We start from the raw sequence: 52,906 nt of genomic DNA, 5'->3' as shown, positions 1-52,906 counted from the left end.
AACCACAGGCCCCTGTCGAGGGGGTATCAACTTCTGGCGTTGATTTTTGGCACGCTGTTGAGTTCTCAAGGAACGGAAGCTTTCCGCTCTTTATTCTTCTTGCCTCCGGCCTCTCGGCCCTTGGCGTGTCCACTACGTTAGCGGATTCTTTCGCGTTTCGCGAATTCCCGCTCTTCGCCGGCGAGAACCACACCGAAACTCACCGGAGCGCAGCAAGCCGCGTCCGATACGAGTCGGATGACATCCGCCATGTAGTGGGTTTGCCGCTCACGAGGACCCCGTCGAATCGGTGGCCCTGTCTCTTACGGCTCGGGCTACGTTACGCACCGATGAAGCCGGAGTCAAGTTGGATCAAAGTCGTGGCGTCGTGCCTGGTCAGGGGCGGGTCAGCTCGACCGCGGCGAGGTTGCGCTTGCCCCGGCGCAGCACCAGCCAGCGGCCGTGCAGCAGGTCGGACTCCGCGGGGACGGCGTCCTCGGCGGTGACCTTGGCGTTGTTCAGGTAGGCACCGCCCTCCCGGACCGTGCGGCGGGCCGCGGACCTGCTGGCCACCAGCTCGGTCGCGGCGAGCAGGTCGACCACCGGCGCCAGCTCGTCCACCTTGGCGTACGGCAGCTCGGCGAGGGCCGCGGCCAGGGTGCGCTCGTCCAGGTCGGCGAGGTCTCCCTGGCCGAACAGGGCGCGGGAGGCCGCGGTCACCCGGGCGCACTGATCGGCGCCGTGGACCAGCGTCGTCATCTCCTCGGCCAGGGCGCGCTGGGCCGCGCGGGCGGCGGGGCGCTCCCTGGTAAGGGTCTCCAGCTCCTCGATCTCCTCGCGGGACCTGAAGCTGAAGATCCGCAGCAGGTTGGGGACGTCCCGGTCGTCGGCGTTCAGCCAGAACTGGTAGAAGGCGTACGGCGTGGTGCGCTCGGGGTCCAGCCAGACCGTGCCGCTCTCCGTCTTGCCGAACTTGGTGCCGTCCGCCTTGGTGATCAGGGGGGTGGCCAGCGCGTGCACCGAGACGCCCTCGACCCGGTGGATGAGGTCGATGCCCGCGGTGAGGTTGCCCCACTGGTCGCTGCCGCCGGTCTGGAGGACGCAGTTGTGGCGGCGGTACAGCTCCAGGAAGTCCATGCCCTGGAGGATCTGGTAGCTGAACTCGGTGTAGCTGATGCCCGCGTCGGAGTTCAGGCGGCGGGCGACCGCCTCCTTGGCGATCATCTTGTTGACCCGGAAGTGCTTGCCCACGTCCCGCAGGAACTCGATGGCGGACAGGCCGGAGGTCCAGTCCAGGTTGTTGACCGTCACCGCGGCGTTCGGGCCCTCGAAGGACAGGAACGGCTCGATCTGGGAGCGCACCCGCTCCACCCACTCGGCGACGGTCGCCGGGTCGTTGAGGGTGCGCTCCGCGGTGGGCTTCGGGTCGCCGATCAGGCCCGTCGCGCCGCCGACCAGGGCGAGCGGACGGTGCCCCGCCTGCTGGAAGCGGCGGATGGTGAGGATCTGCACCAGGTTGCCGATGTGCAGGCTGGGGGCGGTGGGGTCGAAGCCGCAATACACCGTGACGGGGCCGTCCGCGAGCGCCTTGCGAAGTGCGTCCTCGTCGGTGGACAGGGCGATCAGGCCCCGCCACCGCAGCTCGTCGACGATGTCCGTCACGGGTCTGCTCTCTCCTCGGTCGTGTGCTGTCGGGTGGCGGGCGGACCGGCTCGGGCCGGCTGCTCGCTCGTCCGAGACTACGCGGTCCTGCGGCGCGGTACGTGCGCGCGGTACGGGCTGACGGTCGGGTCGCCGGCGATCCAGAAGCGCCACGGGGTGGCCGCGCCCTCCCCGCTCAGGCCGGTGCGGGGGCCGGTGAGGACGTGGTCGGAGCGGGGCGGGATGCCGGCGAGGACGCGGAACGGGGTGTGCGCGGTGACCACGTCCGGGTCGCCGTCGGGGCAGGCGTCGGCGCCGTACAGGTCCCGGTCCACGGCGAGTGCGGTGGCCAGCCGGGCGGGGCCCTTGGCCAGCTCGCGGTCGGTGCGGGCGCGAGGGCGGTTGGCGCGGGCCAGGTCGGCGCCGCGGACCACCTCGCCGGCGCGCAGCAGCACGGCGGAGGCCCGGCCCTCGGGGCCGCACACCAGGTTCATGCAGTACCACATGCCGTAGGTGAAGTAGACGTACACATGGCCGGGAGGACCGAACATGGCCGCGTTGCGGGCGGTGCGCCCGCGGAAGGCGTGCGATCCCGGGTCGCGCTCGCCGTCGTACGCCTCCACCTCGGTGAGGCGCAGCTCGATGGGTCCCCGCGGGGTGTGCCGGACCAGGACGCGGCCGAGGAGGTCGGGGGCGACCTCGGTGACGGGCCGGTCGAAGAAGGAGCGGTCGAGCGGGGTGCGGTCCGGCTGGACGGCCTGGGGGTGGGGGGACATGTCGGCGAGGTTAGTGCACAGGGGTGGGCGCGTCTGGTAGTGGTCGTGTGCCCCTGCCGCGCCCGGGGGTCGCGCGGGGAACCGCGTCCCGGCGCGGTGGCGTTCCCACAGGGGACGGGGGGCTCGTCACACAATCGAGAGGACACAAGGTGGGGTTCAAGAAGCTGCTCGCGAGCCTGGGGGCCGGCGGGGCATCGGTGGAGACGGTCCTGACGGAGCCCAACGTGGTGCCGGGCGGGGTCGTCCAGGGCGAGGTGCGCATCCAGGGCGGTTCCGTGGCGCAGCGGATCGAGGGCCTCTCGGTCGGGCTCCAGGCCCGAGTGGAGGTGGAGTCGGGCGACGGCGAGTACCAGCAGGACGTGGAGTTCCACCGGCAGCGGCTCGCCGGGGACTTCGAGGTGCAGCCGAACGCGGTGCACACCGTGCCGTTCGGTCTGGAGATCCCGTGGGAGACGCCGATCACGTCGTTCGAGGGCCGGCACCTGACCGGGATGGGCGTCGGGGTGAAGACGGAGCTGGAGATCGCCCGCGCGGTGGACTCCGGTGACCTGGACCCGATCAACGTGCACCCGCTGCCGGCGCAGAGCGCGATCCTGGAGGCGTTCGCGGGGCTGGGCTTCCGGTTCAAGAACGCCGACCTGGAGCGCGGGCAGATCCGGGGGACGCGGCAGCGGCTGCCGTTCTACCAGGAGATCGAGTTCCACGCGCCGTCGCAGTACCGGGGGCTGAACCAGGTGGAGCTGAGCTTCGTCGCCGACGCCCAGGAGATGGACGTGGTGCTGGAGATGGACAAGAAGCCGGGCCTGTTCACCGAGGGCAGCGACTCCTACCGGGCGTTCCGGGTGCCGCTGAACGGCTTCGAGAGCACCGACTGGGCGGCGTACCTGAACCAGTGGCTGGCCGAGGTCGGCGGGCGCCGCAACTGGCTCTGACCCCGTCGCGGGCCGCGGTCCGACCGGTGGGCGAAGGGGCGTGGCCGTGACACGGCCGCGCCCCTTCGCGGGTCTAGGGTGGCGGGTGGACGATCCATCCGCGCCGGCTCGATCCGCGCCGGCCGGGCGCGACTTCGGGAGGACTGACCGTGACCCAGCAGAACCGGCCTCCGCTCCCCCACGACTACCTGCCCAAGGTGCCGTCGTTCACGGTGGTGAGCGACGATCTGGCGCCGGGCGGCAGGCTCGCGGACGCGCAGGTGTACGCGGCGGGCAACACCTCGCCGCACCTGCGCTGGGAGGGCTTCCCCGCGGACACGCGGAGCTTCGCCGTGACGTGCTTCGACCCGGACGCCCCGACGGGCAGCGGGTTCTGGCACTGGGTGCTCTTCGACATCCCCGCCGGTGTGACGGAGCTGCCCGCGGGCGCCGGCGGCTCCGGGTTCAAGGGGCTGCCCGAGGGGGCGGTGCACGTACGCAACGACTACGGGGCGCGGGAGTTCGGCGGGGCGGCGCCGCCCGAGGACGACCCAGCGCACCGGTACGTGTTCACGGTGTACGCGGTGGACCAGGAGAAGCTGGGGCCCGACGCGGACGCGTCGCCCGCGGTGGTGGGCTTCAACCTGCGGTTCCACACGCTGGCGCGGGCGCACCTGATCGGCGAGTACGCGGCGGGCTGATATTCCGTTGCGGGCGGCCGCCGCCCGCATGCACAGTGGGAGGGTCCGGCGATTCGCTGTCGTCGGGCAGCCGGCACCGCAGTGGCGGGGCGGCCGGGCCGCGGGAGCGGCCCCGCGGCCGCTGCCGGAGCTCCGGTTGTGTCAGAACCGGTGCGGCCGCGCCGGCTGCCGCGGCTCCGGGCGCCCCGATCACGGGGGCGGGCGCTCGGAGCTCGAGTCCCACGGGGCGGGGCGCGGGGCCAACCCGCGCCCCGTCCCTTTGTCTTGCCCTTCTGACCTGCGGATTTCCCTGCCGTGGGACGGCCGGAAATTCCGTTGTTCAGGCCATCGCCGCTGGGCACAGTGGAGCCACCCCGCGCCGGGCGGGGCGGGACCTGCGGAGGTGGGGCGGATGCGGGACACGCTCGTGCTCAACGCGAGCTTCGAGCCGTTGGCGACGGTTTCGGCGCGGCGCGCGGTGGTGCTGGTGCTCCAGGACAAGGCCGTGGTGGAGCAGGCGCACCCGGGGATGCGGGTGCGCGCGGCCCGGGTGGAGGTGCCGGCGCCGCGGGTGATCAGGCTCTGCCGTTTCGTCCGGGTGCCGTTCCGACAACGGGCGCCGTGGTCGCGGCGGGGAGTGCTGGTGCGGGACGGACACCGGTGCGCGTACTGCGGGCGCAGGGCGACCACGGTGGACCACCTGGTGCCGCGGTCGCGGGGCGGCGGTGACACCTGGCTGAACACGGTGGCGGCGTGCGCGGTGGACAACCAGCGGAAGGCGGACCGCACTCCGGAGCAGGCGGGGATGGTGCTGCTGCGGCAGCCGTTCGAGCCGACCCCGGCGGACGCGATGGTGCTGTCGCTGGGGCTCGCCGAGCGGGAGGCGCTGCCGGACTGGCTCACCGGGCGCGCGGCGTAGCGCGTTCTCGTCGGGGCCCGCAACGGCCGAGGCCCGCCCCCGGGGACCGTGGTGGTCCCGGGGGCGGGCCTTCGCGCCGTGGGCCGCCGGGTCACTCCGGCATGAGGCCGATGATGCGGGGCTGGTAGGTGGAGGCGAACCGCTGGGAGAGGACCAGCAGGTTCTCGTGGTGGACCAGCTCGTTGTACTCCAGGGTGCCGACGGTGTTCTTGGGCAGGTCGCCGCCCTCGGTGACGGTGCCGTCGGACAGGGCGATGCCGAGGAGCTTGCCCTCGCCGGAGTAGCCGCCGCCCCTGGCCGCGACGAGGGAGTCGCCCTCGAAGCCGAGGACCTGCGCGGCGTTCTCGGCGTCGCCGACCTGCTTGTGCCACTTCTCCTGGCCCGTGGTCAGGTCGAAGGCGGCGACGGTGGTGTTGCGGCCGGTGCTGCCCTTGCCCACGGTGGCGATCATGGTGGTGCCGCTGAACCGGTAGCGGGGCGCGGTGTCGAACAGCCCGTCGGCCTCCGGCAGGTTGCCGAAGGACTGGGCCATCTTGATCTTCGGGTTCGGGGTGCCGTTGTCGCTGTAGCCGTTGACGTAGCCGCGGGCCGCGGCGCTGCCCTCGTTGATGAGGGTGACCGCGGGGGACGCGGACAGCACGGCCACGTCGGTGGAGTAGTCGCCGGGGGCGTCGGCGGTCCACAGGCTCTTGCGGCCGTCGTCGAGGTTGAGGGAGTGGATGACCGTCTTGTCCTCGTCGAAGCAGGTCTGCTCGACGACGATCGCGGTGGGCGCGGTCCTGCCGGACAGGTCGCAGTCCTCGTCGCCGCCGGCGTCCCAGTTCTTCTTGCCGGTGTCCAGCGAGTAGGAGAACACCATCTCGGCGGTGATGGCGAAGACCCGGTTGTTCTTCGCGTCGACGGAGACGCTGTCGCCCCGGCCGCTCTCGGCGCCGGGCCGGAGGTTGTGGGACCAGACCTTCTTGCCGGTGGCGGTGTCCAGGACGGCCAGCAGGGTGCACGGGGCGTAGGACTCGGCCTTGGCGGGGCGGTACAGCACGGCGGCCTTGCCGTCGTCGCCGACCTCCTCGGACATCGCGCAGGGCTTGGCGCCGTTCTCCGGGGCCTGGGCGGTCCACTTCTCCTGGCCGGTCTTCAGGTCGTAGGCGGTGATGCCCGTCTCGTCGCCGAAGACGAAGTTGCCGCCCGCGAACCAGTGGCCGATGGCGGTGGCGAGGCTGTCGTCGCCGTTGGCCTTCTTGGCGTCGACCTTCCACAGCACGGTGCGGTCCGAGCCGAGGTCGAAGGAGCCCGCGGTGAGCGTCGGCTTCTCGCCGCCCCCGCCGTTGGTGCCGCCGGTCTGGCTCTGCCCGCCGGTGGTGCCGCCCTTCTTGCCGGCCTGCTTGTCGTCCCCGCCGGAGGTGGCCCAGACGATGCCGGCCGCGGCGACGGCGATGGCCACGGCACCGCCGATGATGCCGATGATCAGCCCGTTCTTGCGGCCGCCGCCTCCGCCGGGGGTGGGCGGCATGGGGTAGCCGGGCTGCTGCGGGTAGCCGGTGCCCCAGCCCTGCGGGCCGGGCTGCGGGCCCGGCTGCCCGTAGGCGGGCGGGGGCGCGGGCTGCGGGTAGCCGTAGCCGGACGGCGGCTGGGGCTGCTGGGGGTAGCCGTAGCCGCCGGGGGCCTGGGGCGCGGCGGGCGGCGGGGGCGGCGGTGCCGCGGGGCCGGGCTGCGGCGGAGTCGCCGGGCCCTGCCAGGCCTGGGTGGGGGCGTAGTGGACACCGGGCTGCTGGGGCGGCGCGGCGGGGGGCGGGCCCGGCTGCCCGGCGGGCGGCGGGGGCGGCGGGGGCTGCTGGCCCGACGCGGATGGCGGCGGGGGCGGAGGCGGCGGGGTCGAGGGACCCTGCCAGGCCTGTGTCGGCGCGTAGTGCACGTCGGGCTGCCGGCCCTGCCCGTTGGAGCCGTGTGGTTCGTCGGCCATGTCCCCGTTTCCGTTTCTTCCCCGTTGGTCGGGCGCGTCCCCGTGTTCGCGCCTGTCGGCAGGTCCTCGACAGGCGGCGGTAGGTCCTCGATGGTAGCGACCGGCCCGGCGGGTGGATCACGGGGCGGGGGGCGGAGTGTGAAACGGTGACGGGACCGAGACAGTCGGGAGGGGAACGTTCCGGTTCGGGTGGCTCGGGGGCGGGCGCGAACGCCGGCGGGAGGGGGCGGGTCGGGCGTGCGGGTCAGGCGTGGGCGTCGGCGATCCGGTCGATGGTCTCGGCGAGGCGGACGTCGAGCTGGGTGAGGGCGCCGGCGGAGTGGGTGCTGAGCGCGAAGCGCAGGGTGCGCCAGCGGATGTCGATGTCGGGGTGGTGGTTGATCCGCTCGGCCTCGGCAGCGACCTCGCCGACGACGGCGATGGCCGTGGGGAAGTCGCGGGCCTCCACGGTGCGGCGCAGCTCGTCGCCCTCGCGCCGCCACCGCGGCAGTCGGCCGGGCAGCTCGGCGAGCTGGGCCTCGGTCAGGGGCCGCGGGTCCCGGAAGGTCGGTTCTTCGCTCATGGCCCCAGCCTCTCAGTCGAGCAGGAGTTTCGCGATGGCGGCCAGGCCGACGACGACGATGACGCCGCGCAGGGCCACGGGCGGCAGGCGGCGGCCGACGGTGGCGCCGATCTGGCCTCCTATGACGGCACCGGCGGCGATCAGGCCGACCGCGCCCCAGTGGAAGTCGGCGACGAACAGGAAGAACACCGCGGCGACGCCGTTGACGATCAGGGCCAGCACGTTCTTGACGGCGTTGATCCGCTGGAGGTCCTCGGTCAGCAGCATGCCCATCAGGCCCAGCAGGATGACGCCCTGGGCGGCGCCGAAGTAGCCGCCGTACACGCCGGCCAGCGCCACCCCGACGAGCAGCAGCACTCCCCCGTCGCGCGGGGCCCGGGTGCCGTTGCGCTCGCGGCGGGCGGCGACGGCGCGGGCGAGCCTGGGCTGGAGGACCACCAGGACCAGGGCGGTGGCGATCAGGGCGGGGACGATCGCGTCGAACGCCTCGGAGGGGAGGTGCATCAGCAGCCAGGCGCCGACGAGGCCGCCGGTGAGGGAGGCGGCGCCGAGTCTGGCCAGCCTGCGGCCCTGCCCGCGCAGCTCGCGGCGGTAGCCGACGGCGCCGCTGAGGGAGCCGGGGACCAGGCCCAGGTTGTTGGAGACGTTGGCGGTGATGGGCGGCAGTCCCACGGCGAGCAGCACCGGGAAGGTGATCAGGGTGCCCGAGCCGACGATGGTGTTGATGGTGCCGGCGCTCAGGCCCGCGGCGAACACCGCGAGCGCCTCCCAGATGGTCACGCTGCCCCTTCCGGCCGGTGCGCGATCGACGCGCCGTCGTTCCGCGAACGGCTCCGATCATGCCGGAAGGGGCGGGGCGGGTGCGGAGGGGCCCCCGCGCAGCGTCAGCCCTCGCCGAACAGGGGGTTCTCGCGGCGGGGCGGCAGCGGCTTGGCCTCGCTCGCCGGGGCGGGGCCCGAGGAGGCCCGGGTGGCGGGGGCGCTGCCGCCGGTGCGGGCGCCGGGGACGGTGGGGCCCTCGCCGCCGGGGCCGCCGGGGGCGGGGGTGTGCCCGTTGCCGCCGTTCGGGGGCTGCGGGACCATGCCGCCGATGACGCCGCCGAGGCCCTTGAGCGCCTCGCCCAGCTCGCTGGGGATGATCCACAGCTTGTTCGCGTCGCCCTCGGCGATCTTCGGCAGCATCTGGAGGTACTGGTAGGCCAGCAGCTTCTGGTCGGGGTCGCCGTCGTGGATGGACCGGAAGACGGTGGCGATGGCCTGCGCCTCGCCCTCCGCCCGCAGCGCCGCCGCCTTGGCCTCGCCCTCGGCGCGCAGCACGGCGGACTGCCGCTCGCCCTCGGCGGTGAGGATCGCGGACTGCTTGATGCCCTCGGCGGTGAGGATCGCGGCGCGCTTGTCCCGGTCGGCGCGCATCTGCTTCTCCATCGAGTCCTGGATGGAGGTCGGGGGCTCGATGGCCTTCAGCTCGACGCGGTTGACGCGGATGCCCCACTTGCCGGTGGCCTCGTCCAGCACGCCGCGCAGCGCCGCGTTGATCTCCTCACGGGAGGTCAGGGTGCGCTCCAGGTCCATGCCGCCGATGATGTTGCGCAGGGTGGTGACGGTGAGCTGTTCGATCGCCTGGATGTAGCTGGCGACCTCGTACGTCGCGGCGCGGGCGTCGGTGACCTGGTAGTAGATCACCGTGTCGATGTTCACCACCAGGTTGTCCTGGGTGATCACGGGCTGGGGCGGGAAGGGGACGACCTGCTCGCGCAGGTCGATCCGGTTCCTGATGGTGTCGATGAACGGCACCACGATGTTCAGGCCCGCGTTGAGGGTGCGGGTGTAGCGGCCGAAGCGCTCGACGATGGCGGCGCTGGCCTGCGGGATCACCTGGACCGTCTTGATCAGCGCGATGAAGACGAGCACGACCAGGATGATCAGGACGATGATGATGGGCGTCACGCCGCTCATTCTCCCTTTACACGACGACGGCTGTCGCGCCGTCGATCTCCACCACGTCCACCTGTGCTCCGGCCTCGAAGACCTGCGCCCCGTCCAGCGCGCGGGCCGACCATACCTCTCCGGCCAGCTTGATCCGCCCGTTTCCGGCCGCGTCGATGCGCTGGAGCACGACGGCGCTGCGGCCGCGGAGCGCGTCGACGCCGGTTCTGACCGCGGCGGGCTGCTGCCGGTGCCGGCGGGCGATGGGGTTGACGACGACCAGCAGGGCGGTCGAGACGACGGCGAAGGTGACGACCTGTAGGACGAGGCCGCCGCCGAGGGCGGCCACGACCGTGCCGCCGAACGCGCCGCCCGAGAACATGGCGAACTCGGGCATCGAGGTAATGACCAGCGGAATGCCGAGGCCGACTGCGGCGATCAACCACCAGATCCATGCGTCCACCTACTCATCGTAGGGGCGCAACACCCTTCTGTACGAGGGGTTCTCGCAGGGTGACGGCGGGTTCTCGGGGGTCGCCCGCGGCGGGGCGGGACCGGGGGGCGGGCGCGGCGGGGCGGGCCGGGGTGCGCCGGGCCCGGTGGCCCGGCGCACCGTCGTCCTCGTCCCGGCGGGGGGTCAGGAGTTCAGGGGCAGGCCGTAGGCGGTCCAGCGGTCGTCGCGGCGCTCGACGACCAGGGGCAGGCCGAAGCACAGCGACAGGTTGCGGGAGGTCAGCTCCAGCTCGATGGGGCCCGCGGTCACCACCCTGCCCTGGCGGATCATCAGGACGTGGGTGAAGCCGGGGGCGATCTCCTCGACGTGGTGGGTGACCATGATCATCGAGGGGGCGATGGGGTCGCGGGCCAGACGGCCGAGGCGGCGCACCAGGTCCTCGCGGCCGCCGAGGTCGAGCCCGGCGGCGGGCTCGTCGAGCAGCAGCAGCTCGGGGTCGACCATGATGGCGCGGGCGATCAGGGTGCGCTTGCGCTCGCCCTCGGAGAGGGTGCCGAAGGGGCGGTCGACGAAGTCGGCCATGCCGAGCCGGTCGAGGATGATCCGGGCGCGGGCCTCGTCGCTCTCCTCGTACTGCTCGCGCCAGTGGGCGGTCATGCCGTAGGCGGCGGTGAGCACGGTCTCCAGCACGGTCTGACGGCGCGGGAGCTTGTCGGCCATCGCCACCCCGGCCACGCCGATGCGCGGGCGCAGCTCGAACACGTCCACGCGGCCGAGGCGCTCACCGAGGACGGTGGCGCTGCCGGAGGTGGGGAACAGATAGCTGGAAGCGATGTTGAGCAGGGTGGTCTTGCCCGCGCCGTTGGGCCCGAGGATGACCCAGCGCTCCCCCTCGGAGACCTTCCAGGAGACCTGCTCCACCAGCGGGCGGCCATCCCGGACCACGGATACGTCCACCAGCTCCAGCACGTCACTCATGTGCCCGTTGTCTCCCCATGCGGTGTGATCGTCTGCGGTGTGATCGTCATGAAACTTGTACGAGGTGGACGCCGTGCATCGCATCCCACCTGACAACCTACGCCACCGGCTCCCGGGGCAGGTCCCTAGGCTGGGGGCATGCTCGAGGAACCTCGTTCCGGGCGCTTCGTCGCGTGGGGAAACGCGGCGATCGCCGGACTTGTCGCACCGGATGACGCCGCCCAGAAGGTGGTCGGCGCGGACACCGTGCACCGGATCGCCGGCCTGCCCTCCGCCGGAGGGGGCACCGACGACGAGCCGGTCACCCTGGCCTGGGGGATGGGCCGGCTGCGCGCGCTGGGCGTGCGCGGCTTCCGGCTCGCGCTGCCCGCGGCCGGGCACCCGCTGGGGCTGAGCGGGCCGCCCGAGTTCAACGGGCGGGCGCTCCAGGCCGGCGAGGCGGTGGTGGCCGTGGGCGGCGGGCCGCTGGGGCTCGTGCCCGAGGTGGCCGCGGCCGGGCCGAGCGGGGACCGCCATGTGGCCGTGGTGTGGCGATGCCTGCCGGTGCGGGACGCGCCGCCCGCCGACGTGCCCTCGCTCGCCGAGGCGGAGCGGGAGCTGAACGAGGCGCTGCGCGAGGCCACCGCCGCCCTCACCGCGCTGGACGTCGCCGGCTCGGGACCGGGGGCGCAGGCGGCGCTGGACGCCTACCGGGCGCACCGGTTCCGCTCGGTGCTCGCGCCCGGGTACGCGGGGCGCGCGGTGCGGGTGCTCGAACTCGCGCAGCGGGTGTCGGCGCTGGTGGACATCGCCGCGGGCCGGTACAGCGGGGGCGGCGCCGAGCACGGGGCGGCGGTGAGCGCCTCCCAGATGGCGGCGCGCGCCGAGGCGCTGCGCCCGGTGGAGCGCACCGCGCGGCGGGCTCAGGTGGCGGCGTACAACGCGTTCGTGGACGAGTTCGACAAGGGGCGGGCGTAGGGGCGCGTCCCCGCGCGGCGCCGCGCCCCGGCCCGCCGGGGGTCAGTCCGCCATGCCGTGGCGGACCGCCCACAGGGCGGCCTGGGTGCGGTCGGCGAGGTCCAGCTTCATCAGGATGTTCGACACGTGCGTCTTGACGGTCTTCTCCGACAGCACCAGGGCGCGGGCTATCTCCCGGTTGGAGCGGCCGTCCGCGATCAGCGCCAGCACCTCGCGCTCCCGTTCGGTGAGGGTGCCGCCGCGGCCCTGGGCGCCGTTCCCCGCGTCCCCGGCCAGCAGGGCGCCGGCGACCTCGGGCTGGAGCAGGACGTGCCCGGCGTGCACCGAGCGGATGGCGCGGGCCAGTGCCTCGGGGTCCACGTCCTTGTAGACGTAGCCCGTGGCGCCCGCGCGCAGGGCGGGGACGACGGCGCGCTGCTCGGTGAAGCTGGTGATGACCAGCACCCGGGCGGCGCTGCCGCGCTCGCGCAGGGCCCGCAGGGCCTCGATGCCGTCCATGCCGGGCATCCGCACGTCCATGAGGATGACGTCGGGTTTCAGCTCCTCGGCCCTGGCCACGCCCTCGGCGCCGTCGGCCGCCTCGCCGACGACCTCGATGTCGTCCTGGACCTCGAGGAACGTGCGCAGGCCCCGGCGGACCACCTGGTGGTCGTCCACCAGCAGGACCCGGATCCCGCGCCGCGCCGCACGGCCGGGCACCGGCGCTTCAGCCACCGGGCACCTCCATCTCTATCACCGTGCCCTCCCCGGGCGCGGACATCACCTTCAGCGTGCCCCCGGCTCTCCTCGCCCGGTCCCGCATGGACACCAGACCCAGGTGGCGGCCCGCCCGGCGCACCCCGGACGGGTCGAAGCCCCGCCCGTCGTCGGCCACCCGCAGCACCGCTCCCCTGCCGCGGCCCGCCAGGGTGACCCGCACCGCGCCGGCGCCGGAGTGGCGCAGGGCGTTGTGCAGGGCCTCCTGGGCGACGCGCAGCAGCGCCTCCTCCTGGGCGGGGGGCAGGGCGCGCAGCCGGCCGGCGTCGAAGGCGACCTCGGCGGAGTGCGCCCGGTTGAGCACCTCGGCCTGGGAGCGCAGGGTGGCCACCAGGCCGTCCTCCTCCAGGGCCGCGGGCCGCAGCTCGCCCACGACGGCGCGCAGCTCGTCGGCGGCCTCGGCGGCGAGCGCGGCGACCTGGGCCAGCTCGGCCTTGGCGCGCCCGGGGTCGCGGTCGACGAGGGCGGCGGCGGCCTGGGCGGTCAGGCGCAGGGAGAACAGCTTCTGGGAGACGGCGTCGTGCAGCTCGTGGGCGATGCGGGCGCGCTCCCCGGCGATGGTGAGCTCGCGGCTGCGCTCGTACAGGCGGGCGTTGGTCAGGGCGATGGCGGCGTGGGCGGCGAGGATGCGCAGCAGGGCCTCGTCCTCGTCGGTGAAGTGGCAGACCCCGGCGTCCGCGGGCGCGGCGGCGGTGCGGCCGCGCTTGTTGGCCAGGAAGAGCGCGCCGAGGATCTCCTCGCCGTCCAGGACGGGCACGCCGATGAAGTCGGACAGCTCGGGGTGGGCGCTGGGCCAGCCCTCGAACCGGGGGTCGTCGCGGACGTCGGCGAACCGCTGCGGGGTGGCCTGGTGCAGCAGGAGGGCGAGGATGCCGTGCTGGCGCGGCAGCGGGCCGATGGCCTTCCACTGCTCCTCGCTGACGCCGTCCACGACGAACTGGGCGAAGCCGCCGTGGTGGTCGGGGACGCCGAGGGCGGCGTACTCGGCGCCGACGAGCTCGCGGGCGGAGGCGACGATGGTCTGGAGCACCTCGCGCACGTCCAGGTGGCGGCTCATCGCGAGGACGGCGGCGCTGACGGCCGCGATGCCGCCGCGGGCGCCGGTGCCGTCGTCGGTGGTGGGCATGCGGTCACCGTACCGGGGCGGCGGGCGGGGGCGGGGAGGGCGCCCGTCGCTTGCCGGGCGGGGGGTGCGCCGTGTTTTTCCGGGGCCTTTTCCGCCGTTTTTCCACCGATTTCTCGCCGTGCTCCGTCCGGGGATCGCCGATTTTTGTGCCGTGAGTCACAGTCCTCGCTTCGGCGGCATGCCCTTTTCCGGGGGCGGGCAGCGTGTTCTGTGGCCGCGGTCACGCCCTTTTCTCCACGGATTGTCGCGGGGCCATCCCTTTTCCGTAGCGGCGCCTGTGAGGCGGCCCATAGGACCTTGGTCCCCTACGACCGCGCCTAGTGGACGGATGCCCAGGTGGGCACCCGTCCCTTTTTGCCCCTTCCTCCGCGCTCGATAGTAATTGGCGGGTCTTGTCCCGCCTGCGGCCGGTCGCCATATTGGTTGACGTCGCAAGCAAGCCGTGGCCGATCCACGGCGGCCGACGAACTCCTGTTGACGCGTGACCACGGCCGTGCCGTGCCCGCGGCCGTGTGTTCGTTTTCGACCGCGACGTCCCCGAGCTAAGAGGTTCTCCTTGTTCTCCTCCCTGACGATCAAGCGCATGTCCGCCCGCAGGACCGCCGCCGCCGGTGCGGTACTGGCGGCCGCCGCGACCGGCGCCATGGTGCTCGCCCCGTCCGCGAACGCGGCCTCGAGCAGCCCTCGCGAGATCGCCCGGCAGATGATCTCCAGCCCGGCCCAGTTCCAGTGCTTCAGCAACATCGTCCAGCACGAGAGCAGTTGGAACCCGCGCGCGGTGAACGCCTCCAGCGGCGCCTACGGCCTGGTGCAGGCGCTGCCCGCCAGCAAGATGGCCACGGCCGGCGCCGACTGGCGGACCAACCCCGCCACCCAGATCGAGTGGGGCGTGAAGTACATGAACGAGCGCTACGGCAGCCCGTGCGGCGCCTGGTCCTTCTGGCAGACGCACCACTGGTACTGATCGGCACCGACACCGATCCGCACCGCGGTGGGCCGTCGCGGTGACGGCGCGGCCGGGCCCGGCAGCCGGCCGGCGCGGTGAACGGCGAGGGCGGCGGTCTCCCCCCTGGGGAGGCCGCCGCCCTCGCCTTCGCCGTGTCCGTGCCGCGGGTCAGCGCTGGCGCATGACCTCGGGCTCGTGGCGGCGCAGCAGCCGGACGACGATGAAGCCGCACAGCACGCCCATGCCGAACAGCACGCCCATGTCGAAGACCCACTGGCCGACCGAGGACTCCCACAGCGGGTCGGTGTTGGCCGGGTTCTTCTTGTCCCACGGCGCCATCAGCACCGCGAGCTGGGTGGTGGTGCCCTCGGCGGCGACGGCCCAGCGGGACGGCATCAGCCAGGCGACCTGCTCGAGACCGGGCTTGTCGTAGACCTGGAAGAGCACACCGGTGAACACGACCTGGACGATGGCGAACAGCACCAGCAGCGGCATGGTCTTCTCCGCGGTCTTCACCAGAGCGGAGATGATCAGGCCGAACATCATCGAGGTGAAGCCGAGCACCATGATGACCAGGGTCATCTCGATGGCCGGGGTGCTCTTGACGATCAGGCCCTCGGCGGGCATGTCGCGCGGCGCGAAGCCGATCGCGCAGATGATCGCGCCCTGGAGGGCGGTGATCAGACCGAGCACGATGATCTTCGACATCAGATAGGCCGAGCGGGACAGGCCGGTCGCCCGTTCCCGTTCGTAGATGACCCGCTCCTTGATCAGCTCACGCACGGAGTTGGCCGCGCCGGAGAAGCAGGCGCCGATCACCAGGATGAGCAGAATGGTTCCCGCGTCCTGGTTGAACTGCCGCTTGCCGTCCTTCGGCGGCGGCATGGACAGGCCGAAGTCGGACGGGATGACCGTGCTGACCACGCCGAGGATGGCGGGCAGGATCAGCATCAGCGCGATGAAGCCCCGGTCCGAGGCGATCACCGACAGATAGCGGCGGATCAGCGTCCACAACTGGGAGCCCCAGCTCTGCGGCTTGGGCGGCCTGACCTGCATGGGCTGCACCGCGGGCAGCGCCTGCGGGGCGGCGGCGTCGATGTCGGCGGCGTACTTCTGGTAGTGCGCCGAGCTGTGCCAGCGCCCGCCCCAGTCGTGGTCGCGGTAGGTCTCGAACGCCTGGAAGACGTCCGCCCAGGTGTCGTACCCGAAGAACTCCAGCGCCTCGTTCGGCGGGCCGAAGTAGGCGACGGAGCCGCCCGGCGCCATGACCAGCAGCCGGTCGCACAGCGCCAGCTCGGCCACCGAGTGGGTGACCACCAGCACGGTGCGGCCGTCGTCGGCCAGCGCGCGCAGCAACTGCATCACGTCGCGGTCCATGCCCGGGTCGAGGCCCGAGGTGGGCTCGTCCAGGAAGATCAGCGACGGCTTGGTCAGCAGTTCGAGCGCCACGGAGACGCGCTTGCGCTGGCCGCCGGAGAGCGAGGTGATGCGCTTGCCCGCGTGGATGTCGAGCTTGAGCTCGCCGAGCACCTCCTCCACGCGGCGGTTGCGCTCGGCGGCCTCGGTGTCGCCGGGGAAGCGGAGCTTGGCCGCGTAGCGCAGGGCGGTGCGCACGGTCAACTGCGGGTGCAGGATGTCGTCCTGCGGCACCAGGCCGATGCGCTGCCGCAGCTCGGCGAACTGCTTGTAGAGGTTGCGGTTGTCGTACAGCACCTCGCCCTCGTCGGCCGGGCGGTAGCCGGTGAGCGCGCGCAGCAGCGTGGACTTGCCGGACCCGGAGGGGCCGATGACGCCGATGAGCGACTTCTCCGGCACGCCGAAGCTGACGTTGTTGAGGATCTTCTGGCCGCCGCCGACCTTCACCGTCAGCCTGCGCGCGGAGAAGGTGACCGCGCCGGTGTCGACGAACTCCTCGAGCCGGTCGCCGACCAGGCGGAAGGCGGAGTGGCCGACACCGACGATGTCCTCGGGGCGCAGCACGTGCCGCTGGACCGGCTGGCCGTTGACATAGGTGCCGTTGTGGCTGCCCAGGTCGACGATCTCGTAGCGGCCGTCGGCGGTGGCGCGGAACTCCGCGTGGTGCCGGGAGACCTGGAGGTCGGAGACGACCAGGTCGTTGTCGAGCGCGCGGCCGATGCGGGTGGTCCGCGTGGTGAGGTTGCGGATCATCGTCGGGCCGCGGCTGCCGGCCATGCCGCCGCCGTGCTGCGGCTGGGCGGGCGGCTGCGCGCCGGGCGGCGGGCCGCCGGGCAGGTGGCCGGCCTGCGGCTGCCCCGGGAAGGGCTGCGGCTGAACGTGCGGCGGTTGCGCGTGCGGCGGCTGGGCCTGCTGCGGTATGAACGGCGCCTGCGGGGCCGGGCCCTGCGGGGCGCCGGGCCAGCCCGCGGGAGCCCCCGGCTGCGGCTGGGGCGGGCCCGGCTGCGGATAGGGCTGCGGCTGGTGCGGCGCGGCGTGCGGCGGCTGGTACGCCGGGGCCTGCGGGGCCCCGTGCGCCATCGGCACGGGGCCGCTGTGGACCCCGGCGTGCGCGGCGCCGAAGGACAGCCGCGGCCCGTCGGTGGCATTGCCGAGATGGATGACCGAACCGGGGCCGATTTCCATCTGGTGGATTCTCTGGCCCTGTGCATAGGTGCCGTTCGTGCTGCCCTGGTCCTCCACCACCCAGGAGCGGCCGTTCCATCCGACGCTCGCGTGGCGCCAGGACACCCTGGAGTCGTCGAACACCACGTCGGACTGCGGATCACGGCCGAGCACATAGGACCTGGACGGGTCGAACGTCCAGGTCCGTCCATTCAATTCAAGTACGAGTTCCGGCACTCCATGCCCCACAACGTTGTCCCCCGAGTCCCCCTCGAAAGGAGCAGTCTAGGGGTGCTGAACATCGGGCGGAACTATTCCAGGCCCCTGTGGCCGCACCGCAGCCGGGTCGGGACGGACCCGTTTCGGACGGCCCGGAACCGGGCCCCTCACACCCCGCGGGGGGGTGCGCGCGGCGGGTCGGCGGGCCCGGCGGCGGATGCGTCCGGGTGGCGGACCCCGGCGGGCTCGTTCACCTGTGCCCGCTAACGTGGTTCGTACCATGAACACAGCCAGCGCCCGAGCGGACGTCCCCACCCTTCTCGTCAAGATCTTCGGCAAGGACCGCCCAGGTATCACGGCCGCGCTGTTCGACACGCTCGCCGGTTTCGGCGTCGACGTGGTGGACATCGAGCAGGTGGTGACCCGAGGGCGCCTGGTGCTGTGCGCGCTGGTCACCCAGCCCGCCCCCGGCTCCGCCACCGAGGGCGAGCTGCGCGCCACCGTGCACCGCTGGGCCGAGTCGATGAAGCTGGACGCGGAGATCCTCTCCGGGGTGGGCGACAACCGGCCCCGCGCCGAGGGCCGCTCCCACGTCACCGTCCTCGGCCACCCGCTGACCGCGCGGTCCACCGCCGCCATCGCCGCCACCATCGCCGAGGCGGGCGGCAACATCGACCGCGTGTTCCGGCTGGCGAAGTACCCGGTGACGGCCGTGGAGTTCGCCGTCTCCGGCGTGCCCACCGAGCCGCTGCGCACCGCGCTGGCCGCCGAGGCGTTCCGGCGCGGCGTGGACGTGGCCGTGGTCCGGGCCGGGCTGCACCGCAGGGCGCAGCGCCTGGTGGTGATGGACGTGGACTCCACGCTCATCCAGGACGAGGTGATCGAGCTGTTCGCCTCGCACGCCGGGTGCGAGGAGCGGGTCGCGGAGATCACCGCGGCGGCGATGCGGGGCGAGCTGGACTTCGAGCAGTCCCTGCACGCCCGGGTGGCGCTGCTGGAGGGCCTGGACGCGGACGTGGTGGACAAGGTGCGCGAGCAGGTACGGCTGACGCCGGGCGCGCGCACGCTGATCCGCACCCTCAAGCGGCTCGGCTACCAGGTGGGGGTGGTCTCGGGCGGGTTCACCCAGGTCACCGACGACCTCAAGGACCGGCTCGGCCTGGACTTCGCCGCCGCGAACACCCTGGAGGTGGTGGACGGCAGGCTGACCGGCCGGGTGGTCGGCGAGGTGGTGGACCGGGCGGGCAAGGCCCGGATCCTGCGCAGGTTCGCGGCCGAGGCGGGGGTGCCGCTGTCGCAGACGGTGGCGATAGGCGACGGGGCCAACGACCTGGACATGCTGAACACGGCCGGGCTCGGGGTGGCGTTCAACGCCAAGCCGGTGGTGCGGGAGGCGGCGCACACGGCGGTGAACTTCCCGTTCCTCGACACGGTGCTGTACCTGCTGGGCATCACCAGGGAAGAGGTCGAGGCGGCGGACCTGGTGGACGCGGAGGCCGAGCGGCAGGACGCGCGGGCGGCGGCGGACGGGGCGCGCTGAGCGCTCCCCCGCGGCGGGCCCGGCGCGGGCTCCCCGGAGTGTCCCGGGGAGCCCGGCCGCGCGGGGGCGGCCCGGTCCGGGGCTACTCCTGGGGAGCCCAGTACGCGATCAGCCGGCCCACCCCGTGCTCGACGGACTTCCAGGAGCCGGTGAAGGCGACCACGGCCGTGGCGGACGTGGGGAAGCCGCGGCGGGCCAGCTTGGCGGCGGGATCGGGGTCGGCCTGCCCGGACAGCGCGTCGGCCAGCGCGTGCATCCCGGGGTTGTGGCCGATCAGCAGCAGGTCGTGGATGTCGTCGGGGGTCTCGGTGAGCAGGGCGAGGAGGTCTCCGAGGCCGGCCTCGTACAGCCGCTCCTCGTAGACGGTCCTGGGGCGCCTGGGCAGTTCGTGGGCGGCCAGCTTCCAGGTCTCGCGGGTGCGCACGGCGGAGGAGCACAGGACGAGGTCGAAGTCGATCCCCGTCCCCGCGAGCCAGCGGCCGGCGGCCGGGGCGTCCCTTCGGCCACGTTCGGCGAGCGGGCGCTCGTGGTCGGGCACGGAGGGCCAGTCGGCCTTGGCGTGCCGGAGTAGGACGATCCTGCGGGGCGTTTCGGCGTCGCTCATGCTCTTCAGCTTCGCAGAAAACCCCCGGTCGCGGAGTGGTCCGGCGGACCGCGGCCACCGTGTGATCGACCACGCCGCGCGGCGCCCGAAGGCGCGCCGCGGGGTCAGCGGAACAGCCCCGTCACGACGCCCGGCAGCACCCGCACCCGCTCCAGGTAGGTGCCCGCGGGACCGTCCTGGGGGGTGTCCGCCCGCGCGGACGAGGCCGTCAGGGCGAACAGGCCGAGGAACAGGAGGGTGGCGATGGGCAGGGCGACGGCCCACAGGGGGGTGCCGCCGCCCGAAGGCCGGGGGCGCACCCGGGCGGACGTCGCGGGGCGCGGGACGGTGGCGTCACTGCGGTGGTACATGGCCACTCCCTCGGGGCTCGTGCGGCGGGGACGCCGGCCGCCCCGGCGTCACCTGTGACGCTACGGGCGCGGGGGCGGCGGACCCATCGGGCAGGCCACCCAGTCGACCCTGATCCGACCCCCAGGTCCGGGGTGGGGTTGTCCCCACCCCCGGGCGCCGCGGCCCGCGCGGGGGGGGCGGGTCAGGCGCCGATCTCGTCCTCCACGTGACGGGGCCGCCCGGCGACGAGCCCGGCGGCGATCTGGGGGACGAGCAGGCCGGCGATGAGCACGATCGGCAGGTCCCAGCCGCCGGTGTGCTGGTACAGGGCGCCGACCGCGATCGGCCCGGGGATGGAGATCAGGTAGCCGGTGCTCTGGGAGAACGCCGACAGCCTGCCGACGCCCGCCGCGGTGCGCGCCCGCATCCCGACCATGGTCAGGGCGAGCGGGAAGGCGCAGTTGGACACCCCGAGGAGCGCCGCCCACACCCAGGGCGCGGCGGCCGGGGCGAACGCCAGGCCCAGGTAGCCGGCGATGCCGAACAGGCCGAGGAGGGCCGCGAAGGGGCCCTGGTTGCGGTAGCGGGCGGCCAGCGGCGGCAGGACGAACGCCAGGGGCACGCCCATGCCCATGGTGACCGCCAGCAGCACCCCGGCCTGCCCGGCGGAGATCCCGGCGTCGCGGAAGATCTGCGGCAGCCAGCCCATGGTGATGTAGGCGCCGGTGGACTGGAGGCCGAAGAAGATCGCCAGTGCCCACGCGGTGCGGCTGCGGGTGATGCGGGCCCCGGGCGCCGCGGCAGGCGCGGCGGCGCCGTCCGCGCGGGAGCGGTCCCGCAGCACCACCGCGAGCCACGGCGGCACGGCGAGGGCGGCGACGGCGGCCCACACGCCGAGGCCGAGCCGCCAACTGCCGCCGAAGGCGTCGGTCAGGGGGACGGTGACCGCGGCGGCCGCGGCGGTGCCGAGCGCCATGGCCATGGAGTACAGGCCGGTCATGGGGCCGACCCGGTCGGGGAACCAGCGCTTGACCAGCACGGGCAGCAGCACGTTGGAGACGGCTATCCCGGCCAGCGCCAGCGCGGTGAAGACCAGGAACGCGGCGGTGCCGCCGGCGATGGCCCGCACCGCCAGGCCGGTGGTGATCGCGGCCATCCCCGCGCCCACGACGGCGACGGGGCCGAAGCGGCGCACCAGATTGGGCGCGGCGAACCCGAAGGCGGCGAAGCACAGCGCGGGCACGGAGGTCAGCAGCCCGGCGACGGTGGCGGACATGCCCAGGCCACCGCGGACCTCCTCCAGCACGGCGCCGAGGCTGGTGATGGCGGGGCGCAGGTTGAGCGCGGCAAGCACCAGCCCGGAGATCACCAGCCACCGCAGCCACCCGGGCGGCGCGGCGGGCCCGGGGGGCGTCGCGGGCCGGGGGGCGGCGGGCCCGCCGGTCCGCTGCTGCGGCAGCCGCCCGGTGCCGGTGGCCGGCTCGGCGGGGGCGCTGATGGTCCTGACTCCTACGAGGCGCATCCACCCATCATAGAATCATAGGATGTTTACTCGCACAGGTGGGCCCGGGCCGCGGGGCGGACGGCCGGACGGCGGGCGACACGGCGGCGCCCACCGGGCAGTCAGCGGCCGCCGGGTGCCCCGTGCCCGCCGGTGGGTGGCGGCGGCCCCCGGGCGCGGGAGGATGGCGGGCGGCGCCGCGCTCCGGCACGGCGTCCCCTTCCCCGGCGGCCCCGCCGCTACCCCGGGCTCCCGGCCCGGCGCGGCGCGAGGCAACTGCGGTAGGACTTCGGGAGGGCCGCGCGCCAGGACCGCGGCAGGAAAGGGACGGGAAGCGGCATGGCACTGACCTCACCCCGGCGTTCGGCGCTCGCCGACCAGGTGATCGCCCAGCTCAGGAACGAGATCGCCTCGGGAGAGTGGCCGGTGGGCACGCGCATCCCCACCGAGACCGAGCTGGTGGAGCGGCTCGGCGTGGCGCGCAACACCGTCCGGGAGGCCGTCCGGGCGCTCGCCCACAACGGGCTGCTGGACATCCGCCAGGGCTCGGGCACCTATGTGGTGGCCACCAGCGAGCTCGCGGGCGTGATGCAGCGCCGGTTCGCCGAGGCCGACCCGGACCACGTGGCCGAGCTGCGCGGCGCGCTGGAGGCGTTCGCGGCCCGGCTGGCGGCGCGGCGGCGCACCGAGCGTGACCTGGAGGTCATGGACGGCGCGCTGGCGCGGCGGGAGGCGGCGTGGACGTCGGGGGACGCGGACGCGTTCGTGCTGGCGGACGCCGCGCTGCACCAGGCGGTGGTGGCGGCCTCGCACAACGAGGTGCTGGCCGGCCTGTACGCGGACCTGGGCGAGGTGGTGCGGGACTTCCTGCGCCGGGACCTGGGCGCCACGCTGGAGCCGGAGCAGTACATGGACCACGCGCGGCTGATCGCGGCGATCCGGGCGGGGGACGGGGAGCGGGCGGCGGTCGAGGCGGCGTCGTACACCGCGAAGTGCGGCCCCTGACCGCGCACCGTGCCCCGCGCACGCCGGGACGGCGCCGGGCCCGGCCCGCCCGCCGGGGCGGGGGGCCGGGCCCGGTGCCGTGCCGGTCAGGCGCCGATCGCGTGGACGCCGCCGTCCACGTGCACGATCTCGCCGGTGGTCTTGGGGAACCAGTCCGACAGCAGGGCGACGACGCCGCGGGCGGCCGGCTCCGGGTCGGACAGGTCCCACGACAGCGGGGCCCGGTCCTGCCAGACCCGCGTCAGCTCCTCGAAGCCGGGGATGGACTTGGCGGCCATCGACTTGATCGGCCCGGCCGAGACCAGGTTCACCCGGATGTTCCGGCCGCCCAGGTCGCGGGCGAGGTAGCGGGAGGTGGACGCGAGCGCGGCCTTGGCCACGCCCATCCAGTCGTACTGCGGCCAGGCCACGGAGGCGTCGAAGTCCATGCCGACGACCGAGCCGCCGTTCTCCATGAGCGGCAGGGCGGCCATGGTCAGCGACTTCAGCGAGTACGCGGAGACCTGGAGGGCGGTGGCGACCGACTCCCACGGGGTGTTCAGGAAGTTGCCGCCCAGGGCGTCCTGCGGGGCGAAGCCGATGGAGTGGACGACGCCGTCGAGCCCGTCCACGTGCTGGCGCACCCGCTCGGCGAGGCTGTCGAGCTGCTCCTGGTTCGCCACGTCCAGCTCCAGCACCGGGGCCGGCTTCGGCAGCCGGTTGGCGATGCGCTCCACCAGGCTCAGCCGCCCGAACCCGGTGAGCACCACCTCGGCGCCCTGCTCCTGCGCCAGCCTGGCGGTGTGGAAGGCGATCGACGACTCCAGCAGGACGCCGGTGACCAGGATCCGCTTGCCGTTGAGAAGTCCGCTCATGTCTGTCAGTGACCCATGCCCAATCCACCGTCGACGGGAACGACGGCTCCGGTGATGTATGCGGCGTCGTCGGAGGCGAGGAAGCGCACGGTGCCGGCGACCTCCTCGGGCTGCGCGTAGCGGCCCAGCGGCACCTGCTTGACGATCTCGGCCTTGCGCTCCTCGCCGAGCACCTGCGTCATGGCGGTGTCGACGAAGCCGGGCGCGACGACGTTGACGGTGATGTTCCGCGACCCCAGCTCGCGGGCCAGGGAGCGCGCGAAGCCGACGAGGCCCGCCTTGGAGGCGGCGTAGTTGGCCTGGCCCGCGGAGCCGAGGAGGCCGACCACGGAGGAGATCAGGACGACGCGGCCCCTGCGGGCGCGCAGCATGCCGCGGCTGGCCCGCTTGACCGTGCGGAAGGTGCCGGTCAGGTTGGTGTCGAGGACGGAGGTGAACTCCTCCTCGCTCATGCGCAGCAGGAGCTGGTCCTGGGTGACGCCGGCGTTGGCCACCAGGACCTCGACCGCGCCGTGCTCCTCCTCCACCCGCTTGAAGGCCGCGTCGACCTGCTCGGGCTCGGTGATGTCGCACCGCACCGCGAGGACGCCGAGCTTGGTGAGCTCCTCCGGCGGCTCGCCCGAGCGATACGTGATCGCTACCTTGTCGCCGTTGTCGGCGAAGGCGCGGGCGATGGCCAGGCCGATGCCCTTGCTGCCTCCGGTGACGAGTACCGAGCGGCTCAACGATCCACCCCTAAGTCGGTGTGCGAGGAGATGTCCCCGTGCGGTCGGGCACGGAACGTACCCCTGCAAACTATCGGTCCGCCGGGGCGGAGGCGGACGCAGCCCCCGACAGTGGCGCGTTCCGGGCACTGTGGGATCCCTACAGTGGCGGGCCGCCGCGCCGCCCGGGGCCGGTTGGCGGCCCGGCGCTCCCGCGCCCGCGGGGAAACCGGTGGCGGCGGCGCGTCGGGCGGGCGGGCGGTGCGGCGGTGCGGGCCGTAATCGGGTGTGCCCCCGGCTGTCGGCGCGACATGATTCACTGCGAAGGGTCCGACACCGAACGGAGGCATCTGTGCCCCATCAGATCGATCCGGCGTTCCTGGCACATCCCCTGCGCGCGCTGGCCGACGCCGCGCTGACGCGCGCCCGGGAGCTGGGCGCGGACCACGCGGACTTCCGCTTCGAGCGGGTGCGCAGCGCGGCGTGGCGGCTGCGGGACGCCGGGCTCGCCGGCTCGTCCGACACCACGGACGTGGGCTACGCGGTGCGGGTGGTGCACGGGGGCGCCTGGGGCTTCGCCTCGGGGGTGGACCCGACCACGGACGCGGCGGCGCGGGTGGCCGAGCAGGCGGTGGCCATGGCCCGGCTGGCGGCGGAGGTGACCGCGGCGGCCGGGTCGCGGGAGCACGTGGAGCTGGCGGACGAGCCGGTGCACGCGGACGCCACCTGGGTCTCCGCCTACGAGGTCAACCCGTTCGACGTCCCGGACGCGGAGAAGACGGGGCTGCTGACCGAGTGGAGCCGGCGGCTGCTCGCGGCGGACGCGGTCAGCCATGTCGACGCGTCCCTGCTGACCGTCCAGGAGAACAAGTTCTACGCGGACACCGCCGGGACCGTCACCACGCAGCAGCGGGTGCGGGTGCACCCGGAGCTGACCGCCGTCGCGGTGGACCCGGCGTCGGGCGAGTTCGACTCGATGCGCACCCTCGCCCCGCCGGCGGGGCGGGGCTGGGAGTACCTGACCGGCACCGGCTGGGACTGGGACGGGGAGCTGGAGCGGATCCCCGGGCTGCTCGCCGAGAAGATGGCGGCGCCGGGCATCGAGCCGGGCCGGTACGACGTGGTGATCGACCCGTCGAACCTGTGGCTGACCATCCACGAGTCCATCGGGCACGCCACCGAGCTGGACCGGGCGCTCGGCTACGAGGCGGCGTACGCGGGCACCTCGTTCGCCACGTTCGACAAGCTGGGCACGCTGAAGTACGGCTCGCCGCTGATGAACGTCACCGGTGACCGCACCGCCGAGCACGGCCTGGCGACGGTCGGCTACGACGACGAGGGCGTGGCCGCCCAGTCGTGGGACCTGGTGCGCGACGGCGTGCTGGTCGGCTACCAGCTCGACCGGCGGATCGCCCGCCTGAAGGGCTTCGAGCGGTCCAACGGCTGCGCGTTCGCGGACTCGCCGGCGCACGTGCCGGTGCAGCGGATGGCGAACGTGTCGCTGCGGCCCGCGGAGGGCGGGCCGTCCACCGATGAGCTGATCGCGGGCGTGGAGCGGGGCCTGTACATCGTCGGCGACCGCTCGTGGTCCATCGACATGCAGCGGTACAACTTCCAGTTCACCGGCCAGCGCTTCTTCCGGATCGAGAACGGGCGGCTCGCCGGACAGGTCAAGGACGTCGCCTACCAGGCCACCACCACCGACTTCTGGGGGTCGATGGAGGCCGTCGGCGGGCCGCAGACCTATGTGCTCGGCGGCGCGTTCAACTGCGGCAAGGCCCAGCCCGGGCAGGTCGCCGCCGTCTCCCACGGCTGCCCCTCGGCGCTGTTCCGCGGCGTCAACATCCTCAACACCGCGCAGGAGGCGGGTCGCTGATGAGCAACTCTTCCCGTACGGCCGCTCCGCACGAGATCGTCGAGCGGGCGCTGGAGCTCTCCCGCGCCGACGGCTGCGTGGTGATCGCCGACGAGCACTCCACCGCCAACCTGCGCTGGGCGGGCAACGCGCTGACCACCAACGGCGTCACCCGCGGCCGCACCCTCACCGTGATCGCCACGGTGGACGGCGCCCGGGGCACCGCCTCCGGCGTGGTGTCCAGGTCCGCGGTCACCGCGGAGGAGCTGGCCGAGGTGGTCCGCGCCGCCGAGGCAGCCGCGCGGGACGCGGGCCCGGCCGAGGACGCGCAGCCCCTGGTCACCGGCGTGCCCGCGGACCCGGCGTTCACCGAGCCGCCCGCGGAGACCTCCGTGGGGGTGTTCTCCTCCTTCGCGCCCGCGCTGGGCGAGGCGTTCGGCCGGGCCGGCAGCGGCGGGCGGCTGCTGTACGGGTTCGCCGAGCACCGGGTCACCTCCACCTACCTGGGCACCTCCGCCGGGCTGCGGCTGCGGCACGACCAGCCCACGGGCTCGGTGGAGCTCAACGCCAAGTCGCCGGACGGCGCCCGCTCGGCCTGGGCCGGGGCGGCCACCCGGGACTTCGCCGACGTGGACGTGGCGGAGCTGGACCGGGGCCTGGCGCGCCGCCTGCGGTGGGCGGAGCGGCGGGTGGAGCTGCCCGCGGGCCGCTACGAGACGATCCTGCCGCCGACCGCCGTCGCCGACCTGCTGATCTACCAGGTGTGGTCGTCCGGCGGGCGGGACGCGGCCGAGGGCCGCACCGTCTTCAGCAAGCCGGGCGGCGGCACCCGGGTGGGCGACAAGCTCTCCCCCCTGCCCCTGAGCCTGTACGGGGACCCGGCGGAGCCCGGTCTGGAAGCCGCGCCTTTCGTCATCGCGCACTCCTCCGGCGACGACGCCTCCGTGTTCGACAACGGCCTGCCGATCGGCCGCACCGAGTGGATCCGCGACGGCGCGCTCGCCTCCCTGTTCACCACCCGGCACACGGCGGGCCTGACCGGGCTGCCGGTCACCCCCGCCGCGGACAACCTGGTGCTGCGCAGCCCGGAGGGCACCAAGTCGCTGGAGGAGATGGTCGCGGGCACCGAGCGGGGCCTGCTGCTGACCTGCCTGTGGTACATCCGCGAGGTGGACCCGGCCACGCTGCTGCTCACCGGCCTGACCAGGGACGGCGTGTACCTGGTGGAGAACGGCGAGGTGACCGGGGCGGTCAACAACTTCCGGTTCAACGAGTCCCCGGTGGACCTGCTGGGCCGGGCCTGCGAGGTCGGCCGCACCGAGCGGACGCTGCCGCGCGAGTGGGCGGACTGGTTCACCCGGGCCGCCATGCCGCCGATGCGGGTGCCGGACTTCAACATGAGCTCGGTCAGCCAGGGGGTGTAGCGGGGTGGACGACCGCCGGGTGGTGCGGCACTCCCGTTTCCTGGCCAGGGTGCTGCGGCACGACCCGGCGTCCGTCGGGATCACCCTGGACGAGGGCGGCTGGGCGGACGTGGAGCAACTGCTCGCGGCGTGCGCGGCGGCCGGGCGGCGGATCGGCCGGGACGAGCTCGCGCACATCGTGGCCGTCAACGACAAGAAGCGGTTCGCCTTCTCCGCCGACGGCCGCCGCATACGGGCGAGCCAGGGCCACTCCGTCCCGGTGGACCTGGGCCTGGCCGCCGCCGAGCCGCCGCCGGTGCTGTACCACGGGACGGCCGAGCGGAACCTGGCGGCGATCCTGCGGGAGGGGCTGCGCCCGATGGGGCGGCAGGACGTCCACCTGTCCGCGGACGTCGCCACGGCCACCCGGGTCGGGGCGCGGCACGGGCGGCCGGTGGTGCTGGTGGTGGACGCGGCGGGGCTGGCCGCGGCCGGGCACGTCTTCCGGGTCAGCGCCAACGGTGTGTGGCTGACCGACCGGGTGCCGCCGGAGCGGCTGCGACGGCACCCGGCCGGCGACCCCGCGGGGCCGGCGGGGCGGTGACCGTCGCGGCGCGGCGGCCCGGTGGCGCGGGGCGGGGCCGTGCCCGCCGGGCCCTACCGCCAGGCGGCGTAGCGGTGCGGATGTCGCCGCCCCCCGGCCTGTGACGCGGTGGGGCGGCGGCGTACCGTGGGAGGCGTCCGGGGGTGGTTCTCCGGGGGTCACGAGTCGGGCGGTGGAGGATGCGGAAGCGGAGCAGCGGCGGCGCCGAGGTCTTCCGGATCACCGGCGCCAGGACCGGCCTCACGGAGGACGTCCGGGGCCGGCAGCGCCGCTATGTGATCTCGATGGGGGTCCGCACGCTGTGCGTGGTCCTCGCCGTGGCGCTGTGGGACGTCTCGCGCCCCTTCGCCTGGGTGGCGCTGGCCGGCGGGGTGCTGCTGCCCTACATCGCGGTGGTGATCGCCAACGCCGGGCGGGAGAACGCGCCGGGGCTGCCGAGCGCCGTGCTGCCTCCCGTGTCGCGGAACGAGCTGGAGGACCGGGTCCACTCGGGGTCCGAGTCCGGGCCGCGGCCGGGGCCACGACCATGAGCATTTCCCATGATCCACGTGAAGCTCAAGAAAACCTCAGGAGAATCGTCGCTTCCGGTGCACCGGCGGGCTCGGCGCATGCCATACTTCCTACGCGCTCCGTATCCCCCGTCGGAGCGACGGACCGACGCCGGGCGGCTCCCCCCGTGGCTGCCCGGCGTCGCTGCGCCCGGGGTCGGGTGGCCACTGCGCGGCCGAACTCCTCGCGACCGAACCCCTCGCGACTGAACTTCTCGCGACTGAACTTCTCGCGAACGAACCCTCCCCGACCGAACACAAGGTGAGTGCGTTGAGTCTGCTGCTCCCGCGCGAGGCCGGAGAGCCGGTCTGCTCCGCCAAGGGCTGCCGGGAGGCGCCCGAGTGGGTGCTCGCGTGGAACAACCCCAAGCTCCACACCCCGGACCGGCGCAAGACGTGGCTGGCCTGCGAGGAGCACCGCGAGCACCTGTCGAAGTTCCTCGGGGTGCGCGGCTTTCTGAAGGACGTCGTGCCGTTCGCGCAGTGGACGGCCGGGCAGGCCGCCGGCCCCGACGGGGGCGGACGCCCGCCCGGCGAGAGCCCGGGGCCCGGCTAGCCGCCTATCGCCGACATCGGGCGGTCGGGCTGGAGGAACGACGGGTCGTCCAGGCCGCTGCCCGCCTTCTTGCCCCACATGGCCTTGCGCCACAGCTCGGCGATGTCCGCGTCCGAGGCCCCGGCGCGCAGGCTGCCGCGCAGGTCGGACTCCTCCCGGGCGAACAGGCAGGTGCGCACCTGGCCGTCCGCGGTGAGCCGGGTGCGGTCGCAGGCGCGGCAGAACGGGCGGGTGACGCTGGCGATCACGCCGACCTTGGCGGGGCCGCCGTCCACCAGCCAGCGCTCGGCCGGGGCGGAGCCGCGGTCGCCGCCGGACTCCGGGGTGAGCTCGAAGCGGGTGCTCAGGCTCGCCAGGATCTCCTCGGCGGTGACCATGTCCTCGCGCTGCCAGCCGTGCTGGGCGTCGAGCGGCATCTGCTCGATGAAGCGCAGCTCGAAGCCCTCGGCCACGGCCCAGGCGAGCAGGTCGGGGGCCTCGTCGTCGTTGACGCCGCGCATCAGCACCGCGTTGACCTTGACCGGGGTGAGCCCGGCGGCGCGGGCGGCCTCGAGGCCGGCCAGCACGTCGTGGTGGCGCTTGCGGCGGGTGAGGGTGGCGAAGACGTCGGGGCGCAGGGTGTCCAGCGAGACGTTGACCCGGTCGAGCCCGGCGTCGCGCAGCGCGCCGGCCACCCGGGCCAGGCCTATGCCGTTGGTGGTCAGGGACAGCTTCGGGCGGGGGCGCAGCCCGGCGCAGGCGGCGACGATGCCGACCAGGCCGGGGCGCAGCAGCGGCTCGCCGCCGGTGAAGCGCACCTCGCGCACGCCGAGCTCGGTGACGGCTATCCCGACCAGCCGGACGATCTCCTCGTCGGTGAGCAGGTCGGGCTTGGCCAGCCACGCCAGGCCCTCTTCGGGCATGCAGTACGTGCAGCGCAGATTGCACCGGTCGGTGAGGGAGACGCGCAGGTCGGTGGCCACGCGTCCGTAGGTGTCGAGAAGAACGGTGTCCACCTCCGGTCCGGTGGGCGCGGCGCGCCCGCTGTCCTTGTTCAAGGTTAGGCGGCCGGTCGGACATTCCCGTGGCGGGCGGCGGAGCCCGGCGACGGCGGGCGGCGCCGCCCGGTGAGGGCAGAGCAAGACGCGGGCGTCGGCCGTTGCGCAAGGGGTTTGTCCTGGCCGGCGCCCGCGTCTGGCGTGCAGCGTACGCGACGGTTCGCGTCACTCGGCGGTGTGGTCCGCCGTGACCATCACTCCTTCACAGTTCCGCCTCATCCGGTGGTTTTCGCCGCAACGCGGCCGGGTCAGCTCTCGGCGCCCGCCCCGGTGAGGGAGCGGACCTCCAGCTCGGCGAACTTCTTCACGTCCGGCTCCTCCTTGGACAGCATGGTGCCGAGCCAGCCGAGCAGGAAGCCGAGCGGGATGGAGACCAGGCCGGGGTTCTCCAGCGGGAACCAGGCGAAGTCCACCCCGGTGAACAGCGACTTCTCCTCGCCGGAGACCACGGGCGAGAAGACCACCAGCAGCACCGAGCTGGTCAGGCCGCCGTAGATGCTCCACAGGGCGCCCTGGGTGGTGAACCGCTTCCAGAACAGGCTGTAGAGCATGGTGGGCAGGTTGGCCGAGGCGGCCACCGCGAAGGCGAGCGCCACCAGTGCCGCGGTGTTGAGCCGGTCGGCGAAGATGCCGAGCACGATGGCGATGGCGCCGATGCCGACGGCGGCGAGCTTGGCGACGGCCAGCTCCTCCTTGTCGGTGGTCTTCCCCTTGCGGATGACGTTGGTCCACAGGTCGTGGGCGAAGGACACCGAGGAGGCGAGGGTGAGTCCGGCGACCACGGCGAGGATGGTGGCGAACGCGACCGCGGAGATGATCGCGAGCAGGATCGCGCCTCCGGTGGAGCCCGCGCCGCCGCCGACCTCCTCGGCGAGCAGGGGCGCCGCGGTGTTGCCCGAGGGGTTGGACTCCACCACCCGGTCGGTGCCGACCAGCGCGGCGGCGCCGAAGCCGAGGGCGATGGTCATCAGGTAGAAGCAGCCGATGATGCCGATGGCCCAGTTCACGGACTTGCGGGCGGCCTTGGCCGTGGGGACGGTGTAGAAGCGCACCAGGATGTGCGGCAGTCCCGCGGTGCCCAGGACCAGGGCGACGCCCAGGGAGATGAAGTCGAGCTTGCTGGTGCTGTCCTCGCCGTACCGCAGCCCGGGTTCGAGGAACGCGTCGCCCTTGCCGCTGGCGTCGGCCGCGGCGCCCAGCAGCGAGGAGATGTTCCAGTTGAACTCGTTGAGCACCAGGATGGTGACCAGCAGAGTGCCGCCGATGAGCAGCACCGCCTTGATCATCTGCACCCAGGTGGTGCCCTTCATGCCGCCGATGGTCACGTACAGCACCATCACCAGGCCGACCAGGGCGATGATCAGCCGGCGGGCGCCCTCGCCGTCGATGCCGAGCAGCAGCGCCACCAGGGTGCCGGCGCCCACCATCTGGGCGAGCAGGTAGAAGATCGACACCACGATGGTCGAGGTGCCGGCGGCGGTGCGCACCGGGCGCTGGCGCAGCCGGAACGCCAGCACGTCGGCCATGGTGTAGCGGCCGGAGTTGCGCAGCGGCTCGGCGACGAGGAGCAGCGCCACCAGCCAGGCGACCAGGAAGCCGATGGAGTACAGGAACCCGTCGTAGCCGTAGATGGCGATGGCGCCCGCGATGCCCAGGAAGGACGCGGCGGACATGTAGTCGCCGGAGATCGCCAGGCCGTTCTGGAAGCCGCTGAAGGAGCGGCCGCCCGCGTAGAAGTCGGCGGTGCTCTTGCTGGAGCGGCCCGCCCAGATGGTGATGCCGAGGGTGGCGACGACGAACACCGAGAACAGCGAGACGATCAGGGTGCGGTGGTCGCTGGCGTCGCTCTCCGCGGCGAGCTGGAGCAGCGCGGTGGTGTCGGTCATGCCTTGCCCTCCGTACGGGCCGGTTCCTGGGCCTGCGCGCCGCTGCCGGCGGGCCCGTCGAGGGAGACGCGGATGGCGTCCGAGAGGGGGTCGAGCTTCTCGCCCGCGTGGCGGGAGTACCACCAGGCGATCAGGAAGGTCGTCACGAACTGGAGCAGCCCGAGCACGAATGCCATGTTGACGTTGCCGACGACCTCGGTGTCCATGAAGCCGCCCGCGTAGTTGGACAGCAGCACGTACAGCAGGTACCAGGCGATGAAGCCGACCGTGACCGGAAAGGCGAAGTTGCGGAAGCGGCGCCGCAGCTCGGCGAACTCCGGTCCGGTCTGGACGCTCGAGTAGCGGTCGGGTTCCGGAGGCCCTGAGGCGGTCGGGGTCTCGGCGGTGTCCACACGTTCTCCTTGGGGGACCGGGCCCGCGGGGCGGGCGGATGCACTGCGGAACGTACACCGGTGGGACGTGATGTGGATCACGCCACGTGGCGGTTGCGCGCATGCTAGGGGCGGGCGCGAGCGGGCGAGAAGAGGGGACGGTGCGGCGTTCCGCCCAAGGGCCGCCGTGGCGCGCCGAACGGTTCGTCGCACAGGACGAACGGCTCCGCCCGGCCGGGTGGGCGGTCGGCCGCGCGGGCGGGGCGGCCGGGCTCCGGCGCAGGTCGCGCGGGCCGGTTCCGCCGCCGCGGGGACGGCGGGCGGGGCGGGGCGGGGCTCTCGGGGAGCGGTGGCGCGGCGGCCGTGCGAGAATCACAGGCAGGTCGTGTACGCGTCACATGGAGGCCGTGCGCGCACCCCGCCGCCGCAGTGCGGGCGCGGCACCGCCGGACGCCGGCCCTTGACGGAAAATCACCCTCCGGTTACCAGGACGTATTTTTGCCACAAATGCTCGGATAACCATTGAGTCCGGCGGACCATCAGCGCTAGCTTCACTGCTCAACAATCTTGCCCTGGGCAACTGGTCCACGGGCGTTGTTCTAGAGGTGAAGTGGAGATCCCATGGCTCCTGTCCCACCCCGCCGTCGGCGCACCGCCACGGTCCCGTTGAGCCTGGCCGCGGCGGCAGCCCTGGCCTGCACGCCGCTGGGCGCGTCCGCCGTCGCGGCGGAGAGCACCAAGACCGCCGGGAGCTCCGCGACCCAGGCCGCCGAGGGACCGCTGCTGAGCTACGTGGTGAACACCAAGCTCGGCACCGGCTCGGTGCGCAAGGCCGAGCAGGCGGTGCGCGACGCGGGCGGCACGGTGGTGATCTCGTACCGGCAGATAGGCGTGATCGTCGCCCACTCGGCCAACCCCGACTTCGCCAAGCAGCTTCGCAAGGCCCCCGGCATAGTCTCCGCGGGCGCCTCCCGCACCGCTCCGCTGAAGGCCGCCGCCACCACCGAGGTCGGCGAGCCGGTGAAGGTCGCCGCGGGCAGCGCCGAGGTGCTCGCCGCGGACAGGCAGGCCGCGGCCGGCCAGGAGCCGATGGAGCCGCTCCAGTGGGACCTGCCCGCCATCAAGGCGGACAAGGCGCACGCCAAGTCCATCGGCAGCAAGAAGGTGAACGTCGCCGTCATCGACACCGGTGTGGACGACACCCACCCGGACCTGGCGCCGAACTTCGACGCGAAGTCCTCGGTGTCCTGCGTCGGCGGCGTGCCGGACACCTCGGCCGGCGCCTGGCGGCCCACCCCCGACTCGGACGGCAACTACCACGGCACCCATGTGGCGGGCACCATCGCCGCCGCGCGCAACGACGTCGGCGTGGCCGGCGTGGCCCCGGGCGTCACCCTGTCCGCCATCAAGGTGAGCGAGCCGGGCAACAGCCTGTTCTTCCCGGAGAGCGTGGTCTGCGGGTTCGTCTGGGCGGCCGAGCACGGCGCCGACGTGACGAACAACAGCTACTACGTCGACCCGTGGATGTTCAACTGCAAGGACGACCCGGACCAGAAGGCGATCCTGGACGCGGTCGGCCGGGCCGCGAGCTACGCCGAGCGCAAGGGCGCGCTGAACGTCGCCTCCGCGGGCAACTCCAACTTCGACCTCGGCGCCGACGAGATCGTGGACGACTCCAGCCCCGACGACAGCACCCCGGTCACGCGCACCATCGACCCGAGCGAGTGCCTTGACGTGCCCACGCAGCTCCCCGGCGTGGTGAGCGTCTCGGCCACCGGCCCGAAGAACGGCAAGTCGTACTACTCCAACTACGGCTACGGCGTCATCGACGTGGCCGCTCCCGGCGGCGACGGCCGGGTGCAGCCCGACGCCCCGGCGGAGAACGGCCGCATCCTGTCCACCATGCCGGGCAACGCCTACGGCTACCTCCAGGGCACCTCGATGGCGGGCCCGCACGTCGCCGGTGTCGCGGCGCTGCTGAAGAGCACCCACCCGTGGGCCTCCCCGAGGACGCTCCAGGTGATGATGAAGGCCCAGGCGGACGACGTGGCGTGCCCGCCGCTGTACGACAGCAACGGCGACGGCGCGGCCGACGCGGTCTGCGAGGGCGGCAAGGGCTACAACGGCTTCTACGGCCACGGCATCGTGGACGCGCTGGACGCCGTCAAGAAGTGACCGCCGGCCTCCGGGTGACCGCCGCTCGGCGGTCACCCGGAGGCGACGACGGCCCGCACGGGGCCGGGCGGGGGCGCCGCCGCGGCCCCGCCCGGGGCCTGTCGCTGTCATACGCGCGGCGCGGGCGCCGTGCTCACCGCGGGGCCGTTCACCGTGGGGCCGTGCTCACCCGGCCGCGGCCGGGGCGGGCGCCCGGATCCCCCGCCGCGCCCCGGTGGCCAGCAGGAACTCCCCCGCGATGTAGGTGGCCATCACCCACAGCCTGGCCCGCGGCGACTGCCGGGGCCGGGCGATGCCGGCGGCGATGAGCGCGTCGGAGAGCAGGAACAGCGCCCCGCCCGCCGCGGCGCGCGGGCCGGTCCCGGCCGCGGTCACGGCGGTCGCGGCCAGCAGCAGCCCGTACCCGGCCACCGGCAGCCGCAGCTCGCCCAGACCCGGCCCCAGCACGGCGAGCGTCAGCAGCCAGGCGGCGCCGTACACGGCGGCCGCGGCCCCGGCGCGGGAGCGGGACTCGCGGGAGGACAGCGCGCCGTCGCGCAGGAAGCGGGCGACGAAGCAGACGTGGGCGGCGGCGAAGCAGCCCATGCCGAGCAGGAACGGCGCCGCCTCCCCCGGGGTCTCGCCCGGCATCTCGCCCGCCACCTGGAGCAGCACGTCGCCGCAGGCGCTGAGCAGCAGCGCGGCCACCAGCGGGCGGGGCGCGCCCTCGGCGGCCGCGTAGGCGGCGAGCATCGGCATCAGGGCGGGCTTGGTGAGCCGGGCGGCCCGTTCGGCGTCGCCGGTCAGGGCGGCGAGGTGGACGGCGCTGACCCCGCCGAAGGCGGCGAGCAGCGCGCGGCTGCGGGTGAGCGGGAGCCCGCGGGCCAGGGCGGCGGCGGTGCGGGCACGGCCCCGTCCCCCGGACGGGCGCACCCGGGCGGCGGAACGCAACAGGGCCGAGGGGCGCGGCAGGGTCGGCGGGCGGGTGCGGGCGGGCGCGGGGTGGGGCGGTGGGTTCACGCTACGGGGTCCTGTCGTACGAGGGGTTCCGGGGGTGCCGTCGGGAGGGGCAGCGGCCGCGCGGCGGCGGTGGCCGGGGCGGTGGCCGGTTTCCATCCCGGTCCCATGAAGACATGTCCCAGGCGCGCGCGCCACGACCGCGCGCGCCTGATGTCGCGGGCGATGGCCGCGTACTCGTGGGTGGCCACCCGCAGCGGGTTGTGGGTGCCGATGTTCTTGGTCAGTCCGTAGTCGCACCGGACGGTCTCGGGGGTGAAGGAGCCGAACAGCCGGTCCCAGACGATGAGCACCCCGCCGAAGTTGCGGTCGAGGTAGCCGCCCTGGGAGGCGTGGTGCACCCGGTGGTGCGAGGGGGTGTTGAACACCGCCTCCACCGGGCGGGGCAGGCGGCGGACGCGCTCGGTGTGGATCCAGAACTGGTAGACGAGGTTGAGGGAGGAGCAGAACGCCACCGCGGCGGGGTGCACCCCGGCCAGCACCAGCGGCACGTAGAAGATCCAGGTGGTGACGCTGGTCCACGGCTGGCGCAGCGCCGTCGAGAGGTTGAACCTGCGGCTGGAGTGGTGCACCACGTGGCAGGCCCACAGGATCCGCACCACGTGGTGGCCGCGGTGCGACCAGTAGTAGCAGAGGTCCTGCGCCAGCAGCATCAGCGGCAGCGTCCACCACAGGACGGGGATCCGCAGGGGCGTCAGCTCGTACAGGGCCGCGTGGACGGCCACGATCGGGACCTTCCACAGCAGGTCGAACCCGATGCTGCCCAGGCCCATGGTGAGGCTGGTCGCGGTGTCCTTCGCCGTGTAGCCGAGCTCGTCCTCGCCGGGGTGGAACCGGTAGGAGAGGATCTCGACGGCGGTGAGCAGCACGAAGGCCGGAACGGACCAGAGCACCACATCGGGAAGACTGGACATATCAGCAGGTTAGGTACCCGAGCGGCGTCCGGCCAGGGGTCGTTACCAACGAGTACGCACAGTGCGGGCCGCCGTGCCCGCGGCTCGGGCGCGCACCCCGGGGAGCCACGCGCCCGCGGCGCGCGCCCGGTTGACAGAACCTCACCTGAGCGCCGCTCAGTTCCCCCTCCCCGCCCCTTGCTGTCGGACCCGGCCCTTATCCTCGGGACCATGCTGGACGTGAGCGTGCCCCCTTCGAACTGGCCGGCCGCGTATCCCGAGGGGTACGCGGTCGTCGACGTGGAGACCACGGGGCTGGCCCGCCACGACCGGATAGTGTCCGCCGCCGTCTACCGCCTCGACACGCACGGCAACGTGCAGGACCACTGGTACTCCCCCGTCAACCCCGAGCGGGATCCGGGCCCGGTGTGGATCCACGGCCTGACCAGCGAGGTGCTCGCCGACGCCCCGCTGTTCCCCGAGGTGGTGGACGAGCTGTCCGAGCGGCTCGCCGGGCGCGTCCTGGTCGCGCACAACGCGGTGTTCGACTGGTCGATGCTGGCCCGCGAGTACGCCCGCGCCGAGCGGGACGCCCCGGTGACCAGCCGGCTGTGCACGATCCACCTGTCCAAGGACCTCGGGCTGCCCCTGCCCAACCACCGCCTGGAGTCCCTGGCCGCCCACTACGGCATCGAGCAGCGGCGCGCCCACCACGCGCTGGACGACGCCCGGGTGCTCGCCGAGGCGTTCCGCCCCAGCCTGCACCTGGCCGCCGCGGCCGGGCTGCGGCTGCCCCTGCTGGCCTGCCGTCCGCTGGCCGCCCCGCCGCCGCAGGTGCCCGCCCCCGCCGCGCCCGCCGCCGTCCCCGGCTCCGCCTGGCGCACCTGGCGGCCCACCCGCCGCCGCCCGCCCTGCCCGTACCCCAACCCGGGCCGCCTGCGGCCGGGCGGCGCCCTGGTCCAGGGGATGCGGGTGGCCTTCTCCGGCGACACCGGCGTGGAGCGCGAGGAGCTGGAGGACCGGGCCACCGAGGCCGGGCTGCACGTGGCGGGCAGCGTGAGCCGGGTCACCAGCCTGCTGGTCACCAACGACCCGCAGGCGTGGACGACGAAGGCGCGGCGCGCCCGCGAGGTCGGCACCCCCGTGGTCGACGAGCGCACCTTCCTGGCCCTGCTGGAGGCCGTCGAGCCCGCCCCCGGCGGCTGAGCCCGGCTCGCCGGTGGGGCCCCCACCGGGGGGCGGCGCGGCGCCCGGAGGTACCGTCGTGGGGTGTCGTCGTACCGCTTTCTGCTGTCCCCCCGCTGGCTGCTGCTCACGCTGCTCGCGCTCGTGCTGATCCCCGCGATGGCCGAGCTGGGCTTCTGGCAGTACCACCGGCACGAGGCCCGGGTGGAGCGCAACCACGAGATCTCCGACGCCATGGACCGCGAGCCGGTCCCGGTGGGCGAGGTCACCGCGCCGGGGCGGCAGGTGCGCGACGGGGACGTCTACCGCCGGGTGACCGCGACCGGCCGCTACGACACCGCGCACGAGCTCGTCGCCCGCCAGCGCACCGCCGCGGACGAGGCCACCATCGGCTACCACGTGATCACCCCGCTGGTGCTGGACGACGGCACCGCGGTGCTGGTCAACCGGGGCTGGGTGGCCCCGGGGGCGGAGCTGAAGACCTACCCGAAGGTGCCGGAGCCGCCCTCGGGCGAGGTGACCGTCACCGGCCGGCTGCGGCCCGACGAGACCACCTCCAACAGCGGGATCAAGGACCACAAGGGCCTGCCCGACCGGCAGATCATGCTGATCAACTCGGCGAAGGTGGCCGAGCGCGGCGATCTGCCGTACCGCCTGGTCGGCGGGTACCTGGAGCTGACGGACACCTCGCCGCGGCCGTCCGGCACCCAGCCGGAGCCGGTGCCCGAGCCCGACTTCTCCGGCATCGGCACCCACTTCGCCTACGCCGTGCAGTGGTGGCTGTTCGCGGCGATGGTGCCGGTCGGGTGGGTCATCCTGGCGCGGCGGGAGCGGCAGGAACTGCTCGGGAAGAAGAAAAAGAAGAGCGGGCCGCCACCGCGCCCGGGCGGCCCGCGCCCGCCCGCCGCAGGGCCCGCCCCGGCGGACGGCCGGCCCGCCCAGCGCGTCGGCGAGCGTTAGCACCCGCCCCTGGGGGGAAGGTCTCCGGTTGCCGACGCACGCCCGGGCCACGGGGTGACGGACGACGGAGAGGGGCCGCACGTGCCGAGCCGCATCGAGGACTACGCGCTCATCGGGGACCTGCACACCGCCGCCCTGGTCGGCGCGGACGGCTCGATCGACTGGCTGTGCCTGCCCAGATTCGACTCCGGGGCCTGCTTCGCCGCGCTGCTCGGCGACGAGGAGAACGGCCACTGGCGCATCGCCCCCGTGGGCGAGGGGCGGTGCACCCGCCGCTCCTACCGCGGCGACACCCTGGTGCTGGAGACGGTGTGGGAGACCTCCTCCGGCACGGTGAAGCTCATCGACTTCATGCCGCAGCGCGACGAGATCCCCGACGTGGTGCGCATCGTGGAGGGCGTGACGGGCGAGGTCCGCGTGCTCAGCGAGCTGCGGCTGCGGTTCGACTACGGCCGGGTGGTGCCGTGGGTGCGGCGCAGCGACGACCACCGGGTGGCGGTGGCCGGCCCCGACTCCGCCTGGCTGCGCATCGACCCGCGGGTGCGCACCCACGGCAGGGACCGCTCCACCCGCTCGGAGTTCACCGTCCGCCCCGGCGACCGGGTGCCGTTCGTGCTCACCTGGCACCCCTCCCACGAGCCCGCGCCGCCGCCCACCGACGCCGAGGAGGCGCTCGCGGCCACCGTGGACGGCTGGGAGAAGTGGGCGTCCCAGTGCACCTACGAGGGGCCGTGGCGCGAGGCGGTGCTGCGCTCCCTGATCACCCTCAAGGCGCTGACGTACCGCCCGACCGGCGGCATCGTCGCCGCGCCCACCACCTCGCTGCCGGAGCTGATCGGCGGGGAGCGCAACTGGGACTACCGCTTCTGCTGGCTGCGCGACGCCACCCTCACCCTGGGCGCCCTGGTGACCAGCGGCTATCTGGACGAGGCCCGCGAGTGGCGGGAGTGGCTGCTGCGCGCGGTCGCGGGCGACCCGGCGGACCTGCGGATCATGTACGGGCTCGGCGGCGAGCGGCGGCTGCCGGAGACGGTGCTGGACTGGCTGCCCGGCTACGAGGGCTCGGTGCCGGTCCGGATCGGCAACGCCGCGGCGGAGCAGCTCCAGTTGGACGTGTACGGCGAGGTGATGCACACCCTGCACCTGGCCCGGGAGGCGGGCCTGGACGGGGAGCGGTACGTGTGGCGGATCCAGCGGGCGCTGCTGGACTTCCTGGAGTCCCACTGGCAGGAGCCGGACGAGGGGCTGTGGGAGGTGCGCGGCGGGCGGCGGCACTTCGTGCACTCCAAGGTCATGGCGTGGGTGGCGTTCGACCGGGCGGTGCGCACGGTGGAGCGGGGCCGGTTCCAGGGGCCGGTCAAGCGGTGGCGGGCGCTGCGCGACGAGGTCCACCGCGAGGTGTGCGAGCGCGGCTGGGACCCGGAGCGGCGCACCTTCACCCAGTACTACGGCTCCCGTGAGCTGGACGCCGCCACCCTGCTCATGCCGCACGTGGGCTTCCTGCCGCCGGAGGACCCGCGGGTGGTGGGGACGGTCGAGGCGGTGGCGCGCGAGCTGGACGAGGGCGGGTTCGTGCGGCGGTACTCCAATCCGGCGCACAGCTCGGTGGACGGCCTGCCGGGGGCGGAGGGCGCGTTCGTGGCGTGCTCGTTCTGGCTGGCGGCGGCGCAGCACGTCACGGGCAAGACGGAGCAGGCGAGGGAGCTGTTCGAGCGGCTGCTCGACATGCGCAACGACGTGGGGCTGCTCGCCGAGGAGTGGGACGCCGCCGCGGGGCGCCAGATCGGCAACTTCCCGCAGGCGTTCAGCCACATCGGCCTGGTCAACGCGGCGATGGTGCTCTCCGGTGCGAGGCCGGGAATCCCCCGGCAGTAGTCTGTGGCGCCATGGATCTCGGATTGAACGGCCGTACGTACATCGTCACCGGCGGCACCAGGGGGCTGGGCCGGGCCACCGCCGCCGCGCTGGCGGCCGAGGGCGCGAACGTGGTGCTCACGGGGCGCTCCGCGGACTCCGCGGCAGCGGCCGCCGACGGGCTCGGCGCCCCGGAGCGGGTGCTGGGCGTCGCGGCGGACAACGCCGACCCCGGCACGCCGGAGCGCCTGGTCGCCGCGGCGCGGGAGCGGTTCGACGGCTTCGACGGCATCCTGATCAGCGTCGGCGGCCCCCCGGCGGGCCCGGTCACCGCCGTGGACGACGACCAGTGGCGCCAGTCCGTGGAGACGGTGTTCCTCGGCGCGGTGCGCCTGGCCCGCACCGCCGCCGCGGAGCTCGGCGAGGGCGGGGCGATCGGCTTCGTGCTGTCGTCGTCCGTGCACTCGCCCATCCCCAACCTGGGCATCTCCAACGGCCTGCGGCCCGGGCTCGCCGGGGTCGCCAAGACCCTCGCCGACGAGCTCGGCCCCCGCGGCATCCGGGTGGTCGGCCTGTGCCCGGGGCGCATCGCCACCGACCGACTGCGGGAGCTGGACGCGCTGAGCGGCGACGCGGACGCGGCGCGGGAGCGCAACAGCGCGGCGATCCCGCTGCGCCGCTACGGCACCCCCGAGGAGTTCGGCCGGACGGCGGCGTTCGTGCTGTCGCCCGCCGCCTCCTACCTGACCGGCGTGATGCTCCCGGTGGACGGCGGCGCGAGCCGCGGCTTCTGACCGGCGGCCCTGCCCCGCCGGGGCCCCTACTCGACCCTGGCCGCCGGGTGGCGGTCGCCGCGCAGGCGGACCTCCGTCGGGAGGGCGGGCAGGCCGGCCGAGTCGCGGGCCTCGGCGAGCTGCTCGCGGTGCAGTCGGGCCACGACGGCGGCGGGGACCGCGTGCGCGGCCAGGGTGAGGGTCAGCCTGAGCCTGGGGACGGGGCGGCCGCGGTGCAGGGTGGCCCGGGCGCCGTCCACGCCCTCCACGGTGAGGGCCTGCCGCTCCAGCGCGTCCTCCAGGGCACCGGCGCGCAGCCACACCACGGCGTCGTCGTCCCCGGGCACACGGACGCGGACCCGGCCGACCCGGCGCTCCCTGAGCTGACTCACCAGCCACCACAGGCACAGCAGCACCAGCAGGCCCAGGCCCGACCACACCGCGGGCCACCACCAGTCCTCGTCGCGCCAGCGGGTGCGGTCGGCGTCGCTGAGCACGGGCCGGTCCGGCTCGGCCAGCGGCCACCACGACGGCAGGGCCAGGTCCCAGCGGCGCTCCAGGTCGAGCCCGCCGACCAGGACGAGGCCGCCCCCGGCGAGCAGGGCGAGGCCGGTCAGGGCCAGCAGGACGCGGTTGGCCGCGGTGCGGCCGGTCCCGGTTCCGCTCATGCGCCGTTCACCTCCCGCAGCGTCAGCGACACCCGGGGCGGCCGGACCAGGCCCAGGCCCGCGATGTCGTCGGCGAGCACGTTCTCCAGCTCCTCGCGCACCTCCGCCACGTCCCGGAAGTGCACGTCCGCCCGCATCCTGGCCCGGCGCCTGCCGACCTTGACACGGACCGCCCGCACCCCGGCGACCCGCAGCGCGCCGTCCCGCAGCGCCAGCGCCGCCGCCCTGCGATCCAGGCCGGCGCGCAGGTCGGGGCCGGGGGCGGCCATCGGCAGCACGGCCCGCCGCCCCGGGGTGAGGGCGAGGCACAGCAGCAGCAGTCCGGCCAGGACGGCGACGGCGGCGACGGCCAGCACCCAGGCGTCGTCCAACTGGCGCGCGGCCAGTTGGTCGGCGAGCTCGCGGCGCCACCGCCCGGCCCGCCGGTCGGCCGCCTCCACCGCGACCGTGTCGTACAGCAGCAGCCCGGCCGCGGCCAAGAGCAGCAGGGCCACCACCGCGGACGGCACCCGGCGCGCCGACCAGAACCGCGGCGAGGCGATCGGCGCGTGCTCCGCGGCGGGCCCGTGCCGCGCGGGGGCGTCCCGCTCCGGCGGGACGCCGTGCGCGGGCTCGTCCTTCGTCAGGGGGCCCGCCTTCTCGGGACCCTGCTCCGCCGGGTCGGTCATCGCAGCCTCCCCGTCCCTTCCTCGGCCGCGCCGCGCGGGTGGAGCCGTTCGACGGTGACCACCACGTCGGGCACCTCCATTCCCGTCAGCGACCGCACCCGCTCCGCCACCTCACGGCGCAGCTCCCCGCAGACCGCGCCGATGTCGCACGGGTAGCCCAGTTCCACGGTGAGCCGGATCCGGGCGCTGCCCGAGCGCACGGCCACCGAGGCGTGCGGGGCGCGGCCCGTCAGCTCCCGGTACCGCAGTCCCGCGCGGTCCAGGACCTCCCGGGCGGCCCGCGAGGCGACCTTGGCGACGACGCGGTCCGCGATCCGGGTGGCGCCCCGGTCGGCGGGCTCCACCCGCGCCGGGGACCGCCCGCCCTTGGCGCGCACGGGCACGGCCCGTCACCGCCGCCGGTTGCGGGGGCGGAAGAAGTCGCCGAGCTCCCAGTCGCCCTCGAGGAAGCGCCCGGCGATGAAACCGACGGCGCCCAGCGCCGCCACCAGCAGGAAGGCCCCGAAGCCACCGAACCATCCGGCGAAGCCCAGCGCCATTCCGACCACCAGGCCGACCACGGCCATGCTCATGGTTGCTCCTCACTTCTCGTGCGGGACAGCGGCCCGGCGCCCGGCGCGCTCACCGTACCCGGGTGCGGCGTCTGCGGCGCACGGCGGCGACGACGACACGGCCGCAGCGCACCGGCCAGGGGCCGCGCCGGTAGAAGGTGACCTGCGGCTCCCCCGGCGCGGGGGGGGCGGCCGGGGCCGGTCCCGCCGGGGCCAGCAGCTCCTGCCAGCGCCGCAGCTCCGCCGCGAACACCTCGGGGTCGCCGCCCACGTCCGGGTGGCCGGCGCGCACGAACCGCCGGTACTCCCGCCGCAGCCGCGCCGCGGCCACGCCGTCGCCGTCCTCCACGCGCGCCGCTCCGCTCATCGCGTCGCCGTCCCGCCTTCCCCGCTCCGCCGTTCCTTCCGCGTCGTTCCCCGCGGGGCCGGCCCGGGGCGGCACCGCCCCGGGCGGCCCCTCGCCGCCGCGGCTACTGGATCCGCGGCTCCTTGTCCTCCTCGTCCTCCTCGTCGGGCAGCTTCACATCGCCCACGGCGATGTTCACCTCCACGACCTCGAGGCCCGTCATCCGCTCCACCGCGGCGATCACATTCTCCCGCACCGCCCTGGCCACGTCGGCGATGGCGACGCCGTAGTCCACGACGATGTCCAGGTCGAGCGCGGTCTGCACCTCGCCGACCTCGGCCTTCACCCCTCGGGTGACGCTGGGCTTGCCGCCGGGCACCCGGTCCCGCACGGCCCCGAAGGTGCGCGCGAAACCGCTGCCCATGGCGTGCACGCCCACCACGTCGCGGGCGGCCATGCCCGCGATCTTCTCGACCACGCCGTCGGCGATCGAGGTCTTGCCGCGCGCGGCCGGGGCGGCGAGCGTGCGGCGGCTCGGGGTGGCCACCGCCTTGCTCTCCCCCGCGGTCTCCTTCGCCTGGTTCTCCGGCACGGTGCGGTGCGCCGTCTCCGTCATCGGCTCCGTCCCTTCACGATGGGCCCCGACCCGTTCGGACGCGGCCCGGTCCCTGCGGCTGATGGCTGCGAAGGACCTCGCTTCGCGGCCCGGTCCCCCATGCCGTCAACCCTATGGGTCTCTGCCCCGACGCGCGTGTCCGAACCGGCAGGAGGACGCGCCCGTTTCGGTGGCGCGGGGCGCGGGGCCGGGAGGATGATCGGCAGCGGGCGGGGTACGGCGAGGAGGCGAGTCGAGGATGGCCGAAGGGCAACTGGCCGAGGCGGTGCGGTACCAGGTCGGGCTCGGGCGGATCGTGCCGCTGGGCGGCGCGGCGGACGGGGCGTGGATCACCGAGTCGGCGGCGGGAGGGGTGCTGCGCGCGGCCGCGGCGGCCGCGGCGGACGGGGTGGTGGTGCGGGAGTTGCGGCTGGCGCCCGACGAGGAGCGGGAGCGGGACGCGCCCGCGGTGCCGGCCCCGGTGGGCGCGGTGCCGCCGGGGCCGCTGCGGGTGTCGGCGTCCGTCGAGGTGACGGTCGGCGCCCTGGCCCGGTACCCCCTGCCCGAGCTCGCGGAGCGGGTGCGGCTGGCGGTGCTGCCCGCGGCGCAGGAGCTGGTGGGGCTGGTGGTGGCGGCGGTGGACGTGGAGCTGGCGGGGCTGCTGGACGAGGCGGAGCCCGCGGCCGGGGAGCCCGCGCCCGGTGCGGCCCAGGCGCGGCGGGAGGTGCCGGCGGGCGGCGGGCCCGAGCACCTGGCGGCGCGGGCGGCGTTGGCGGTGCCCGGCGTCGCGGGCCTGGACCCGGGGCTCGGCGGGCTGCTGGGGTCGGGGGTGCCCGGGGTGCGGGCGGAGGGCGGCCATGTGCTGCTGCACCTGGTGACGGGGCCCGGCCACCGCCCGCTGGACGTGGCGCGGGCGGTGCGGGAGGCGGTGGCCGCCGCGGCCCCGGATCCGGTGACGGTGGCGGTGGTGGTCACGGGGGCGGGCGGGGTGGGCTGAACGGGCGAGGCGCTTCCCGTGGGGGCCCGTTCCGGGCCGGAGCGCGGCTCCCATTCGGCCGGAAGACGCCGGGCGGTATCGAGCAGACCCCGAACGGTGACCGCGTCCCCCGCGACAAACCCCCGAAACATGCGAACGCAGGTGCGAATATTCCGCTATTCCTGTGCACCTTGTTACCGAGGATGTCCGCGTTGTCAATGGAACGGACCGGACAAGCGGAGGCGGTTTTCCGGGACCCATTCCGCCGCGGCCCCTTTGCCGCCCCCGCCCTTTTGCCGCCGCCCGCCGCGCATTGCCCGCTCGCGGAACACGGGTTTACGCACGAATGAGCGAAGGAGTCAGTCCCCGATTCCGGTCAGGTCCCGCAGCCGCCGCGCCTGCGCCGCCCGCTCCGCGGCGCGCTGCTCGTCGTACTCGCGTCCGACGGCGCCGCGCAGCAGCGCCTTGGTCTCCACGACGGCGCCGCGCGGCGCGGCCAGCACCGCGGCCACCAGGTCGGACACGGCCGCGTCGAGCTCGGCGCGCGGCACCACCAGGTTGGCCAGACCGGTGCGCTCGGCCTCGTCGGCGTGCACCCAGCGCCCGGTGACGCAGATCTCCAGGGCGCGGGCGTAGCCGACCAGGTCGACCAGCGGCTTGGTCCCGGCCAGGTCCGGCACCAGGCCCAGGGACGTCTCCCGCATGGAGAACCGCGCGTCGTCCGCGCAGACCCGCAGGTCGCAGGCGAGCGCGAGCTGGAAGCCCGCCCCCACGGCGTGGCCCTGGACGGCGGCCACGGTCACCAGGTCGTTGCGCCGCCACCAGGTGAACGCCTCCTGGTACCCGGCGATGGCCGCGTCCAGCTCGGCGTCGGGGCGCGCCGCGAGCTCCGTCACCGAGGGCTCGCCCTCGATGCCCTCGGGCGTGAACATCCGCCGGTCGAGACCGGCGGAGAACGACACTCCCTCGGCGCGCAGCACCACGGCGCGGACGCTGCCCGGCAGGGCGCGGCCCGCCTCGGCCAAGGCCCGCCAGGTCCCCGGCGTCTGGGCGTTGCGCTGCTCGCCACGGCACAGCGTGACCGTGGCGACGGCGTCCTCGACGACGAGGCGGACGCCGTTCCGTTCCAGGACAGGCTCGGGCCGCGGCTTCGCGGACCGCTCCTCGGGCTCGCTCTCGGCAGTCACGGGCATTCGGCACCTCCGACGGCTCCTCCCCGCGGGCGCGGGGAACCTTCCGGACCGAACAGTAACCTACCGAACAGTAACCACCCGGTCGGCACCGCGCACGACCGGGTGGCGACCGCTGGAAGCCCCGGGGAGTTCCGAGCCGTGAGGCGCGGAGGGAACTACGCGGTGGCCTTGCTCTTGCCGCGCGTCGCTCCACCCCGTCCGCGCAAGGTCACCCCGGACTCACTGAGCATCCGGTGCACGAATCCATAGGAGCGGCCGGTTTCCTCGGCCAGCGCCCGGATGCTTGCCCCGGAGTCGTACTTCTTCTTCAGGTCAGCCGCGAGCTTCTCGCGCGCGGCACCGGTCACCCGGCTGCCCTTCTTCAGAGTCTCGGCCACCCGTGCCTCCTCATGGGAAGTGCGCTCTGGGTTCCCATGATCACCCCTGTTGCCGCCAATGGCCACCCATTCGGCAAGGTCGAACCCACAACATTGCCGGGAACGCGTCCGCCATTCCCCGCGCCCGCCCCGGCGGAAGGCGGGCGGAGCCGGGGCGAGCGGCGCTCCACTCGCTGTCGTGCGAGGGAAAGCGGCAGGTCAAGGGATACTGACAGGAGCGCTTCAGTTTCTTGACCATTACTTCCCGGGGACCAATTCGCCCGCCGATCCGCAAGGCTGCCCGGGGATGAAGTGTTCTCGTCCAGATGACGGATCACCCGTCGGCCGAATGATCGAATGGCGCGGCGCGGCCGCCGCCCGGGCGACCCGCCGCGCCTGTCCGGGGCCTGTCCGGGGCCTGTCCCGCCCGCGTCCCGCGCCCGCGCCGGGCCGGCTCAGGCCAGGGAGACCAGGTCCGCGTAGTCCTCGTTCCACAGGTCCTCGACCCCGTCGGGGAGGAGGATGATCCGCTCGGGCTGGAGCGCGTCCACGGCGCCCTCGTCGTGGGTGACCAGCACCACGGCCCCGGTGAACGAGCGCAGCGCGCCGAGGATCTCCTCGCGGCTGGCCGGGTCCAGGTTGTTGGTGGGCTCGTCGAGCAGCAGCACGTTGGCGCTGGAGACCACGAGCGTGGCGAGCGCGAGCCGGGTCTTCTCCCCGCCGGAGAGCACGCCCGCGGGCTTGTCCACGTCGTCGCCGGAGAACAGGAACGAGCCGAGGATCTTCCGGATCTCGCCGAGGTCCATGTCCGGCGCCGCCGAGCGCATGTTCTCCAGCACCGTGCGGTCCGGGTCCAGGGTCTCGTGCTCCTGCGCGTAGTAGCCGAGCTTGAGCCCGTGGCCCGCCTCCACCCGGCCGGTGTCCGGCTTCTCGACGCCGGACAGCAGCCGCAGCAGGGTCGTCTTGCCCGCGCCGTTCAGGCCCAGGACGACGACCCGCGAGCCCTTGTCGATGGCCAGGTCGACATCGGTGAAGATCTCCAGCGAGCCGTAGGACTTCGACAGGCCCGAGGCGGTGAGCGGCGTCTTGCCGCACGGGGCGGGCTCGGGGAAGCGCAGCTTGGCGACCTTGTCGGAGGCGCGGACCTCCTCCAGCCCGGAGAGCATGCGCTCGGCGCGGCGGGCCATGTTCTGCGCGGCGACGGTCTTGGTCGCCTTCGCGCGCATCTTGTCGGCCTGCGCCATGAGCTGGGAGGCCTTCTTCTCCGCGTTGGCGCGCTCGCGCCTGCGGCGGCGCTCGTCGGCCTCGCGCTGGCCCAGGTACGCCTTCCAGCCCATGTTGTAGACGTCGATGCAGGAGCGGTTGGCGTCCAGGTAGAAGACCTTGTTGACGACCTCCTCGACCAGGTTCACGTCGTGGGAGATCACGATGAAGCCGCCGCGGTAGGTCTTCAGGAAGTCCCGCAGCCACAGGATCGAGTCCGCGTCCAGGTGGTTGGTGGGCTCGTCGAGCAGCAGCGTGTCGGCGTCGGAGAACAGGATGCGGGCCAGCTCCACGCGGCGGCGCTGACCGCCGGAGAGGGTGTTCAGCGGCTGCTCCAGCACCCGGTCGGGCAGGCCGAGGCTGGCGGCGATGGTGGCGGCCTCGGCCTCGGCGGCGTAGCCGCCCTTGGTGAGGAACTCCGTCTCCAGCCGCGAGTAGCGGCGCATCGCCTGGTCGCGGGTGCCGCCGACGGCGCTGGCCATCCGCTCCTCGGCGACCCGCATGTCGCGCAGCACCGTGTCCAGGCCGCGGGCGGACAGGATGCGGTCGCGGGCCAGCACCTCCAGGTCGCCGGTGCGCGGGTCCTGCGGGAGGTAGCCGACCTCGCCGCTGCGGGTGACGGTGCCGGCCGCGGGGATGCCCTGGCCGGCCAGGACCTTGGTGAGGGTGGTCTTGCCCGCCCCGTTGCGGCCGACCAGGCCGATGCGGTCGCCGCGGGCAACGCGGAAGGAGGCGGACTCGATGAGGACACGGGCGCCTGCGCGCAGCTCGATGCCGGTGGCAGTGATCATGGGTGGAAGGGCTCCAGGGCGTGGCGGACGGCATGGGCATCGCGGAACCGGCCGGGACCGCGGACCGGTGACACCGGGCCGTGACGTCCACGTCTCCCGCGGCGTCGGGGTCCTTCGGCCGCGCGCCGTCTAATGCACGAGGAGGACAACTGCCATGCCGGTCATTCTACCGGTGGGCGCGGTGGGGCCTGTCCAGCGAATTGTCCGGCGCCGCCGCCCGCACCGCGCCCCGGGCGGCGTAGGCGGCGGCCGAGCGGGCACGCGCCTGCCATGAGTCGTGGAGATGGCCTGTGCCTGGAGGCCGACGGGCACGAGGTGGCGCTCAGCCGCGCGGAGAAGGTGCTGTATCCGCGGGCGGGGTTCACCAAGCGGGACGTGGCCTCCTACTACCGGCGGATCGCCCCGGTGCTGCTGCCCCACCTGCGCGGCCGCCCGGCGTCGTTCCTGCGCTTCCCCGACGGGGTCGGCGCGGAGGGGTTCTTCGCCAAGAACGCGCCGCGGGGCACGCCACCGTGGGTGCGCACCGTCCGCCTGCCGTCGCCCGGCAGCACCAAGGGGCGGCGGACGGTGGAGTACGTCGTGGTGGAGGACACCGCGACCCTGCTGTGGGCGGCCAACCTGGCGAGCCTGGAGATCCACGTGCCGCAGTGGCGGGTCGGGCCGCGCGGCGGGGTGCGCCGGCCGGACCTGCTGGTGTTCGACCTGGACCCGGGGGCGCCGGCGACCGTGGTGGAGTGCTGCCGGGTCGCGCTGCTGCTGCGTGAGGAGCTGGCGGAGGCCGGGCTGCGGGCGTGGCCGAAGGCGTCGGGGTCCAAGGGGCTGCACGTGTACGTGCCGGTGGAGCCCACCGCGGGCGAGCGGGCGGCGGCGTTCGCCCGGAGCGTCGCCGAGCGGCTGGCGGAGCGGGACCCGGAGCTGGTCCTCACCCGGATGGACCGGTCGCTGCGCGGCGGGAAGGTGTTCGTGGACTGGAACCAGAACAACCCCGCCCGCACCACCGTCGCCCCCTACTCCCTGCGCGCCCGGGAACTGCCGTACGTGGCCGCGCCCGTGACCTGGGAGGAGGTCGCCTCGTGCGCGCGGCCCGAGGATCTGCGCATCCCCGCCCGGGACGTGCTCGCCCGGGTGGAGCGGACAGGGGACCTGTTCGGGTCGATGGAGAGCTGCGCCCGCCGGGTACCCAGGCGGTGATCCGCGCCCGCGGAACGTCACGGAGTAGGGAGTGATCACCATGGCGGAAGGCGTCACCAGGCCCACCGTCTACCCCACGCTGCGCTACCAGGACGCGCCGGCGGCCGTCGCGTTCCTGAAGGAGGCGTTCCGGTTCACCGCGATCGCCGTGTACGAGGAGCTGGACGGCACCGTGGCGCACGCCGAGCTGGCCTACGGCAACGGCCTGGTCATGCTCGGCTCCACCGGCCGGGAGGGGCCGTACTCCGACGCGGCCAGGGGGCTGGGCGCGGCGTCGGTGTACGTGGTCGTCGCGGACCCCGACCGGCACTGCGAGCACGCGCGGGCCCACGGGGCGCGGATCGTGCTGCCGCCCGCCGACCAGGACTACGGCTCCCGCGACTACACCGCGAGCGACCCGGAGGGCAACCTGTGGACCTTCGGCACCTACCAGCCGGACTTCGGCGCGGGGCTCGGCACCTGAGGTCCGCCCCGCGCCCGCGCTCCGTCAGCCGCCGCCCCGGTGCACCTGGAACGCCGCCCGGCGCACCACCTTGGCCAGCACCGGGTCCGGGTGCGCCGCGGCCAGCGCCACCAGCACCTGCACCGTCCTGGGGTGGTCCACCTCCCGCAGCTCCTCCAGCAACTCCGTGACCGAACCCTGCGCCGCCGACTGGAGGTGCGTCACCAGCAGGTGCCCCTCGCCGTGGTCGGCGACGGCGGCCGCGGTGTCCACCCACAGCCAGGTGGCCTCCTGCCTGCTGAGCAGGTCGGGCGGCACCTCGCCGTCCTGCTCGGCCAGCCACAGCAGCGCGTAGGGCCGCAGCGTCGGCTCCTCGGCGGCGGCGCGCACCGCTCCCTCGGCGGGGCCGCCGACGACGCGCAGCGCGTCGAACGCCAGCCCGCGCAGCAGCGGGTCGTCGCCGCGCGCGACCTCCAGCAGCTCGGCGACGGCCTGCCCCACGGGCCTCGCGGCCAGCCACGCCCGGTACTCGTCGCGCGCCGGGCCGGGCGAGTAGCGGGCGCAGGCGCGCAGCAGCTCGCGCGCGGACTGCTCGATGTGGCCGCCCGCCACGCTCTGCGCGGCGACGCAGATCTGCTCCAGCTTGGTCCACACCGCCCAGTTGCCCAGCTCCGTCAGGGTGACGTCGGCCGCGCCCGCGTCCCCGCGCAGCGCGCCCACCGAGGTGAGGCTGCCCAGCAGCCACTCCAGCAGCGGTGGCAACTGGGTCCGCGCCGCGTCACCGGCCAGCTCCGGCTCGCCGCGCGACTCGCGCAGCTCGGCGATCCGCTGGCCGAGCAGCTCCAGCAGGCCCTCCACGGGCAGCGGGTCCGAGGTCAGGTGCAGCAGCGACAGCAACTGGGGCGCGCTCTCCACGACCTCCGCGACCACGGCCGGGTCCGCGTCGGCGGGCGCCGGGCGGGACAGCGCCCAGGCGTCGAACAGGGCCACCCAGCCGCGCAGCACCGCGGCGTCGTCCCGCTCCCACACCCGCAGCCGCCAGCCGGCCCTGGCCACGCCCTCCCGCAGCTCCAGCAGCCCGGTGAGCCTGGCCTGCTCCCAGGCGGCGGTGACCTGCTCCTCCGTCAACTCCAGGTCGCGCGCCGCGTCCCGCGCCGCCTCCTGCGGCAGGGACATGCCCGCCGCGGCCTTCACCCCGACCGGGTCGCCGGGCGGACCCTCCGTCCAGCGGGCGAGGCGGACGGCGGGGGCGAGTTGGGCCCTGGCCCTCGCGGCCAGTTCCGTCTGCTCGGGGATTCCCTCGGGGCGGCGGGCGGCGGCCGCGCGCCGGGCGCTGCGCCGGTGGGCGGTGGCGCCTTCGACCTGGAGGGCACGGGCCGCCTCGAGCCGGCGGCTGGGGACAGGGCGCAGGCGTGCTGTGTCTCGCGGAGTACGGGACGTCACAACAGCAGTCTGTCGGGTGTTGGCCCGGATTCCCAAACGGTAGATCATCCGGCGGGAGCGAACGGAACAACTGAGGAGGGATCGGGCCGCCGGCGGACCGGGCCGGGGGGCGGCCCGGGACGGCGCGCGGCGGGGCGTCGGGGACCGCCCGGCCTGCTCGGGGGCCGTCCGGCGGGCCGCCGGGCCCCGGACCGGGCCTTCGGGGCGCCCCGCGCCCGGCCTCCTCCGCGGCGGGGCGCGGGAGACCTCTCCGGGGCTCGCCGGGACGCCGCTGGGATCCCTCGGAGACGGCGCGGAGACGGCGCGGAGACGCCACTAGAGAAGAGGGGTCAGGAAGCGCCGCAGGACCTCCTCGTAGCGGGCCGGGTCGGCGTTCCACATCGCCGCGTGGTCGGCGTCGCGCACGGTGTGCCGCGTCACGAGGTCCGGGCGGCGCGCCGCGAGTTCGCGGGAGCGTTCCCAGGGGGCCAGGGCGTCGTCCGGGCCGTGCAGCACCAGGGTCGGCACGGACAGCGCGGAGGGGTGCGCGGCCTCGTCGAGCCGGTCGTGGTGCAGGGCCGTGCGGCCCTCCACGGCGCGCACCGCGAGCGGCAGCAGCGGGGCGGGCACGCCGCGGTGCGCGGCGAGGCGGCGCAGCGTCCGCCGCCAGTCCAGGACCGGCGAGTCCAGGACCAGGCCCTTGACGGCCTCGCGCAGCGGCGAGCGGTCCGCCGTGTGCAGGGCCATGGTGGCGCCGACCGACCAGCCGTACAGCACCACCCCGGCGGCGCCCTGGTCGACGGCGTAGCGCAGCGCGGCGTCCAGGTCGCGCCACTCGGTGTCGCCGAGGTGGCCGATGCGGTCGGGGGAGCGCGGGGCGCCGGGGTCGTTGCGGTAGCCGATGTCGAGGACGGTCAGCCGCAGGGAGCACAGCGCGGGGAGCACGGCCAGGGGCTGCTCGCGGGTGGCGCCGAGGCCGTGCGCGGTGATGACCCAGATGTCCCGGGTCCCCGGCAGGTACCAGGCGGGCAGCGGGCCGAGCTCGCCGGGGAACGCCGTCTCCTCGAAGTCCAGGCCGTGCGCGGTGCGGGGGTCGCCGCGGTGGACCTGCGGGGTGAACAGCAGGCGGTCGCCGGCCACGGGGCCGCCGCGCTCCAGGCGCTCCACGCGGCGGGTGACCGTGTCGGCGGTGGTGGACAGCACCTCCCCGACGACGGCGTGGCAGTCGGGGCCGGTCAGGGCGTAGCGGCCGGGGCGGGAGGCGGCGACGGTCCTGGTGACGGATACGGCGTCGTCGTCGGCGCCGTGGACGGTGACCTGCTCGCTGCCGGGCGGCCCGCCGCGCAGCGGCCGCAGCGCCGCCTGGGAGGCGAGCCGCCCGGCCGCGACGGAGGCCGCGGCGCCGCCCGCCGCGGGCGCAGTCGCCGCCGCCAGGGCGGCG

General features: G+C 74.4%; 52 protein-coding genes. 20 read left to right on the top strand and 32 right to left on the bottom strand.

Annotation, left to right across the window (positions count from 1 at the left end):
• Positions 1-375 precede the first annotated feature (375 nt).
• Both tyrS and ACYVO2_RS31805 read right to left on the bottom strand, forming a co-directional pair.
• Positions 376-1,641, bottom strand: a complete 1,266-nt coding sequence (gene tyrS, locus ACYVO2_RS31810) for a tyrosine--tRNA ligase (protein ID WP_461011538.1) — start codon at positions 1,639-1,641, stop codon at positions 376-378.
• A gap of 77 nt (positions 1,642-1,718) precedes the next feature.
• Positions 1,719-2,396 (bottom strand): DNA-3-methyladenine glycosylase, encoded by a 678-nt coding sequence (locus ACYVO2_RS31805; protein ID WP_461011537.1) that lies wholly within the window; start codon positions 2,394-2,396, stop codon positions 1,719-1,721.
• Between the two features lie 149 nt (positions 2,397-2,545).
• On the opposite strand from ACYVO2_RS31805, the gene ACYVO2_RS31800 reads away from it, so the two are divergent.
• The 3 genes from ACYVO2_RS31800 to ACYVO2_RS31790 all read left to right on the top strand — a co-directional run bounded on the left by ACYVO2_RS31800 (position 2,546) and on the right by ACYVO2_RS31790 (position 4,906).
• Positions 2,546-3,328: a sporulation protein gene (locus tag ACYVO2_RS31800; RefSeq protein WP_461011536.1), complete on the top strand. Its 783-nt coding sequence runs from the start codon at positions 2,546-2,548 to the stop codon at positions 3,326-3,328.
• Positions 3,329-3,477: 149 nt separating this feature from the next.
• The gene (locus tag ACYVO2_RS31795) at positions 3,478-4,008 is read left to right on the top strand and encodes a YbhB/YbcL family Raf kinase inhibitor-like protein (RefSeq protein ID WP_461011535.1); all 531 of its coding nucleotides are present in this window, start codon (positions 3,478-3,480) and stop codon (positions 4,006-4,008) included.
• A 391-nt stretch (positions 4,009-4,399) separates the two neighbouring features.
• Positions 4,400-4,906 (top strand): HNH endonuclease, encoded by a 507-nt coding sequence (locus ACYVO2_RS31790; protein ID WP_461011534.1) that lies wholly within the window; start codon positions 4,400-4,402, stop codon positions 4,904-4,906.
• A 91-nt stretch (positions 4,907-4,997) separates the two neighbouring features.
• On the opposite strand, the gene ACYVO2_RS31785 is transcribed toward ACYVO2_RS31790, so the two are convergent.
• The 6 genes from ACYVO2_RS31785 to ACYVO2_RS31760 form a co-directional block, all read right to left on the bottom strand.
• Complete coding sequence (locus ACYVO2_RS31785) at positions 4,998-6,866, bottom strand: outer membrane protein assembly factor BamB family protein (protein ID WP_461011533.1); 1,869 nt, start codon at positions 6,864-6,866, stop codon at positions 4,998-5,000.
• Between the two features lie 244 nt (positions 6,867-7,110).
• The gene (locus ACYVO2_RS31780; RefSeq protein WP_461011532.1) at positions 7,111-7,428 is read right to left on the bottom strand and encodes a 4a-hydroxytetrahydrobiopterin dehydratase; all 318 of its coding nucleotides are present in this window, start codon (positions 7,426-7,428) and stop codon (positions 7,111-7,113) included.
• 12 nt (positions 7,429-7,440) lie between these two features.
• Positions 7,441-8,208 carry a sulfite exporter TauE/SafE family protein gene (locus ACYVO2_RS31775; RefSeq protein WP_461011531.1) on the bottom strand — a complete coding sequence of 256 codons (768 nt, stop codon included), beginning with the start codon at positions 8,206-8,208 and terminating at the stop codon, positions 7,441-7,443.
• A 104-nt stretch (positions 8,209-8,312) separates the two neighbouring features.
• Positions 8,313-9,374, bottom strand: coding sequence for an SPFH domain-containing protein (locus tag ACYVO2_RS31770; protein ID WP_461011530.1), 1,062 nt, complete (start codon positions 9,372-9,374; stop codon positions 8,313-8,315).
• Between the two features lie 16 nt (positions 9,375-9,390).
• Positions 9,391-9,816 carry an NfeD family protein gene (locus ACYVO2_RS31765; RefSeq protein ID WP_461011529.1) on the bottom strand — a complete coding sequence of 142 codons (426 nt, stop codon included), beginning with the start codon at positions 9,814-9,816 and terminating at the stop codon, positions 9,391-9,393.
• Between the two features lie 174 nt (positions 9,817-9,990).
• Positions 9,991-10,785 carry an ABC transporter ATP-binding protein gene (locus ACYVO2_RS31760; RefSeq protein ID WP_461011528.1) on the bottom strand — a complete coding sequence of 265 codons (795 nt, stop codon included), beginning with the start codon at positions 10,783-10,785 and terminating at the stop codon, positions 9,991-9,993.
• Positions 10,786-10,923: 138 nt separating this feature from the next.
• Here ACYVO2_RS31760 and ACYVO2_RS31755 point away from each other — a divergent pair, with 138 nt between their 5' ends.
• On the top strand, positions 10,924-11,742 hold the full coding sequence (locus tag ACYVO2_RS31755; RefSeq protein WP_461011527.1) for a hypothetical protein: 819 nt from the start codon (positions 10,924-10,926) through the stop codon (positions 11,740-11,742).
• A gap of 42 nt (positions 11,743-11,784) precedes the next feature.
• Here the strand turns inward: ACYVO2_RS31755 and ACYVO2_RS31750 are convergent, their stop codons facing one another.
• Positions 11,785-12,456, bottom strand: a complete 672-nt coding sequence (locus tag ACYVO2_RS31750) for a response regulator (RefSeq protein WP_461011526.1) — start codon at positions 12,454-12,456, stop codon at positions 11,785-11,787.
• Positions 12,449-13,624, bottom strand: coding sequence for a GAF domain-containing sensor histidine kinase (locus ACYVO2_RS31745; protein ID WP_461011525.1), 1,176 nt, complete (start codon positions 13,622-13,624; stop codon positions 12,449-12,451). Before ACYVO2_RS31745 ends, ACYVO2_RS31750 begins: the two co-directional genes overlap by 8 nt.
• Before the next feature lie 583 nt (positions 13,625-14,207).
• Here ACYVO2_RS31745 and ACYVO2_RS31740 point away from each other — a divergent pair.
• Positions 14,208-14,588, top strand: coding sequence for an aggregation-promoting factor C-terminal-like domain-containing protein (locus ACYVO2_RS31740; protein ID WP_461011541.1), 381 nt, complete (start codon positions 14,208-14,210; stop codon positions 14,586-14,588).
• Positions 14,589-14,738: 150 nt separating this feature from the next.
• Here ACYVO2_RS31740 and ACYVO2_RS31735 read toward each other — a convergent pair whose 3' ends face one another.
• On the bottom strand, positions 14,739-17,399 hold the full coding sequence (locus tag ACYVO2_RS31735; RefSeq protein ID WP_461011524.1) for an ABC transporter ATP-binding protein/permease: 2,661 nt from the start codon (positions 17,397-17,399) through the stop codon (positions 14,739-14,741).
• A gap of 250 nt (positions 17,400-17,649) precedes the next feature.
• Between ACYVO2_RS31735 and serB the strand changes: the two genes are divergently transcribed.
• Positions 17,650-18,909, top strand: a complete 1,260-nt coding sequence (gene serB / locus ACYVO2_RS31730) for a phosphoserine phosphatase SerB (RefSeq protein WP_461011523.1) — start codon at positions 17,650-17,652, stop codon at positions 18,907-18,909.
• Between the two features lie 82 nt (positions 18,910-18,991).
• Here the strand turns inward: serB and ACYVO2_RS31725 are convergent, their stop codons facing one another.
• The 3 genes from ACYVO2_RS31725 to ACYVO2_RS31715 all read right to left on the bottom strand — a co-directional run bounded on the left by ACYVO2_RS31725 (position 18,992) and on the right by ACYVO2_RS31715 (position 21,365).
• Positions 18,992-19,513 carry a SixA phosphatase family protein gene (locus tag ACYVO2_RS31725; RefSeq protein ID WP_461011522.1) on the bottom strand — a complete coding sequence of 174 codons (522 nt, stop codon included), beginning with the start codon at positions 19,511-19,513 and terminating at the stop codon, positions 18,992-18,994.
• 104 nt (positions 19,514-19,617) lie between these two features.
• The gene (locus tag ACYVO2_RS31720) at positions 19,618-19,863 is read right to left on the bottom strand and encodes a hypothetical protein (RefSeq protein WP_461011521.1); all 246 of its coding nucleotides are present in this window, start codon (positions 19,861-19,863) and stop codon (positions 19,618-19,620) included.
• A gap of 182 nt (positions 19,864-20,045) precedes the next feature.
• Positions 20,046-21,365: a CynX/NimT family MFS transporter gene (locus ACYVO2_RS31715; protein WP_461011520.1), complete on the bottom strand. Its 1,320-nt coding sequence runs from the start codon at positions 21,363-21,365 to the stop codon at positions 20,046-20,048.
• Positions 21,366-21,683: 318 nt separating this feature from the next.
• Here ACYVO2_RS31715 and ACYVO2_RS31710 point away from each other — a divergent pair, with 318 nt between their 5' ends.
• Positions 21,684-22,349: a FadR/GntR family transcriptional regulator gene (locus ACYVO2_RS31710; RefSeq protein WP_461011519.1), complete on the top strand. Its 666-nt coding sequence runs from the start codon at positions 21,684-21,686 to the stop codon at positions 22,347-22,349.
• Positions 22,350-22,435: 86 nt separating this feature from the next.
• Here the strand turns inward: ACYVO2_RS31710 and fabI are convergent, their stop codons facing one another.
• Together fabI and fabG are read right to left on the bottom strand one after the other, a co-directional pair.
• Positions 22,436-23,203: an enoyl-ACP reductase FabI gene (gene fabI / locus ACYVO2_RS31705; RefSeq protein WP_461011518.1), complete on the bottom strand. Its 768-nt coding sequence runs from the start codon at positions 23,201-23,203 to the stop codon at positions 22,436-22,438.
• Between the two features lie 5 nt (positions 23,204-23,208).
• Positions 23,209-23,928 (bottom strand): 3-oxoacyl-[acyl-carrier-protein] reductase, encoded by a 720-nt coding sequence (fabG, locus tag ACYVO2_RS31700; RefSeq protein WP_461011517.1) that lies wholly within the window; start codon positions 23,926-23,928, stop codon positions 23,209-23,211.
• Positions 23,929-24,259: 331 nt separating this feature from the next.
• Between fabG and ACYVO2_RS31695 the strand changes: the two genes are divergently transcribed.
• The 5 genes from ACYVO2_RS31695 to ACYVO2_RS31675 all read left to right on the top strand — a co-directional run bounded on the left by ACYVO2_RS31695 (position 24,260) and on the right by ACYVO2_RS31675 (position 28,873).
• Positions 24,260-25,783: a TldD/PmbA family protein gene (locus ACYVO2_RS31695; RefSeq protein ID WP_461011516.1), complete on the top strand. Its 1,524-nt coding sequence runs from the start codon at positions 24,260-24,262 to the stop codon at positions 25,781-25,783.
• On the top strand, positions 25,783-27,186 hold the full coding sequence (locus tag ACYVO2_RS31690) for a metallopeptidase TldD-related protein (protein ID WP_461011515.1): 1,404 nt from the start codon (positions 25,783-25,785) through the stop codon (positions 27,184-27,186). Before ACYVO2_RS31695 ends, ACYVO2_RS31690 begins: the two co-directional genes overlap by 1 nt.
• A gap of 4 nt (positions 27,187-27,190) precedes the next feature.
• On the top strand, positions 27,191-27,769 hold the full coding sequence (locus tag ACYVO2_RS31685; RefSeq protein ID WP_461011514.1) for an RNA 2'-phosphotransferase: 579 nt from the start codon (positions 27,191-27,193) through the stop codon (positions 27,767-27,769).
• A 179-nt stretch (positions 27,770-27,948) separates the two neighbouring features.
• On the top strand, positions 27,949-28,299 hold the full coding sequence (locus ACYVO2_RS31680) for a DUF3099 domain-containing protein (protein ID WP_461011513.1): 351 nt from the start codon (positions 27,949-27,951) through the stop codon (positions 28,297-28,299).
• Positions 28,300-28,594: 295 nt separating this feature from the next.
• Entirely contained in the window at positions 28,595-28,873 is a 279-nt protein-coding gene (locus ACYVO2_RS31675) for a hypothetical protein (RefSeq protein ID WP_461011540.1), read from the top strand.
• Here ACYVO2_RS31675 and moaA read toward each other — a convergent pair.
• The 3 genes from moaA to ACYVO2_RS31660 all read right to left on the bottom strand — a co-directional run bounded on the left by moaA (position 28,870) and on the right by ACYVO2_RS31660 (position 32,188).
• A complete protein-coding gene (gene moaA / locus ACYVO2_RS31670) occupies positions 28,870-29,868 on the bottom strand; it encodes a GTP 3',8-cyclase MoaA (RefSeq protein WP_461011512.1) in 999 nt (332 codons plus the stop codon). The two genes, ACYVO2_RS31675 and moaA, sit on opposite strands and share 4 nt — an antisense overlap.
• Positions 29,869-30,158: 290 nt before the next feature.
• Positions 30,159-31,796, bottom strand: a complete 1,638-nt coding sequence (locus ACYVO2_RS31665) for a solute symporter family protein (protein WP_461011511.1) — start codon at positions 31,794-31,796, stop codon at positions 30,159-30,161.
• Positions 31,793-32,188 (bottom strand): DUF485 domain-containing protein, encoded by a 396-nt coding sequence (locus ACYVO2_RS31660; RefSeq protein ID WP_461011510.1) that lies wholly within the window; start codon positions 32,186-32,188, stop codon positions 31,793-31,795. Before ACYVO2_RS31660 ends, ACYVO2_RS31665 begins: the two co-directional genes overlap by 4 nt.
• A 600-nt stretch (positions 32,189-32,788) precedes the next feature.
• Between ACYVO2_RS31660 and ACYVO2_RS31655 the strand changes: the two genes are divergently transcribed.
• On the top strand, positions 32,789-34,342 hold the full coding sequence (locus ACYVO2_RS31655) for a S8 family peptidase (protein ID WP_461011509.1): 1,554 nt from the start codon (positions 32,789-32,791) through the stop codon (positions 34,340-34,342).
• Positions 34,343-34,507: 165 nt separating this feature from the next.
• On the opposite strand, the gene ACYVO2_RS31650 is transcribed toward ACYVO2_RS31655, so the two are convergent.
• Together ACYVO2_RS31650 and ACYVO2_RS31645 are read right to left on the bottom strand one after the other, a co-directional pair.
• On the bottom strand, positions 34,508-35,341 hold the full coding sequence (locus ACYVO2_RS31650; protein ID WP_461011508.1) for a lysoplasmalogenase: 834 nt from the start codon (positions 35,339-35,341) through the stop codon (positions 34,508-34,510).
• The gene (locus ACYVO2_RS31645; RefSeq protein WP_461011507.1) at positions 35,338-36,252 is read right to left on the bottom strand and encodes a sterol desaturase family protein; all 915 of its coding nucleotides are present in this window, start codon (positions 36,250-36,252) and stop codon (positions 35,338-35,340) included. Before ACYVO2_RS31645 ends, ACYVO2_RS31650 begins: the two co-directional genes overlap by 4 nt.
• Positions 36,253-36,462: 210 nt before the next feature.
• On the opposite strand from ACYVO2_RS31645, the gene ACYVO2_RS31640 reads away from it, so the two are divergent.
• From ACYVO2_RS31640 to ACYVO2_RS31625, 4 genes are all read left to right on the top strand, one after another.
• Positions 36,463-37,437, top strand: a complete 975-nt coding sequence (locus tag ACYVO2_RS31640) for a DEDDh family exonuclease (protein ID WP_461011506.1) — start codon at positions 36,463-36,465, stop codon at positions 37,435-37,437.
• Between the two features lie 63 nt (positions 37,438-37,500).
• On the top strand, positions 37,501-38,376 hold the full coding sequence (locus ACYVO2_RS31635; protein WP_461011505.1) for an SURF1 family cytochrome oxidase biogenesis protein: 876 nt from the start codon (positions 37,501-37,503) through the stop codon (positions 38,374-38,376).
• An 81-nt stretch (positions 38,377-38,457) separates the two neighbouring features.
• Entirely contained in the window at positions 38,458-40,251 is a 1,794-nt protein-coding gene (locus tag ACYVO2_RS31630) for a glycoside hydrolase family 15 protein (RefSeq protein ID WP_461011504.1), read from the top strand.
• 11 nt (positions 40,252-40,262) lie between these two features.
• Positions 40,263-41,024: an SDR family oxidoreductase gene (locus ACYVO2_RS31625; RefSeq protein WP_461011503.1), complete on the top strand. Its 762-nt coding sequence runs from the start codon at positions 40,263-40,265 to the stop codon at positions 41,022-41,024.
• Positions 41,025-41,050: 26 nt separating this feature from the next.
• On the opposite strand, the gene ACYVO2_RS31620 is transcribed toward ACYVO2_RS31625, so the two are convergent.
• The 6 genes from ACYVO2_RS31620 to ACYVO2_RS31595 all read right to left on the bottom strand — a co-directional run bounded on the left by ACYVO2_RS31620 (position 41,051) and on the right by ACYVO2_RS31595 (position 43,852).
• Entirely contained in the window at positions 41,051-41,671 is a 621-nt protein-coding gene (locus ACYVO2_RS31620) for an alkaline shock response membrane anchor protein AmaP (RefSeq protein WP_461011502.1), read from the bottom strand.
• Positions 41,668-42,339 carry a DUF6286 domain-containing protein gene (locus tag ACYVO2_RS31615; RefSeq protein ID WP_461011501.1) on the bottom strand — a complete coding sequence of 224 codons (672 nt, stop codon included), beginning with the start codon at positions 42,337-42,339 and terminating at the stop codon, positions 41,668-41,670. Before ACYVO2_RS31615 ends, ACYVO2_RS31620 begins: the two co-directional genes overlap by 4 nt.
• Entirely contained in the window at positions 42,336-42,722 is a 387-nt protein-coding gene (locus ACYVO2_RS31610) for an Asp23/Gls24 family envelope stress response protein (protein ID WP_461011500.1), read from the bottom strand. Before ACYVO2_RS31610 ends, ACYVO2_RS31615 begins: the two co-directional genes overlap by 4 nt.
• Before the next feature lie 6 nt (positions 42,723-42,728).
• Positions 42,729-42,911: a hypothetical protein gene (locus ACYVO2_RS31605; protein WP_461011499.1), complete on the bottom strand. Its 183-nt coding sequence runs from the start codon at positions 42,909-42,911 to the stop codon at positions 42,729-42,731.
• 49 nt (positions 42,912-42,960) lie between these two features.
• Positions 42,961-43,257, bottom strand: a complete 297-nt coding sequence (locus ACYVO2_RS31600; protein ID WP_461011498.1) for a hypothetical protein — start codon at positions 43,255-43,257, stop codon at positions 42,961-42,963.
• A gap of 103 nt (positions 43,258-43,360) precedes the next feature.
• Positions 43,361-43,852: an Asp23/Gls24 family envelope stress response protein gene (locus ACYVO2_RS31595; RefSeq protein ID WP_461011497.1), complete on the bottom strand. Its 492-nt coding sequence runs from the start codon at positions 43,850-43,852 to the stop codon at positions 43,361-43,363.
• 238 nt (positions 43,853-44,090) lie between these two features.
• On the opposite strand from ACYVO2_RS31595, the gene ACYVO2_RS31590 reads away from it, so the two are divergent.
• A complete protein-coding gene (locus tag ACYVO2_RS31590) occupies positions 44,091-44,828 on the top strand; it encodes a hypothetical protein (protein WP_461011496.1) in 738 nt (245 codons plus the stop codon).
• A 338-nt stretch (positions 44,829-45,166) separates the two neighbouring features.
• Here ACYVO2_RS31590 and ACYVO2_RS31585 read toward each other — a convergent pair whose 3' ends face one another.
• The 3 genes from ACYVO2_RS31585 to abc-f all read right to left on the bottom strand — a co-directional run bounded on the left by ACYVO2_RS31585 (position 45,167) and on the right by abc-f (position 48,410).
• Positions 45,167-45,994 (bottom strand): enoyl-CoA hydratase/isomerase family protein, encoded by an 828-nt coding sequence (locus tag ACYVO2_RS31585; protein ID WP_461011495.1) that lies wholly within the window; start codon positions 45,992-45,994, stop codon positions 45,167-45,169.
• 161 nt (positions 45,995-46,155) lie between these two features.
• The gene (locus ACYVO2_RS31580) at positions 46,156-46,377 is read right to left on the bottom strand and encodes a helix-turn-helix domain-containing protein (protein ID WP_461011494.1); all 222 of its coding nucleotides are present in this window, start codon (positions 46,375-46,377) and stop codon (positions 46,156-46,158) included.
• Positions 46,378-46,811: 434 nt separating this feature from the next.
• Complete coding sequence (gene abc-f, locus ACYVO2_RS31575) at positions 46,812-48,410, bottom strand: ribosomal protection-like ABC-F family protein (RefSeq protein ID WP_461011493.1); 1,599 nt, start codon at positions 48,408-48,410, stop codon at positions 46,812-46,814.
• 270 nt (positions 48,411-48,680) lie between these two features.
• Here abc-f and ligD point away from each other — a divergent pair, with 270 nt between their 5' ends.
• Complete coding sequence (gene ligD / locus ACYVO2_RS31570) at positions 48,681-49,601, top strand: non-homologous end-joining DNA ligase (protein ID WP_461011492.1); 921 nt, start codon at positions 48,681-48,683, stop codon at positions 49,599-49,601.
• Positions 49,602-49,641: 40 nt separating this feature from the next.
• Positions 49,642-50,064 carry a VOC family protein gene (locus ACYVO2_RS31565; RefSeq protein ID WP_461011491.1) on the top strand — a complete coding sequence of 141 codons (423 nt, stop codon included), beginning with the start codon at positions 49,642-49,644 and terminating at the stop codon, positions 50,062-50,064.
• Between the two features lie 24 nt (positions 50,065-50,088).
• Here the strand turns inward: ACYVO2_RS31565 and ACYVO2_RS31560 are convergent, their stop codons facing one another.
• Both ACYVO2_RS31560 and ACYVO2_RS31555 read right to left on the bottom strand, forming a co-directional pair.
• Positions 50,089-51,486: a hypothetical protein gene (locus ACYVO2_RS31560; RefSeq protein WP_461011490.1), complete on the bottom strand. Its 1,398-nt coding sequence runs from the start codon at positions 51,484-51,486 to the stop codon at positions 50,089-50,091.
• Between the two features lie 315 nt (positions 51,487-51,801).
• Complete coding sequence (locus ACYVO2_RS31555) at positions 51,802-52,899, bottom strand: alpha/beta hydrolase (RefSeq protein ID WP_461011539.1); 1,098 nt, start codon at positions 52,897-52,899, stop codon at positions 51,802-51,804.
• Positions 52,900-52,906: the final 7 nt, after the last annotated feature.

The organism is Streptomyces capparidis, assembly GCF_054782095.1.
This window is presented reverse-complemented; position numbering and strand designations above follow the sequence as displayed.

What these genes read in the sequence shown, in the direction of transcription:
- ACYVO2_RS31805 (WP_461011537.1), bottom strand. Translation starts at nt 2,396, where the DNA reads ATGTCCCCCCACCCCCAGGCCGTCCAGCCGGACCGCACCCCGCTCGAC.
- ACYVO2_RS31790 (WP_461011534.1), top strand. Translation starts at nt 4,400, where the DNA reads ATGCGGGACACGCTCGTGCTCAACGCGAGCTTCGAGCCGTTGGCGACG.
- ACYVO2_RS31785 (WP_461011533.1), bottom strand. Translation starts at nt 6,866, where the DNA reads ATGGCCGACGAACCACACGGCTCCAACGGGCAGGGCCGGCAGCCCGAC.
- ACYVO2_RS31780 (WP_461011532.1), bottom strand. Translation starts at nt 7,428, where the DNA reads ATGAGCGAAGAACCGACCTTCCGGGACCCGCGGCCCCTGACCGAGGCC.
- ACYVO2_RS31760 (WP_461011528.1), bottom strand. Translation starts at nt 10,785, where the DNA reads ATGAGTGACGTGCTGGAGCTGGTGGACGTATCCGTGGTCCGGGATGGC.
- ACYVO2_RS31755 (WP_461011527.1), top strand. Translation starts at nt 10,924, where the DNA reads ATGCTCGAGGAACCTCGTTCCGGGCGCTTCGTCGCGTGGGGAAACGCG.
- ACYVO2_RS31745 (WP_461011525.1), bottom strand. Translation starts at nt 13,624, where the DNA reads ATGCCCACCACCGACGACGGCACCGGCGCCCGCGGCGGCATCGCGGCC.
- ACYVO2_RS31740 (WP_461011541.1), top strand. Translation starts at nt 14,208, where the DNA reads ATGTCCGCCCGCAGGACCGCCGCCGCCGGTGCGGTACTGGCGGCCGCC.
- serB (WP_461011523.1), top strand. Translation starts at nt 17,650, where the DNA reads ATGAACACAGCCAGCGCCCGAGCGGACGTCCCCACCCTTCTCGTCAAG.
- ACYVO2_RS31725 (WP_461011522.1), bottom strand. Translation starts at nt 19,513, where the DNA reads ATGAGCGACGCCGAAACGCCCCGCAGGATCGTCCTACTCCGGCACGCC.
- ACYVO2_RS31720 (WP_461011521.1), bottom strand. Translation starts at nt 19,863, where the DNA reads ATGTACCACCGCAGTGACGCCACCGTCCCGCGCCCCGCGACGTCCGCC.
- ACYVO2_RS31715 (WP_461011520.1), bottom strand. Translation starts at nt 21,365, where the DNA reads ATGCGCCTCGTAGGAGTCAGGACCATCAGCGCCCCCGCCGAGCCGGCC.
- ACYVO2_RS31710 (WP_461011519.1), top strand. Translation starts at nt 21,684, where the DNA reads ATGGCACTGACCTCACCCCGGCGTTCGGCGCTCGCCGACCAGGTGATC.
- fabI (WP_461011518.1), bottom strand. Translation starts at nt 23,203, where the DNA reads ATGAGCGGACTTCTCAACGGCAAGCGGATCCTGGTCACCGGCGTCCTG.
- ACYVO2_RS31690 (WP_461011515.1), top strand. Translation starts at nt 25,783, where the DNA reads ATGAGCAACTCTTCCCGTACGGCCGCTCCGCACGAGATCGTCGAGCGG.
- ACYVO2_RS31680 (WP_461011513.1), top strand. Translation starts at nt 27,949, where the DNA reads ATGCGGAAGCGGAGCAGCGGCGGCGCCGAGGTCTTCCGGATCACCGGC.
- ACYVO2_RS31665 (WP_461011511.1), bottom strand. Translation starts at nt 31,796, where the DNA reads ATGACCGACACCACCGCGCTGCTCCAGCTCGCCGCGGAGAGCGACGCC.
- ACYVO2_RS31655 (WP_461011509.1), top strand. Translation starts at nt 32,789, where the DNA reads ATGGCTCCTGTCCCACCCCGCCGTCGGCGCACCGCCACGGTCCCGTTG.
- ACYVO2_RS31645 (WP_461011507.1), bottom strand. Translation starts at nt 36,252, where the DNA reads ATGTCCAGTCTTCCCGATGTGGTGCTCTGGTCCGTTCCGGCCTTCGTG.
- ACYVO2_RS31640 (WP_461011506.1), top strand. Translation starts at nt 36,463, where the DNA reads ATGCTGGACGTGAGCGTGCCCCCTTCGAACTGGCCGGCCGCGTATCCC.
- ACYVO2_RS31625 (WP_461011503.1), top strand. Translation starts at nt 40,263, where the DNA reads ATGGATCTCGGATTGAACGGCCGTACGTACATCGTCACCGGCGGCACC.
- ACYVO2_RS31620 (WP_461011502.1), bottom strand. Translation starts at nt 41,671, where the DNA reads ATGAGCGGAACCGGGACCGGCCGCACCGCGGCCAACCGCGTCCTGCTG.
- ACYVO2_RS31615 (WP_461011501.1), bottom strand. Translation starts at nt 42,339, where the DNA reads ATGACCGACCCGGCGGAGCAGGGTCCCGAGAAGGCGGGCCCCCTGACG.
- ACYVO2_RS31605 (WP_461011499.1), bottom strand. Translation starts at nt 42,911, where the DNA reads ATGAGCATGGCCGTGGTCGGCCTGGTGGTCGGAATGGCGCTGGGCTTC.
- ACYVO2_RS31600 (WP_461011498.1), bottom strand. Translation starts at nt 43,257, where the DNA reads ATGAGCGGAGCGGCGCGCGTGGAGGACGGCGACGGCGTGGCCGCGGCG.
- ACYVO2_RS31595 (WP_461011497.1), bottom strand. Translation starts at nt 43,852, where the DNA reads ATGACGGAGACGGCGCACCGCACCGTGCCGGAGAACCAGGCGAAGGAG.
- ACYVO2_RS31590 (WP_461011496.1), top strand. Translation starts at nt 44,091, where the DNA reads ATGGCCGAAGGGCAACTGGCCGAGGCGGTGCGGTACCAGGTCGGGCTC.
- abc-f (WP_461011493.1), bottom strand. Translation starts at nt 48,410, where the DNA reads ATGATCACTGCCACCGGCATCGAGCTGCGCGCAGGCGCCCGTGTCCTC.
- ligD (WP_461011492.1), top strand. Translation starts at nt 48,681, where the DNA reads ATGAGTCGTGGAGATGGCCTGTGCCTGGAGGCCGACGGGCACGAGGTG.
- ACYVO2_RS31565 (WP_461011491.1), top strand. Translation starts at nt 49,642, where the DNA reads ATGGCGGAAGGCGTCACCAGGCCCACCGTCTACCCCACGCTGCGCTAC.